Here is a 56,157-nt window from a genome sequence, read left to right on the forward strand (position 1 = left end):
ATCCTGTTACAGGCCGCGCCCCGCCAGATTGGCGTACAGCGCGCGCACCCCGAAGGTCCACGGCGCGATCCCGGTGCTCAGCTGCACCTCGTTGACCAGCGCGCCGATGCGCTCGGACGCGATCACCACGCGGTCGCCCAGCTTGTGCGTGAAGCCCGTGCCCGGCCCCTTGCGGTCCTGGCTGGGCGAGAACATCGTGCCCAGGAACAGCATGAAGCCGTCGGGATACTGGTGATGCGCGCCACAGGCCTGGCGCACCAGGTCCAGCGGATCGCGGCTGATTTCCCGCATATGGCTCACGCCGCTCAGCGCGAAGCCGTCCTCGCCGTCGATGCGCAGCGACACGTCGGCCTGGCGGACGCTGTCCATATCGAAATCGCCGTCGAACAGGCGGATGAAGGGGCCGATGGCGCATGACCCGTTGTTGTCCTTGGCCTTGGTCAGCAGCAAGGCACTGCGGCCTTCGATGTCGCGCAGGTTGACGTCGTTGCCCAAGGTGGCGCCCACGACCTCGCCCCGACTGTCCACCGCCAGCACGATTTCGGGTTCCGGGTTGTTCCATTCGGATTCGGGCAGCACGCCGATCTGCGCGCCGAAACCCACCGACGCCATCGCCGGGGCCTTCGAGAAAATCTCGGCATCGGGGCCGATACCCACCTCCAGGTACTGCGACCACTGGCCGCGTTCGACCAGCCCAGCCTTCAGGCTTGCCGCCTGGGCGGAGCCCGGACGCAGGCGCGACAGGTCCGAGCCGATCAGCGCCTGCATCCGCACGCGGATCTCGTCGGCGCGGCGGGCGTCGCCACCCGCCTCTTCTTCGATCATGCGCTCCAGCAGGCTGATGGCGAAGGTGACGCCGGCCGCCTTGACGGGTTGCAGATCGCAGGGCGCCAATAAGCGCGGCCCGTCCCCGCCTTGCAGCGTGGCGGCCATCAGCGGCCGCACGTCGCCCAGCGATTCCCCGCGGGCATTGCGCGCGACCTCCACACGGTCGGCACGGTCCAGGAGGTCGGCCACGGTGGGCGCGACGGCGGTGATGTCGAAAACTTCGCCGTCGCGCACCACCACGACGCTGGGGCCGTTCACGGGTGCCGGACGCCAAACCCGGCCCACCAGCAGCGCCTGCGGCAGATCGGACGGCAACGTGTCTTGCTGGTTCATGGTGTCTCCTCGCGTTGTGCGTGCCGTCGCCGTGCGTTGCCAATGATTGGCCTGCGATCCGGCATGGCATTGATGGAGCACGAGTCTAGGGGAATGGCCTTATCATGTCCAACATCCTGAATTTCGTTCCAATATGTTGGAAAACAAACCGCCCATGGCCACTGATTACGACGTTCCCGCCATTCGGCGCACGCACGACATCCTGCGGGTGCTTGCCGGGCGCCGCACGCCCGCCAAGGCGGCGGAACTGGCCCAGGCCTGCCAATTGGCCAAAAGCACGCTCTACCTGTTGCTGGATTGCCTGGAGCAGCGCCGGTGGATCGAACGCAAGGATGGCGGCTACGTCATCGGCATCGAATTGATGGCGTTGGGCGCCGCCTATCTGCGCCACGACGGCCTGGCGGCAGCCTTCCACGCGGCCGCCGGCGATTTCGTCGCCCGCTGCAACGAAGTCGTGCAGTTGGCGGTGCTGGATGGCTTCGACGTGGTCTACCTTGCCCGCGAGGACGCCCGCCGCCCCGTGCGGCTGGTGTCGGACCTGGGCTTGCGGCTGCCCGCGCACGCCTGCGCGCTGGGCAAGGCGCTGCTGGCCAACCTGCCCCCGGACGAACTGGCCGCCCGTGTGCCGGCGGAACTGCCGCGCGTCACCGACCGCACGCTGGCCACGCCGGACGCGCTCTACCGCGAACTGGACCAGGTGCGCCAGACCGGGCTGGGCCAGGACCACGAGGAAATGGCGACGGGCCTCGTCTGCTACGCCGCCTATGTGGGCGTGACCCCGCTGGGCAAGCGGGCGGCGGTCAGCACGTCCATCCCCACCGACCGGCTGGACGACGCCCACCGGCGCGCCGTGACGGACGGCATCCGCGAAGTGGCGCGCCGCATCGCGCAGCAGGTGATTCCTGCGATTTGAAGCCTGGGCGCCACACCTAAGCCCTTAGCCTGCAACGGCTTTTTGACTTTTGAAAAGTCCCGGGCTAATATCGCAGATTCGGTCAGCAATGCCCGAATTACGTCGGTTGTCCGCGTAAACCCTCTGGATACTTCCAAGCACTACGCTTGAAAGCACATGGGCGCTTTCCTTCTTGCCAGGTTCTGGCACCAAGACATGGAAGCGGCCAGTCCAGGACGGCAATCCCACCCAGCAGGGCGGGCCCGCGCGGATAGACCCATTTACCTATTTAAGGAACACCCCATGTACGCGGTCGTAAAAACCGGTGGCAAGCAGTATCGCGTTGCCGCTGGCGAAAAACTCAAGATAGAACAGATACCGGCAGACATTGGGCAAGAAATCACCCTGGACCAAGTGCTGTCCGTGGGCGAAGGCGACCAACTGAAAGTTGGCACGCCCCTCGTCCCCGGCGCTGTGGTCAAGGCAACGGTTCTTGCGCAAGGCCGCCACGACAAGGTCAAGATCTTCAAGATGCGCCGTCGCAAGCACTATCAGAAGCGTCAGGGCCACCGTCAGAACTACACCGAAATCCGCATCGAAGCCATCACGGCTTAAGAAGCGACTCGGTACCACTTAGCAGGAGCTAAACATGGCACAGAAAAAGGGCGGCGGCTCTACGCGAAACGGACGCGACTCAGAATCAAAGCGTCTGGGCGTCAAGACTTTCGGCGGTGAATTGATTCCCGCTGGTTCGATCATCGTGCGTCAGCGCGGTACGCGCTTCCACGCTGGCGTGAACGTCGGCATGGGCAAGGACCACACCCTGTTCGCGCTGATCGACGGCAAGGTTCAATTCGGCTTCAAGGGCGCATTGAACAAGCAGACCGTTTCGATCATCGCTGCCGAGTAATCGGACAAGCACGGTCAGGGCACGCGGCTCAACGCGTGCCCGAACGGCAAAAGCCCTGTCGCATGCGGCAGGGCTTTTTTGTCGCCGGGCCGCCCCAAGACAAAAAGCGCCCCCTTGGGGGGTAGCAAGCACACGAAGTGTGTGCAGCGCGGGGGGCTCGTTTAGTTTTAAGGCAAAGGACGAGTAAGCTCTTCTTTGCCCCCTGGCAGCGCCCCACGACGGGCGGCTGCCCTATTACCCACTACACGCGCAGACACCATGAAATTCGTAGACGAAGCCACCATTGAAGTGGTCGCCGGCAAAGGCGGCAATGGCGTGGCGAGCTTTCGCCGCGAAAAGTTCATCCCCAAAGGCGGCCCGGACGGCGGCGACGGCGGACGCGGCGGCACCATCTATGCGGTGGCCGACCGCAACATCAATACGCTGATCGATTTCCGCTATGCGCGCCTGCACCGCGCGAAGGGCGGCGAGAACGGCCGCGGCTCGGACCAGTACGGCGCGGCCGCCCCGGACATCACCCTGCGCGTGCCCGTGGGCACGGTCATCCATGACGCCGAAACCGGCGAAGTCCTGTTCGACCTGGACACGCACGAGCAGAAAGTCGTGCTGGCCGCCGGCGGCCAGGGCGGCATGGGCAACATCCATTTCAAGTCCAGCCTGAACCGCGCACCGCGTCAATGGACGCCGGGCAAGGAAGGCGAACACCGCTACCTGCGCATGGAACTGAAGGTGCTGGCCGACGTGGGCCTGCTGGGCCTGCCGAACGCCGGCAAGTCCACGCTGATCACCCGCATCTCGAATGCGAAGCCGAAGATCGCGGACTACCCGTTCACCACGCTGCATCCCAACCTGGGCGTCGTGCGCACGTCGCCGTCGCGCAGCTTCGTCGTGGCCGACATTCCCGGCCTGATCGAAGGCGCCTCCGAAGGCGCGGGCCTGGGCCACTTGTTCCTGCGCCACCTGGCGCGCACCCGCGTGCTGCTGCACCTGGTGGACGTGTCCACGCCGGACCCGGACGCCGACCCCGTCGAGCAAGCCGTGGTCGACGCGCGCGCCATTGTCGAAGAACTGCGCCGCTACGATCCGGAGCTGGCCCAGAAGCCGCGCTGGCTGGTCCTGAACAAGCTGGACATGGTGCCGGACCCCGAAGACACCAAGCGCCGCTTCCTGGAACTCTACGACTGGAAGGGCCCGGTGTTCGCCATCTCCGGCTTGACCGGCGAAGGCACGCAAGACCTGCTCTACGCGCTGCAAGACTACCTGGACGCCGAGCGCGAAAAGGAATACGTGTCGCGCGACCAGGCAGACGGCACCTATGTGGCGCCGGACCCCCGCTTCGACGACACCCGCACGGATGCCGACAAGCCCGCCGCGCCGCGCGCCGGCGACGAATAAGCCATAATCGCAGTCCTTACGATTACGTCTTTTCTCGCCGCAGCCGGCGCCCATCATGTCTGCTGAAACACCTGCCGTTTCCGTCGTCACCCACGCCCAGCGCCTTGTCGCCAAAGTCGGCTCGTCGCTGGTCACCAACGAAGGCCGAGGCCTGGACCGCGCCGCCGTAGCGCACTGGGCTGCACAGATCGCTGCCCTGCACAAGCAGGGCAAGCAGATCGTGCTGGTCTCCAGCGGCGCCATCGCCGAAGGCATGGCCCGCCTGGGCTGGCGCAAGCGCCCGTCCGTCATGCACGAACTGCAGGCGGCGGCGGCCGTGGGCCAGATGGGCCTGTGCCAGGCCTATGAAGCGGCATTCGCCGAATACGGCCTGCGCACCGCGCAGATCCTGCTGACGCACGAAGACCTGGCCGACCGCCACCGTTACCTGAATGCCCGCAGCACGCTGTTCGCGCTGCTGCGCCTGGGCGTGGTGCCGATCGTGAACGAAAACGACACGGTCGTCACCGATGAAATCCGGCTGGGCGACAACGACACGCTGGGCGCGCTGGTCACCAACCTGATCGAAGCCGACACGCTGATCATCCTGACCGATCAGCGCGGCCTGTACGATTCCGACCCTCGCAAGAATCCCGACGCCACGTTCATGTCGCACGCGCAAGCCGGCGACCCGGCGCTGGAAGCCATGGCCGGCGGCGCCGGCAGCGGCATCGGCACGGGCGGCATGCTGACCAAGGTGCTGGCGGCCAAGCGCGCGGCGCACAGCGGGGCGCACACCGTCATCGCCTCGGGCCACGAACGCAATGTCTTGACCCGGCTGGCCCAGGGCGAATGCATCGGCAGCGAATTGCGCGCCGTGCTGCCCGTGTGGTCCGCCCGCAAGCAATGGCTGGCCGACCACCTGCGGCTGCGCGGACGCGTCGTGCTGGATGACGGCGCGGTGCAAGCACTGCTGCGCGAAGGCAAGAGCCTGCTGCCCATTGGCGTGACGGAAGTGGAAGGCGAATTCGGCCGCGGCGACGTCGTGGCCTGCGTGGACAGCCAGGGCCGCGAATGCGCCCGTGGCCTGATCAACTATTCATCGGTGGACACGCGGCGCATCCTGCGCCAGCCGTCGTCCCAGATCGCCCGAATCCTGGGCAGCATGACCGACCCCGAGCTCATGCACCGGGACAATCTGGTCGTGCTCTAGGGCCCTTCCTTCCGGATTTAACCTTGCTGTTCCGTGACCGGGTAGTGCTGCAGAAGAATGTAGCCCCACCCGCGCACGGCCAGCACGGGTAGATCGATATCAAAGCGGCGCGCCTTGCTGCGCAACCGCGACACCAGCACATCCACGCTGCGCGCACCCTCTTGCGGATCGCTGGGGAAGAACCGTTCGCGGCGTAGGCATTGGCCGGGCGCGTTCAACAGCCGAAGCAGGAATGCCCGTTCCGTCACGGTCAGGGGCAGCCGTTCGCCGCCGGGGCCCGACAGCACCCGCTCGCCGCCATGCACCCGCCACGCCGGCCCGTCGGTCGCGGGGGGCAGTAGCCGCCTGCGCGCGTTGCGCAACAACGCATCCCATTCCCGCGCATCCATGCGCACCGAGCTGTAGGCATCCACGCCGGCCTCCAGCGCTTCGACGCGTTCTCGTGCCGAGGCCGCAGGCGCCTGCCACACCACCACCGCATCCGGGGCCGCGCGCCGCAAGGCGGCGATCAACTGCGGCACCTGCTTGCCCTGGCCGCGCAGCACCATCGCATCGACATCCTGCGTGCGCAGGCGGTCCAGGAGTTCGGTCGGCGACTCGCACGCGCTGACTTGCCAGTGAAATTCACGCAAGGCAGCGACAAAATTATTGCTCGTCATTTCATCAAGTTGCACGACGAACACATTGCCCCGTTCCCGCATGCGTTCGCACCTCCGAAATTATCACTTAAGTAATGCTTATAGCCACCAAAGTAAACCATGAGCAAGCTTCAATCGACGCGTGAAGACATTTTCAGACCGATTGAAGCAAACCCGTCTTCTGCGTGGTCACACGCAGAAGACGCTCGCGCGTCTGGCGCGGATTTCGCAAAGTGCAATCGCCAGTTACGAAAGCGGGCTGCGCCACTCCAGCCGGTCCGTGCGCAAGCTTGCTCAGATTCTGAAGATCGAACCGGAATGGCTGGAAACCGGCAAGGGCCCCATGGAACTGCCCATGGACGGCTACGACCTGTCCGACACGCTACCGCCCGCCGGCGTCGCCGAAACGATGCCGCGCCTGCCCAAGCGGCGCCGGCCTCAGGCACCCTGGCCCTTTCCGAATATCGCGCCCGCGCAGTTCGACGGACTGACGCCCGAAGACCGCGTGATGCTCGAAGCGCTGACGCTGACCTTCATCGAAACCGCGCAAGCCCGCCGCACCGTCAAGCCGCGCGGGCGCAAGATGGGCTGATCCCGGCCTGACCGGAACGCCCTCCCCCTGATTTCACGCGCCCGTCGCGGACAAAAAAAAACCGCATCGATCGATGCGGTTTTTTGTCGTCTGCCAGAAGCTGGCAGGCGCGGAGGAGCGGGTGGCAGGCCCGCCTGAATCAGGGCTTGGGAGCCGGTGCGGGTGCCGCACCGCCTGCGGCCGGAGCCTGCCCGGCATCGCCACGGATCTTGGCGGCGATTTCAGAGGCGGCTTGGGCCGAGGCCACGCCAAACGCCAGCACGCCGCGGTTCAGCGGTTCGGCGATGCTGGGAGCTGCGACCAGTTCCTGATCGATCACCAGCGCCAGGCGGTTGCCGACGTTCTTCGTGCTCACGTCCGTCAATTTACGCGCGCCGGCTTCCGAGAAGCGCAAGCCCACGAAGTTCTGGCCTTGGCGATCCACCAGGGCCGCGGCGTCGGTCAGGTCGGCGCGCGTCAACACGGGCGTCGACTGCATGTAGAGCTTGCCGTCAGGCAGCGAGATTTCGCGCAGGCCCGGCGCGGGCTGCTGCTGTGCCAGATAGAAGTCGACCGACGAGGCGGTGGCCGGCTGCGTGGCCTGCTGGCCGGCTTCGGGCGTGGCCGCGGCACCGGACGACTTTGTCGGGGCGGTCTTGCAACCTGCCAGCGCCAATGTCACTACAACCAGGGCGGGCGCCAATTTGCGTAGGGTCAGTTGCATGCTCGATTCCTTCTTAAGTGGGCTGGTCCCGGCGAGACGACTGCCCGCCGGGCGTTTCATTGAAAAAGTGTACCGAACCTGAATGACACTGTCGCCCCAGACTGAATCCAAATGTAAAGCAGTAATACCAGCCCTGCTCGCGGTTGGCTCTATACTTCGCTTTCGCGCAGGGGTACTCGTCCCGCCTTTCCGGCAGGACGTGTTGAGAGAGTCCCTTCGTACCAGTACGGATAATGCCGATGCTGGGAGCCGTATTTCCGCCACGCGTCCCCGCACGCCTGGCGGAAGTCCATTCCCGATCGGCTCCAACAACTCTGCTTGGAGCTTTCCATGAACGTCAATCCCAAATTCCTGGCCGCTACCGCCGAAGTCGACGCGGCGGCCGTCGCACCGCTGCCCAAATCGCGCCGCGTGTATGAAACGGGCTCGCGCCCCGACATCCGCGTCCCGTTTCGCGAGATCGAGCAGGACGACACGCCGACGATGTTCGGCGGGGAAAAGAACCCGCCGCTGACCGTCTACGATTGCAGCGGCCCCTACACCGATCCCGACGCCAAGATCGACATCCGCCGCGGCCTGCCAGAACTGCGCCGTGGCTGGATCGAAGAGCGCGGCGACACGGAAGTGCTGTCGGGCCCCACCAGCGACTACGGCCGCGAACGCCTGACCGACCCCAAGCTGACGGCCATGCGCTTCGATCTCCAGCGGCCGCCCCGCCGTGCGAAGGCCGGCGCCAACGTGTCGCAGATGCATTACGCGCGCCGCGGCATCGTCACGCCCGAAATGGAATACGTGGCGATCCGCGAAAGCCTGCGCCGCGAACACTATCTGCAAACGCTGCGCGACAGCGGCCCCGACGGCGAAAAGATGGTCAAGCGCTTGCTGCGCCAGCACCCGGGCCAATCGTTCGGCGCGTCCATCCCCGCCGCGATCACGCCGGAGTTCGTGCGCGACGAGATCGCGCGCGGCCGCGCCATCATCCCCGCCAACATCAACCACCCCGAAGTCGAGCCGATGGCCATCGGCCGCAACTTCCTGGTGAAGATCAACGCCAACATCGGCAACTCGGCCGTCAGCTCCGGCATCGGCGAGGAAGTGGAGAAGATGACCTGGGCGATCCGCTGGGGTGGCGACACGGTCATGGACTTGTCCACGGGCAAGCACATCCACGAAACCCGCGAATGGATCATCCGCAATTCGCCGGTGCCGATCGGCACTGTGCCGATCTACCAAGCACTGGAAAAGGTCGACGGCAAGGCCGAGGACCTGACCTGGGAGATCTTCCGCGACACGCTGGTCGAGCAAGCCGAACAAGGCGTGGACTACTTCACGATCCACGCCGGCGTGCGCCTGCCGTTCATTCCGATGACGGCCGACCGCATGACCGGCATCGTTTCGCGCGGCGGTTCGATCATGGCCAAGTGGTGCCTGGCGCACCATAAGGAAAGCTTCCTGTACGAGCGCTTCGAAGAGATCTGCGAGATCATGAAGGCCTACGACGTCAGCTTCTCGCTGGGCGACGGCTTGCGCCCCGGCTCGGGCTACGACGCCAACGACGAGGCCCAATTCGCCGAACTGAAGACGCTGGGCGAGCTGACGCAAGTCGCCTGGAAGCACGATGTGCAGGTGATGATCGAAGGCCCAGGCCACGTGCCGATGCAGATGATCAAAGAGAACATGGAGCTACAGCTGGAACACTGCCACGAGGCGCCCTTCTACACGCTGGGGCCCCTGACCACCGACATCGCCCCGGGTTACGACCACATCACTTCCGGCATCGGCGCCGCGCTGATCGGCTGGTATGGCACGGCGATGCTCTGTTATGTGACGCCGAAAGAGCACTTGGGCCTGCCGAACAAGAAGGACGTGAAGGACGGCATCATCACGTACAAGATCGCCGCGCACGCCGCGGACCTGGCCAAGGGCCACCCGGGCGCCGCGATCCGCGACAACGCGCTGTCAAAGGCGCGCTTCGAGTTCCGCTGGGACGACCAGTTCAACCTGGGCCTGGACCCGGACACCGCAAAGGAATTCCACGACGAGACGCTGCCGAAGGATTCCATGAAAGTGGCGCACTTCTGCTCGATGTGCGGTCCGCATTTCTGCAGCATGAAGATCACACAAGACGTCCGGGAATATGCGGCGGCGCAAGGGATCAGCGAGAAGGATGCGTTGCAAAAAGGGATGCAGGAGAAGTCAGTGGAGTTCGTTAAGAAGGGGGCTGAGGTTTATCATCGGCAGTGATTTTTTTGTTGATGGCGGGCGTTTGAGTTCTTAAGACGCCCGTCACGTCGGTGGCCTGGGGCAGGCGGCTTTCTTAGGGTTCTGCTCCACAGTGGGGAGTGGTGGAGGGTCTTGCGGGGCCCGCTCCCGGCCGGCCGCGCGGGCGGCCTTGGGGAGCTTACGCATCGTCTTGCGTCGTTGCGGGGTTCGCTTCGCGTGTAGGTGGGTTGCGTCGTGATAATGCTGGCCGGGCTCCGTAGATTCTATGGTTTGGCGCAAGCCTGGTTGGCGATAAAGCGATTGACGTCGAAGGGTTTGCGCGATTTCCATACGCCGAAGGCGATGCGTAGGAGTTTTCTGGCGATGATGTTTAGGGCCTGTCTTGAGGCCCAGCCCTTGGCTCGTAACGCTGCATAGAGGGGTTTGAAGGCAGCCGTTCGGCTGGCTGAAGTTGCCGCGTTATAGGCAAGGCTTCTCAGGGCCGCATCGCCCTGCTTGCTGAGTTTGCGCAGGCCTTTGTAGGCTCCAGATTCTTTGGGCCTGGGGTCTAGCCCCGCGCAGGCCACCACTGCGTCCGAAGAGGCGAACGGGATGCGGGTTACGGCCGTCACCAGAACGGCCCCATCAAGCGCATCTGCCAACTGCGACAAGGCATCCAACGCGTGCTGGACCTGAACTTGCGATCCCACGTGCTTATGCCGATCGCTGGACAGGCGCCAGCCTCGTCTTGCGATCAATCGGCGGTCACGGCCGCTAGAGTCTTAATCGACGTATTTGGGCGGGGTGGGATATCTACCAACGTCAGTCCGCTAGTGACGGCTGATGAATGGGTGCGCCCCGGTCCCCAGCACCTCCGACGTGAGATCGGCAAGTGCTATAAAAACATACAAGGATGGGTGGAGTGTGTTCACGATCAATCCATCAGAGGAACGTCATCGCCGCCCCCCATCACCGGCCTCCCTTTTAGACGGGTGGCGCGCGTACAGACTCGAAAAAGCAAGCAGCTATCTAGCGCGCGCCACCCGTCGCTCCACCTCCCCCACCTGACTGCGGGAACCACTAGCAAACCACTCATCACCAGCGCGCAAGCGACTACCGCCCCGACGCATCAACAACGCGTATGCCGAATGCGGCCGCCCGCGCGGATGCATGAGGCGGGCCCCGAAAATCTCGTGAGTAAACAGCGCTCTAGCAGCGCACAAACCAAGACGGCGCAGCTCGTCGCCGGGGTCGGGTGGGTGGCGCGCAACCTTGATGCGCCCGAGGGAATCTGAAGGCAGCGGCCACAGGCCGCAACGAAGATGACGAGAGGGCAGTCCGGAGCGAAGGCTCCGGACCGCAATCGTGGGCGCGCGCCACCCACCCGACCCCGGCGACGAGCGACCTACGAAGCTCCCCATCCGCGCCTACAAAACAAAACCCGACAAAGCTCCGCCGCGAGCAACCAACAGAGCACTACCCCGCCGACTCGAAGATCGCCCCAAAAATCTCCCTACAGCAACTTCCCCGGATTCATGATCCCACCCGGATCCATCACCCGCTTGATCTCCCGCATCAACCTCAACTCCACGGCATCTTTGCTATGCAGGAAATGCTCCCGCTTCAACTGCCCGATCCCGTGTTCCGCTGAAATGCTCCCGCCATAGCGGTTCACTTCGTCCAGCACCGCATCCGTGATCGCCGCACCGTTTATTGCCACCCAATCCCGGTCAGCGCCTGCCGGGCGCGACAGGTTGTAGTGCAGATTGCCGTCGCCGAAGTGGCCGAAGATGAAGGGGCGGATATCGGGGTACAGCGCGCGCACGCGCGCCTCTGCCGACACCATGAAGTCTGGAATGCGTTCGATCGGCAACGACACGTCGTGCTTCAGGTGCGGGCCGTCCGCGCGTTGCGCTTCCGAGATTTCCTCGCGCAGCTTCCATAGCGTCTGCAGCTGCGACAGCGATGCCGACACCGCCGCGTCCAGGCACAGGCCGCGTTCCAACGCCGTGCCGATCACGCTTTCCAGCAGCGTCGTCAGGCCTGCCTCGTCCGCCGTGTCCGCCAACTCCACCAGCACATACGCCGGGTAGCGCTGATCGAACGGTTCCTGCACACCTTCGGCGTGCGTCAGCACCAGATCCAGGCAATCGCCCGAGAAGTACTCGAACGCCTGCAGGCGCGCGCCGCACTGCTCGAACAGGATCTCGAACAACTGCAGCGCCTGCGCCGGCGACTCGACGGCGGTCAGCACCACCGAACGCACATCCGTGCGCGGGAACAGGCGCAGCGCCACTGCCGTGATCACGCCCAGCGTGCCTTCGGAGCCGATCAGCAACTGCTTCAGGTCGTAGCCCGTGTTGTCTTTGCGCAGCGTGCGCAAGCCGTTGAAGATTTCCCCGGTGGGCAGCACCGCTTCCAGGCCCAGCACCAGTTCGCGCGCCATGCCATAGCGCACCACATTCACGCCACCGGCATTGGTGGCGACGTTGCCGCCGATCTGGCTGGAGTCTTCCGCCGCCAGGCTCAACGGCAGCAGGCGTCCCGCGTCCTGCGCCGCGCGGCGCAGGTTGCCCAGAATGGCGCCGGCTTCGGCCACCATCGTGTTCGCGACGGTATCGATGGAACGCACGGCGTTCATGCGGTCCAGGCTAAGCACCACGTTCTTCGGGCTGCCGTCCGGCGTGGCGCCGCCGCACAGGCCGGTGTTGCCGCCGCGCGGCACCACCGGCACGCCTTCCTGCTGGCACAAGGCCAGGCAGGCAGCAACGTCGGCCGTATTGCGCGGGCGAACCACGGCCTGGGCATGGCCGTTGTACAGGCCGCGCCAGTCGGACAGCCAGGGCGCGATGTCCGCGTCGGCGGTGTAGACGGTATCGGGGCCCAGGGCCTGGGTAAGGCGTTGCGTGAAGTCGGAGGCGCTCATGGTGTCTGCGTTGCCGCGGAAAAGAGGGGATCGAGTTGCAGGCGGCGCGCCGCCTGCTGCAAATGGAAGACCGCCGCTTGGCGGGCCTGTTCGGGATTGCCCGCGCGGATGGCCTCGAACACGGCGACGTGTTCCTGGTGCACCGCCGCGGTCAACCCGTCCTGCAAACGGCTGTTGGACCGCGCGGTGCGGACCGCCAACCGCAATTGCAGATTCAGGTACTGCAACAGGTCTTGATAGGTGCTGTTGTGGGTAGCCGCGGCAATCGCGACGTGGAACGCCACGTCGTGTTCGACGCCTTCGTCGGGATGTTCAAGATGGGCTTCCAGGTCGGCCAACGCCTGGACCATGGCGGTCAGGTCGGCGGCGTTGCGGCGCACGGCCGCCAACGCCGCCGCGCCCCCTTCCAGGTCCATCCGCAATTCATAGACGCCGGCCAGTTGCACGCGGTCCACGCCGATGCCGCTGGACACCTGGAAGCCCTGGGTCCCGGTGCGCGACACCACGGTGCTGCCGGAGCCCTGGCGGCTTTGGATCATGCCCTGGGCGCGCAGGCGTTCCGTCGCCTCACGGATCACGGCAGCGCTGACCCCGTACTGCTCGGCCAGGATGCGGCCGGGCGGCAGCTTGGCGCCGACGGGGTGCACGCCATCGGCGATGTCCGTGGCGATCTGGCGGGCGACCTGTTCGGTCAGGGTCAGGGTCTTGGTCAGCATGGGCGGATTATAAGCTTATTTTTCAGGTTATCTGATAACTCTTGACCGAGTTCCGCCTCCAACTATCAGCCCCTGCCCGTGTTCAGGCCGTGGCGGGTTCCCCGTTGGCGCCGGCCAGCGCGGCATCTTCGACGTCGTCGTCCCCCACGATCTCGCAGCAGCGGCCGCCGCGCGCCTTGGCGCGGTACAGCGCGGCGTCCGCCGAATCCAGCGCGGCCTGCGGGCTGCGATTGGCGCCCGAAATGATCGAAATGCCGATCGAAAGCCCTACGCTGACTCGCGTGCCGTCCGCCAGCGAGATAGGCTGGGAGGCGTCGCGCAGCAGGTGTTCGCCCAGCCGCAACGCCGCCGTGGCGTCGATGCCTGTCACCAGCACAATGAACTCGTCGCCCCCGATCCGGGCGGCCACGTCGTCCACCCGCAGCATCCCGCGCATGCGCTGGGCGACGGTGGTCAGCACCTGGTCGCCGGCGGCATGGCCGTAGGTGTCGTTGATCCGCTTGAAATCGTCCATGTCCATGTACAGCAGCGCGGCGTGACTGTCATGCCCGCGCGCGCTGGCGCAGACGCGCTCAAGCGCCACCTGCAGCCCGGCACGGTTGGCCAGCCCCGTCAGCGCGTCTTCGCTGGCGCGGCGTTCGCTGTCGCGCTCGGCCAGCATGGTCGACACCAGGATGCGGTTCAGCCGGTGCGACGCGATGCTCATGCTGACGAGATAGAACGGGATCTGGATGAAGACGATGGCCGTGACGTATTCGCCGGTGAACAACGCGCCCAGGCACATGGGCCCCAGGCTCAGGAAGATCATCGCGCCGACCAGCCGGGGCGCGCCGTAGTTGCGAAAGCAGATGCCGCCCGCCATCGCGCCGCAAGACACGCCCGCCAGGGTAGCGGCCAGCCAGTCCCCGTTCAGGAAGGTGATGAACACGCCGTAGCCCACGCTGAAGGCCCACAGCAGCGCCAGCAGAATGTAGACGTCGGTATGGGTGTTGCCGCCCTTGGGCGCCGCGCGCAAGGCGGCGCGCAGGATCGAGACCCGGACGACGGCCAGCACCAGCTCCAGCACCAGCCAGGAGATGTACAGGGGCTCGGGGCGGCGCCAGGTGACGACGCCGGAAATCATCAGGGTATTGATGACGCCGCCGGCGAAGATGGGCAGCGTACCGAACAGGCTGGCGATCAGCGCCGCGCGGATATCCGCGGGCGTGTCTTGGCCGGCGTGCGTCAACCAGCGCGTCAGGCGCCACTTGGGCAAGCTGAACTTCAGTCCTGTATCCACACCGTCACGTCCATCGCCGTTACCTGAATTGTGTAGGCTGGCTGGCGTTATAGCAGGTATTTCAAGCCTTTAATATTGTCCCGAAGGGCAATAAGGCCATGGTGTGAGACGAAATCCGCCGCTTGGGACCCGGGGCCCGCTTCAGTGTCCGCGATGGCCGCAAACCGCGCATTCGGGGTCGCGCTGGACGTTGACGCTGCGCCATTGCATGGTGCGCACGTCCAGCCACAACAAGCGGCCGGACAGGCTTTCGCCCACGCCGGACAGCAGCTTCAGCGCTTCGGCTGCCTGCATGCTGCCGATGATGCCGACCACTGGGGCGAACACGCCCATCGTGGCGCAGTTGGCTTCCTCGACGTCGTCCGCTTCCGGAAACAGGCAGTGGTAACAGGGCGCGTTGTCGTCGCGCAGGTCGTACACGCTGACCTGCCCGTCGAAGCGGATCGCCGCGCCGGACACCAGCGGCTTGCGGTGCTGCACGCAGGCGCGGTTGATGGCGTGGCGGGTGGTGAAATTATCGGTGCAGTCCAGCACCAGATCGGCAGCGGCAACGGCGTCGGACAACGACTGGTCTTTCAGGCGTTCGACGCGCGCATGAACGTGCGCCTGGGGATTGAACGCCGCCAGCATGTCGCGCCCGGATTCGGCCTTGGGGCGGCCGACGCTGGCGGTGGTGTGGAGGATCTGGCGTTGCAGGTTGCTGAGCTCGACCACATCGTCGTCAGCTAGCGTGATGTCGCCCACGCCGGCGGTGGCCAGGTAGAGCGCGGCGGGTGAACCCAGTCCACCCGCCCCAACGATGAGCACACGCGCCGCCAGAAGTTTTTCCTGCCCTTCGATGCCTAGCTCGTCGAGCAGGATGTGGCGGGCGTAGCGCAGCAATTGCTCGTCGTTCATTTGTCCTTGCTGGGCTCGACTCCGGTCGGCGTGATCTTCATGCGCGTGGGCGTGCCGCCGCCGGCCTTGGCGTCCGCCTTGGCTTGCGCGCGAGCCGAGCCCTTCTGCACCGGCTTGCCGGCCAGCACGTTCAGCGCTTGCTGCAGCTGGAAGTCGTCCTTGCCGCCGAATTCGAACACCTTGGTCGGCACGTCGACGTTGTCCTGATCCGAATTGGACTTCACTTCGTTGGCCGTACCCGGGTTGGACAGGTGGCGTTGCAGGTCGGCTTCGCGCGGCAGGCGGAACAGGTCGCCGTCGGCCGTGTCGGCAACGACGTAATCCGGTTCGATGCCCGTGGCCTGGATCGAACGGCCGTTCGGCGTGAAGTAGCGCGACGTGGTCAGCTTGACCGCGGTGGTTTCGGACAGCGGCAGGATGACCTGCACCGAGCCCTTGCCGAAGGTGCGGTTGCCCAGCACCTTGGCGCGCTTGTGGTCTTGCAGCGCGCCGGCCACGATCTCGGAAGCCGAGGCCGAACCCACGTTCACCAGCACCACCATCGGCACGGTCTTGGTCCAGGCCGGCAGGCCGGCCAGGTAGTTGCTTTCACCGCGGGCGTATTCCGACGGCGTGGCCAGGTACTTGTGGCGGGCGTCGGGCGTGCGGCCATCGGTGGACACCACCAGGGCGTCGGTCGGCAGGAAGGCGCCGGACACGCCGATGGCGCTGGTCAGCAAGCCGCCCGGATCGTTGCGCAGGTCCAGGACCAGGCCCTTGAGCGGTTCTTTGGCGCCCAGCTCCTTCAGTTCCTTGGCAAGGTCCGAACCGGTCTTTTCCTGGAACTGCGCGACGCGGATGTAGCCCACGCCGTTGTCCAGCATCTTGCTGCGCACGCTGCGCACCTTGATGATGTCGCGGACGATCTTCAGCACGATGGGCTGGGGACGGTCGGCGCGCATGATGGTCAGCGTGATCGGCGACTTGGGTGCGCCGCGCATGAGCTTGACCGCATCGTTCAGGGTCATGCCCTTGGTGGGTGTGTCGTCGATCTTGATGATCAGGTCGCCGGCCATGACGCCTGCGCGCGCGGCGGGCGTGCCTTCGATCGGCGAGATCACCTTCACGAAGCCGTCTTCCGCGCCGACCTCGATGCCCAGACCGCCGAATTCGCCTTGCGTGGCCGTCTGCATTTCGCGGAAGGCGTCGGCATCCAGATAGGCGGAATGCGGATCCAGGTTGGAGACCATGCCGGAGATGGCATTGTCGATCAGGGTCTTGTCGTCGACCGCTTCGACATAGTTGTTCTTGATGGCGGCGAAAACGCTGGTCAGTTGCCTGAGTTCGTCCAGGGGCAATGGACTGCCGCGCTGGGCGACGGCTGTCACTCCAACACTAAGCAATACGCCAGCCACCGCACCGATGGCTATCAGACCGAAACCGCGAAACTTGCGAGTGCCCATGCACACTTCCCGAATTTTGTTTTCGCCGATGGGGTTTGGTAATTCACCAACGGTTATTTACCAACGACAATTTTGCCAATGCCCCTACTGGGCCAGCCACTGGGCCGGATCCACAGGAGCGCCACGATGGCGAATTTCAAAGTATAGGCCGGATTCCACTTGGCCGCCGGTTGCCCCTACCGTAGCAATAGTATCGCCACCTGTCACCGAATCTCCCACCCGTTTGAGCAGACTTTGGTTGTAAGCATAGACCGTCAGGTACTGCTGGCCATGATCCACAATGATGAGGTTGCCAAAACCGCGCAGCCATTCGGCGTAGACGACGGTACCGGGAGCCACTACTTTGACGGGGGTGCCTTCCGGCGCGCGCAGCACCACGCCACGCCAGACGCCGCCGTCCGGGCGGTCGACCCCGAAACGGCCCTGCACCTGCCCGCGCACCGGCATGGCCAGGCCATGCTTCAAACCGCTGCCGCCGCCAAGCGGCACGGCACGGGCGGCCTGCTGGGCCGATGCACTACGGGTTGGAGTGGTTTCGGCCTCGACGGGTTCCGCCTTTTTGGGGGGCTCCGCCGGTTTTTCCGCCGCGGGCGGCGGCGTGCCTGCCGGATCCGTCAGGCGGGTGTGCCGCTGTTCAGCCGGACGTAATCCGGCGGCGTCCGGGTCGGCCACGGCGACCGGGCCGCGGTTCTGGCGCGACGCCGCTTCCACTTGTTCGCGGGCCTGGGCCGCATCGCGGGCATCGCGGCTGTCGCGGTCGCGCCGGGCGGCGTCATCGGCCGCTAGCTTGCGGTCCGCCTCGGCCTTCTTGCGGGCGTCGTCCGCGCGGCGCTGCGCTTCGGCACGCTTTTTGGCGTCTTCGGCCGCGCGGCGGGCTTCTTCTACCCGGCGGGCCTCTTCGGCCTTCCTGCGCGCCTCTTCGGCCTTGCGGGCCTCTTCGATCTGCTTGGTGATCGCCGCGTCCAGGTCGGTGATCAGGCGGGACAGGCGCTGGTCGTCGCGGCCCAGCTTGTTGGCTTCGGCACGCTGGGCGGCGATCTGCCCTTCCAGCTGCGCCAGCAGCGTGGCGCGCTCTTTCTGCTGGCCAACCAGGGCAGTCTTCTGCTCGGAGGTTTCGGCCACCACTTTTTCAATTTCGCCGCGGCGCGCGTCGGCGCGCGTCTGCAAGGCGGCCAGGCGTTCGATATCGGCCCGCAGCGCCTGCACGGCGTTGGCGCGGGCCTGGGACACGTAGTCCAGATAGCCCAGATTGCGGCCCAGCACCTGGGGATCGTCGCCGGACAGCAGGGCCGTCCAGGGCGACACGCCGCTGGTGTATTGGGTGCGCAACTGCTCGGCGAGCTCGGTGCGGCGCTTGGCCAGCACGGCTTCTTGGGCGCCGATCTGCTTTTCCAGGCCGGTCAGGTCGGCCTGCGCCTGGCGGTTGGCGTCGGCCAGCTCCCGCAAGCGCAGGTTGATCTTGGAAATCGAGGATTCCGACTGTTTGAGCGCGTCGGCCGCTTCCTTGCGGGCGGCCTCGCGGCCGTCGATGTCCTTTTGCAAGTTCTCGATGCGGTCGCGCAAGGCGGCCTGCTGGCGTTCGGCGTCGGACTGGCGTCCGGCAAGGTCGTTGGGCGCCGCCTGAGCCGACAGCCCCCCACCGGCCAACATGACCGCCAACAACCACCCTGCCGTGCGACGCATAGAAGGACCTGCTCTCACCGGAGGGAGCCTCGCACAGGCTGGAAATCGGGTGCCAGGCTAGGCGTGGCCGACGCCGCGTGGCCTGCACCACGCAAGGTGGTCACAACGACGCTTGGCGCCCGAGTTCCAGCCTGCCCGAAGGGTGATTGCGCAATCATGCGAGGTTCCATCTGGTGTGAACAGGTCCTTTTAGTCCTTCTTAGCCTTGCCTTGGGCTGCGACGGCAGCCATGGCCGCCTCGATCTCGGCGGCATCGCCCAGATAATAGTGGCGGATGGGGCGCAGGTCATCATCCAATTCGTAGACCAGCGGCTGGCCGGTCGGAATATTCACGTTGACGATGTCGTCGTCCGACACATTGTCCAGGTGCTTGATCAGCGCGCGCAAGCTGTTGCCGTGGGCGGCGACCAGCACCTTGCGGCCGGCGAGGATGGCCGGGGCGATGGATTCGTTCCAGAACGGCAGCACCCGGGCCACGGTGTCTTTCAGACACTCGGTGGCCGGCAGCTGGTCGGCCGGGATCTTGGCGTAGCGGCTGTCGAAACGCGGATGGCGCTCGTCGTCCAGCGACAGCGGTTCCGGGGCGATGGCGTAGGCACGGCGCCAGACCAGGACCTGCTCGTCGCCGTACTTGGCGGCGGTTTCGGCTTTGTTCAAGCCCTGCAGCGCACCGTAGTGGCGTTCGTTCAGGCGCCAGTTCACGCCCACCGGGGTGTACATGGCGTCCATGGCGTCCAGCGCGATCCACAGGGTGCGGATGGCACGCTTGAGCAGCGACGAATAGGCCAGATCGAAGGTGTAACCCTCTTTCTTCAGCAATTCTCCGGCCTTGCGGGCCTGTTCACGGCCGGTTTCGGTCAGGTCGACGTCAGTCCAGCCGGTGAAGCGGTTTTCCAGATTCCACTGGCTTTCGCCGTGGCGCATCAGAACAAGTTTATGCATGGTTTGGCACGCTTTCCGCGCGGGTTAAAGTTAGGGGATGGTTAAAGAATGCGCTCATTTTATAATTGAGTGATTTTGCCCTTGATTTTGCCCCGGCGCACCCGTCCATTTCCATGGCGCGGCGCCTGAGGCGACGCCAAGGGTTCGCCCCTACCTGGCTTGTCGCCGTACTTCAGGATGCCCCGTGGATCTTCTGCAATTCTTGCTCGATAAAAACAACGTCTTCATCGTCGCCGTCGCCGTCATCGCCGGCGTGATGCTAGCCATTCCCGCGCTCCGCAAGGGGCGCAGCGGCTCGGCCGTCAGCACCGGCGAGGCCATCCAGATGGTCAACCAGCGCAACGCCGTCTGGGTCGACGTGCGTACCGCCGAGCAGTTCCAGGCCGGCCACATCGCCCAGGCCCGCAACGTGCCGGCCGCCGACATCGAACAAAAGGCCGCGTCGCTGCCCAAGAACAAGCCTTTGGTCGTGGTTTGCGACAATGGCCGTGACTCCGCCCGCGCCGCCACCAAGCTGCGCGCGCAGGGTTTCACCGACGTGGTGCCGCTGGATGGCGGCATGCGCGCCTGGTCGGCCGCCAGCCTGCCGGTGACCCAGAAGGGTTGAGCCGGGGCGCCCGTCCCCTTCTTTCAACTCCGAATCGCAGGAGCGCCTATGAATAAAGTTGTCATGTACAGCAAGGACTATTGTCCTTATTGCGCCCGCGCCAAGGCGCTGCTCGAGCAGCGCGGCGTGGCCGACCTGGAGATCATCCAGATCGACCGGGACCCGTCCCAGCGCGATGTCATGATCGAACGCACCGGCCGGCGCACCGTGCCGCAGATCTTCATCGGCGATACCCATGTCGGCGGTTGCGACGACTTGATGGCCCTGGACCGCTCGGGTGGCCTTGCCCCCTTGCTGAACGGCTAATCGCCCTTACCTTTGCCCCTCCCACCAACGGAAACACTCATGGCTGATCAAGACCAAAACACCCAGCAAGAAGGCGGCAACGACGCGCCCTCGTTCAATCTGCAACGCGTCTACCTGAAAGACCTTTCGCTGGAAATGCCGAATGCGCCCCACGTCTTCCTGGAGCAAGAAGCGCCCCAGGTTGAAGTGAGCATCACCGTGGGCGGCCAGCGTCTGGCCGAAACCGTGTTCGAGACCACGGTCACCGTCACCGTCACCACCCGCATCAGCGACAAGGTCGTGTACCTGGTCGAAGGCACGCAAGCCGGCATCTTCGAAGCCGCCAACATCCCGGAAGAGCAGCTGGATCCGCTGCTGGGCATCGTCTGCCCGACGATGCTGTACCCGTACCTGCGCGCCAACATCGCCGACGCGATCACCCGCACGTCGATGCCGCCGCTGCACCTGACGGAAGTCAACTTCCAGGCCCTGTACGAGCAACGTCTGGCCGAACTGCAACAGCAGCAAGGCGGCGCCGCCAACGGCAACGGCAATGGCAGCGACTCGGGCATCATCCTGCCCCCCAGCGCCACGCGCCAGTAAGCACACCCTGCCCCGATGAACCATCCCACAGAGCCGCGCTTGCGCGTCGCCGTCCTGGGTGCGGGAAGTTGGGGCACCGCGCTGGCGGCGGCCTCCAGCCGCCGCCACGCCACCCTGCTTTGGGCGCGCGACGCCGCGCAGGCCGCCAGCATGGCCGCCACGCATGAGAACGCGCGCTACCTGCCTGGCATCTCCCTGCCCCAGGCCCTGAATGTCTCCTCCGATCTCGACGCCACGCTGCGCAGCCTGCAAGACGAGGGCGCGCGCCGCCTGATCGTGCTGGGCGTGCCCGTGTCCGGGCTGACCGCCATTTGCGGCGAATTGTCGCGCCGGCTGCCCGCCTTGGGATTGCAGGACACCCCCATCGTCTGGACGTGCAAGGGCTTTGAAGCCGACACGGCCAGGCTGCCTCACGAAATCATGCGCCAGGCGTTGCCTGACGCAGTCGGCGGAGCACTGTCCGGCCCCTCTTTTGCGCGCGAAGTCGCCCAGGGCCTGCCCGTGGCGCTGACGGTCGCCAGCACCAGCGCGGCCTTGCGCGACGCCACCACCGCCGCCTTCCATGGCGCCGCGCTGCGCGTCTACGCCAGTACGGACCTGGTGGGCGTGGAAGTGGGCGGCGCGTTGAAGAACGTGATCGCCGTCGCCTGCGGCATCGGCGACGGGCTGGCGCTGGGCACCAATGCCCGCGCCGCGCTGATCACCCGCGGCCTGGCCGAAATGACGCGCTTCGGCGTGGCGCTGGGCGCCCGCGCCGAGACCTTCGCAGGGCTGACCGGCCTGGGTGACCTGGTGCTGACCGCCACCGGAGAACTGTCGCGCAACCGCCGCGTCGGCCTGGAGATCGGCGCCGGCCGCAAGCTGGCCGACATCCTGGCCAGCGGCATCACGGCCGAAGGCGTGCGCTGCGCGCGCGCCGCGCTGAACCGCGCCCGCGCCATCAACGTCGAATTGCCCATCACTGAAGCCGTCTGCGCCGTGCTGTTCGACGGCGTGGCGCCCATGACCGCCGTGTCCGCCCTGCTCGCGCGTGACGCGCGCGACGAAAGCGCCGATGCGGGCGGCCCGCTGGACCCGTCGCTGGGCGGCCATCTCTGACCCCTCCCTAACAACAAGACACCGCACCGATTCCGAGGAGACATCCTTCATGACGCAAACCCGAAAACTCCGGGTCGGCCCGCTTCTGCGCGGCCTGTGCCTCAGCCTGGCCGCCGTGCTGCCGGCCGCCGCCCACGCCGACTGGCCCGACCACCCCATCCACATGGTCGTGCCCTTCCCGCCCGGATCGTCGCCCGACATCCTGGCGCGCACGATCTCGGAGCCGCTGTCACAGGCGCTGGGCCAGCCCATCGTCATCGACAACAAGCCGGGCGCGGGCGGCAACATCGGCACGCGCGTCGTGTCGCAGGCCAAGCCCGACGGCTACACGCTGCTCTATACGATCAACGGGCCGCTGGTCACGGCGCCCACGCTGTACAAGAAGACGCTGGGCTACGACCCGCTGACCGACCTGGCCCCCATCACGCTGGTGGGCACCAGCCCCAACGTGCTGGTCGTGCCGGGCAGCTTGAAGGTCGACAACGTCCAGGACTTCGTCAAACTGGTCAAAGGCCGCGGCAATTCGCTGAACTATGGTTCCGTGGGCCCGGGCAGCTCGGCCCACCTGGCGATGGAGATGTTCAAGGAAAGCGCCGGCGTGGACCTGGCGCATATCCCGTATTCGGGATTTCCGCAGGTCATCACCGCCATCATCGGCGGCGACGTGCAAGCCGGCTTCATGGTGCCGGCCATCGCCGTGCCGCAGGCCCGCGACGGCAAGGTCAAGCTGCTGGCGGTGACCAGCCTGCAACCCAGCGAGGCGCTGCCGGGCATCCCGACGATGGCTTCGCAGGGCTACCCCGACTTCGAAGCCATTTCGTGGAACGCCGTGCTGGCCCCCGCCGGCACGCCGACGCCGATCATCGAACGGCTGAACAGCGAACTGGCCCGCATCATCGACAGCGAGGCCGTGCGCAAGCAGCTGGCCCTGCAGTACTTCACCCCCGCGGCGTCCACGCCGGAAGCCCTGACCGCCCGCATCAAGAGCGAAAAGGCGCGCTGGGACCAGGTGATCGAAAAGCTGAAGCTGTCGCTGGACTAAGCGGCCGGGAATAAGCCCCCTGGAAAACGCCGCCTGGGCCAGGCGGCCTACACGCCGCCTTCGAAGCCTTGCTGGCGCCAGGCTTCGAACACCGTCACCGCAACCGCGTTCGACAGGTTCAGGCTGCGCTGGCCCGCGCGCATCGGCAGCCGCAAGCGCTGCTGAGGCGCGAACATCGCCTGATGCTCCGGCGACAGCCCCGCCGTTTCTCGGCCGAATACGAACACGTCGCCCGGTTTGAAACCGATATCCGCCACGCTGCGCTGCGCCTGCGTGGTCAGCGCGTAGATGCTCGACGCATCGGCGCCGGTGTCGTCCAGCGCCTCTTGCAGCGTGTCGTGCACCCGCACGGGCTGCCACTCGTGATAGTCCAGGCCGGCGCGGCGCATGCGCGCGTCATCCAGTTCAAAACCCAAAGGGCGCACCAGATGCAATTGGGCCCCGGTATTGGCGCACAGCCGGATGGCGTTGCCGGTATTGGGGGGGATCTCGGGGCAGACGAGGATGACGTGGAACATGGCGGATAAGGAACTAGGACGGCTTGCGGCGCCAGATTGGCCGCGCAGGCGGATTGTCGCCGATTTGCCGCCGGGACGCGCTGCCGCTCGCCTTCAAGGCGTACGCGCCGCCACCACGATGGTCACGCTGGCGGCACCTGCCGCCAGCAAGGCGCTTGCGGCCGCCTGCACCGTGCTGCCTGTCGTCATGACGTCGTCGACCACCGCCACGTGGCGCCCGCGCACCCGGGAAGACGCGGCGAACAAACCCGTTGCGCCCGTCTGGCGGGCGCGCCGTCCAAGCGATGTCTGGCGGGGCGTTTCCCGGCGCCGCCGCAGCGCGCCGCGCGCCAAGGGCAACGCCAGTTCGGCCGCCAGGCTGCGGGCGATTTCACCCGCCGGGTTCATGCCGCGCAGGCGCAGCGACGCGCGGCTGGCGGGCACCGGCACCAGCAGGCAGCCCTCGGGCAACCCGCCACCACGCCGGATCTCCGCGGCCAGCAGCCGGGCCAGCACTGGCGCCATGCTCAGGCGCAGCCGGGTCTTGAGCATCTGGATCAGGGCATCGGCAGGCGGGGTGTAGTCGAACGCGGCGAAGGTCCGCCCGTAGGCCCATGACCCACCCAGGCACGCCGGGCAAGCAGGCGCCAGGGCGGGCAACCGCAGCGCGCACCGGGGGCACCGGGACCGGCCGCCCGGCAAGGCGGTGATGTCGGTTTCGCAGCCACTGCACAGCCGCGCGCCCGCCACCCGCGCGCCGCATAGCGGGCAATCGCAGCCGATCCGCGACCACACCCGCCGCCCCATGCCTTGTAGGGAGAATCGGGCCCGGCCGCCGGGATGCGCAATAATGTGTGCCATCCCTCATGAAATCATGTTCCGCCCCGCGGCGAAGACGCGGGCGCGACCGAAATGTCCCTGCCAGAATCCGCACCGCTCCCCTCCCTTCCCCTCGTCAGCGCCGACGTGCCCCGCCAGTTCGCCCGCCGTGGCGACTTGTCCGACGCCCAGTTCCTCTATGGGGAAGTGGCCCGGCGCATGCTCGGCCGCCTGCAATACATCCGCGTGCAGCCCCAGGCGATGCTGGACGCGGGCTGTGGCGCGGGCGACAACCTGCCGCTGCTGCGCGAGCGCTATCCGGACGCCGGCTATACCGGGCTGGACAACTGCGAGCCGTTGCTGGAACGGGCCCGCAAGCGCCATGCGCCTGCCGGCCTGGGCGCCTGGATCGGCAAGCTGGCCCGCCGCGGTCCGACGGCCCCGGCCTTCCTCAATGCCGATCTGGCGGATACCGGCCTGGCCCCCGAATCGCTGGAACTCGTATGGTCCAACCTGGCCATGCACTGGCACCGCGCCCCGCACGCGGTGCTGGCGGAATGGCGCCGCATCCTGAAAGTGGGCGGGCTGGCGATGTTCTCGTGTCTGGGGCCAGCCACCCTGCGCGAACTGCGCCAGGCCCTGACCGATGCCGGCCTCGCGACCGCCACGCCGTCCTTCGTGGACATGCATGACTTCGGCGACCTGCTGGTGGAAAACGGCTTTGCCGATCCGGTCATGGACCAGGAACTGCTGACCCTGACCTACCGCAGCCCCGAAAAACTGCTGCAAGATGTGCGCGCGCTGGGTGGGAATCCTGCCGAGGGCCGCCGCGGCGGCCTGGTCGGCCGGGACTGGCGCGACCGCCTGTACGCCGCGCTGGAAGCGCAACGCCGGCCAGATGGCCTGATTGCCTTGAGTATCGAAGTAGCGTACGGCCACGCCTGGCGCGCCGCCGCGCACCGCACGGTGGCTGGAGAGACCCGGTTGTCCGTCAGCGCGATCGGCGGGCGGCACCGCGGAAATCCTTGAAGCGCGGCCCCATCCGGGGCCGCTTCGTGCTTGGTGCCTGGTTGCTTCGTGCTTACTTAGTGCAAGCGTTCCGGCAGCGGCACGCTGACGCCGGGTTCAGAGGCCGACAACGGCTGCATCGGCTCTGAATTGGCGCGGATGCGCCGGCGCAGGACCGCGGTGGGTTCGGCCGGGGCAGCCCCGGCCGGCTCGCCACGCCAGGTGTGCGTCATCGCGTCCACCACCAGCGGCAGATCACGCAGGCGATGGAATTGGCTGCGCAGCCACCGCGCATCGTTGCCGCTACGCATGGCTTCGTCGCGCAAGGCAGCGATCATGTCGCCCGTCCCCAGTTCTTCCGCCACCGGCATCAGCCGCTGAAACAACGCCCGCAGATGGTCCATCAGGCGCAAGCGCTGGCCTTCCGGCGTGACGTAGCTGCCCTGCAGGCCGAAACGGCAGGCCTGGAAGTGGTTGCTGCGGTAAGACAGCCACGCACTGTCGCTGGGATCGTCCTCGCGCATCAGCAAGACCGCCAGCGCCTGGGCGAAGGCCGCGATCTGGCACGCGCGTTCAACCGTCAACGGCGTATCGCACACGCGGATCTCCACCGTGCCGAACTCCGGCTTCGGGCGGATATCCCAGTACAGGTCCTTGATGCTCTCGGCCAGGCCGTAGGCGCGCAGTTGCGACAGGTGGGCCTCGAACTGGTACCAGTCCTTGACGTCGGGCGGCATGTGGCCAGCCAGCGGGAAGCTGTTGACCGCGTTCAGGCGCGAGCACGAAAACAGCGTATCGACGCCCTCGCAATACGGGGACGAGGCCGACAGCGCGATGAAATGCGGCACATACGGCGACAGGCGGCGCAACAGTTTGATAGAGTCGTCGCCGCTCTTCACACCCAGGTGGATGTGCTGGCCGAAGACCGTAAATTGACGCGCCAGGTAACCGTACATTTCGGCCAGGTACTGGAAGCGCGGGGTATCCGAGATGGAGCGCTCTTGCCAGCGCATGAAGGGATGGGCGCCGCCGCCGGCGACCGCGACGCCGACCGCGTCGGCCGCTTCGACCAAGGCGTCGCGCATCTCGCGCATTTCGGCCAAGAGGCCCATGGGGTGCTCATGCACCGAGGAATTCAATTCGATCATGGACCGCGTGATTTCCGGTTTAACGCGGTCGGCAATGGGATGGTTGGCCATTTGGGCCAGCAGCTCGTCAGAGGCTGCGGTCAGATCAAAACTACGGGGGTCGATCAGTTGCAGCTCGAGTTCGATGCCCAGGGTGTTGGGGGCCGACGAAATGAACGGGATCTGTTCCATCTCGGACTCCTTTGAATGTTTGATGAGGGACGCGCCGTTCGACCTTGAAGCCCGGCAGCTTCCCGGGGGGCACTAGACGGCGACTTGTGAACGCATGATAGCCGCAGGTTTGTGGCAAAACGATTGAAAATCGTGACATTTGTGTGCAACATCGCGAAGCATTCGGTTTTGCCCTCTGAGGGGCAGTGAGCAAGCGCTCACAACATAGAAATGGCGCGGCTCGCGGGCCGATGGCGGCCGGAATGGCAGTCGGGAAGCGGTTTCCGAGACCGGGCGGGATAACCCTGATTCGGGTTTTCCCTTATAAAATTTCGGGCCCGGTGGCCCTTATTTGCGCCAGAAAATCGGCGTGAACAGCACCAGGACGGTCAGCAGTTCCAAGCGGCCGATCAGCATGGCGAAGGTGCAGACCCAGATCTGGAAATCGGACAGCACCGCGAAGTTGCCCATGGGGCCAACGGGGCCCAGGCCCGGCCCGGTGTTGTTGACGCTGGCGAAAACGGCCGAGAACGCCGTGATCGGGTCCAGGCCCGACAGCAGCAGCAGGCTCGTGAATACCGCGATGGAAAGCCCATAGAACAGCATGAAGGCCAGCACGGACGACATGGTCCGGCTGTCCACCGCCCGGCCATTGATCCGCACGGGACTGATCGCATGCGGATGCAACATTGTTACCAGTTCATTGCGTGCCTGCTTGACCAGCAGGATCGCTCGGATCATCTTGATCCCGCCCCCGGTGGACCCCGCCGACGTGGCAAAACCCGACAGCAGCAGCATCGTCAGCGGCGCGAACAGGGGCCACTGCGCGAAGTCGGTGTTGGCGTAGCCCGTGGTGGTGGCCATCGAAATGGTGTTGAACATGCCATAGCGCAGCGCCTCCAGCGGCGAGCCATAGACGCCCTTCACGTACAGGAAGATGGAAATGACCAGGCCCGCCCCCAGCACGAGGACCAGGTAGGGCACGGCTTCCGGGCATCGCCAATAGGCGCGCGCGCTGCGCTGGCGGAACGCGTTGAAGTGGGTGGCGAAGTTGATGCCGGCGATCAGCATGAACACCATGGCCACCATTTCCACGGCGACCGAGTCGAAATGGGCGAAACCGTCGTCCCAGGTCGAAAACCCGCCCAGCCCCATCGTCGTGGCCATGTGGCACCAGGCCTCGAACCACGACAGCCCCACGGCGCGGTAGGCCAGGAAGCACAGGATCGAGAACACGAAATACACCGCGTACAGGGCCTTGGCCGTGCTGGCGATGCGCGGCGTCAGGCGCTCGTCTTTCATGGGACCCGGTGTTTCGGCCCGCACCACCTGGTGGCCGCCGACCCCCAGCAGGGGCAGAATCGCCACCGCCAGCACCAGGATGCCCATGCCGCCGATCCAGATCAGCGTGGCGCGCCATAGGTTGATCGACGCGGGCAACGCATCCAGGTTGGTCAGCACCGTGGCGCCCGTGGTCGTCAGCCCGGACATGGCTTCGAAGTAGGCGCCGGTGAACGACAGCGGCAGCCCGGCCCCGTGGAAGTAGAGCATCAGCGGAATGGCCGCCAGCAGCGGCAGTCCGGCCCACACGGCCGACACCAGCACGAAGCCGTCGCGGGCGCGCAGTTCGCAGCGGCTGCGTCGCGTCAAGGCGGCCAGCCCGCCCCCGATGCCCACCGAAATCAGGAAGCCGTTCAGGAAGGCTTCGCGCGCCGCATCGCCGCCCACATAGGCGACAAGCAGCGGGATGAGCATGGTGAGGGCGAACATCACCATGGTCAGGCCCAGGATATAGAGGGTGCCCAGGACGCGCTTCATGGGAGCCTATCCGGTGGCGCGCGGCCCGTGGCGGAGCATGGGGCGGATCCGCATCAGAAGAACGACGCCGACACTTGGAACAGCTTTTCCACGCGCGGCATCTGCCGCCGCGAGGGCACGAAGACGATCACGTGGTCGTCCGTTTCAATCACGGTGTCGGCATCCGGCAGGATGATTTCGTCGCCACGGACCAGCGCGCCGATGCTGGCGCCCTTGGGCAGGCTGATCTGGCCCACCGGCCGGCCCACCACCTTGGAGGTCGAGCGGTCGCCGTGGGCGATGGCTTCCAGCGCTTCGGCCACGCCCTGGCGCAAGCGGTGCACGGCGGCCACGTCGCCGCGGCGCACGTGGCGCAGCAGCTCGCTCATCGTCGCCTGCGACGGCGACACGGCGATATCGATATGGCTGCCCTGCATCAATTCGCCATACGCCTGGCGGTTGATCAGCGCGATCACCTTGCGGGCGCCCAGGCGCTTGGCCAGCAGCGACGACATGATGTTGTCTTCGTCGTCGCTGGTCAGCGCCAGCCACGTGTCCATGTCTTCGATGTTCTCGCGTTCCAGCAAGGCTTCGTCGGTGCCGCTGCCATGCAGGACCAGCACGCTGTCGGGCAGTTGGGTCGCCAGGTATTCGCAGCGCTTCAGGTCGCGCTCGATGATGCGGACGCTGTATTTCTCTTCGGCCAGCTGGCGCGCCAGGCGCAGGCCGATGTTGCCCCCGCCCGCGATCATCACGCGGCGCACGGCCCGTTCGGCCTCGCGCAACTGGCGCACGGCGCGGCGCGCGTCGCGCGAATCCACCACCAGCACGACCTCGTCGCCCGGCGCGATGACCGTGCCGCTGCCCGCCCGCAACGGGCGCCCGCCGCGCAGCACGTCGATCACGCGCGCCTTCACGTCGGGCCACACGTCGCGCAGCTTGTCGACGGAAGAATGCGCCATCGGGCTGCCATGCCCCACCCGCACGGTCACGACGCACACGCGGCCTTCGGCGAATTCCACGACCTGCAAGGCCTCGGGAAATTCGATCAGGCTGTGCAGGTAGGTGGTGACGCTGCGTTCGGGGCTGATCAGGGCGTCGATGCAAAAGCCCTCTTCGCTCATCAGTTCCGGGTGTTCCGGGAACTCCGCGGAGCGGATGCGGGCGATGCGGCGGGGGATATTGAACAGCTGGCGGGCGATCTTGCAGGCCACCATGTTGGCGGTGTCGGACGCCGCACAGGCGATCAGCAGGTCGGTATCGGCGGCGCCGGCGGCTTCCAGCACCGACACCTGCGAGCCGTCGCCATGGACGACGCGCAGGTCGAAGTGTTCTTGCAGGTATTGAAGCTGCGTGGGATCGGAATCCACCACGGTGATGTCGTTTTCTTCGGACACCAGGTTTTCGGCCACGCTGGTGCCTACGCGACCAGCGCCCATGATCAGGATCTTCATGTGCTGCGCTTGCGCGCCGACTCAATGCCCAATTGCTTGAGCTTGCGGTAGAGGTGGGTACGTTCCAGCCCGGTGCGTTCGGACACGCGCGTCATGCTGTGACTTTCGCGGACCAGGTGGTATTCGAAATAGATGCGCTCGAATTCGTCGCGCGCTTCACGCAGCGGCTGGTCCAGCGAAATACTGCCCAGTTGGCCGTTGGACGTGACCGGCACTTCGTTGGCGGGCGCCGTCGCCAGGACCGGGGGATCCAGCTCGTCTTCCAGCGCCACGGCGGCGTTGGCGGCAGCCGGATTCGCGGCGGCAGGCGCCGGATGCGGGGCGCGCCCGCGCGCCAGCCCAGCCGCGACGGTCTTCAGCAGACGTTGCAGCGTGATGGGCTTTTCCAGGAAATCCATGGCGCCGATGCGCGTGGCCTCGACCGCCGTGTCGATGGTGGCATGGCCGCTCATCATGATCACGGGCATGTCGAGCAGGCCTTGCGAGCCCCACTCTTTCAGCAAGCTCACGCCATCGGTGTCGGGCATCCAGATGTCCAGCAACACCAGATCAGGACGCATGCGAAGGCGCGCGGCACGCGCTTGCGCCGCATTTTCGGCCAGCTCGACCGTGTGTCCTTCGTCGTAAAGGATCTCCGACAAAAGCTCACGTATACCGACTTCGTCGTCAACCACCAGAATTCTGGCCATAAAGCATCCACCTATTGCGTAGCCGCATTATCCTTTTCTTGCGCGGTCGCGTCCATAGTATCTGCCCCGGGAGCCAACCGGGTCAACAAGATGGAAATCCGCGCGCCTCCTTCCTTGCGGTTGGCAAGGTCGATACGTCCGCCATGCTCTTCCACAATCTTGCGTACGATTGCCAATCCTAACCCAGTCCCGTGGGACTTGGTGGTTACGTAGGGCTCGAACGCGCGCTGCATCACCTGCGGCGGGAAGCCCGGCCCGGTGTCGGCAACGGTAAATCTCAGCGCCTGCTGATCAGCCCGGTCGGGCTGTTCGCTGCGCATCAGCTGGGTCGTCACGCTGACCCGGCCCTCGCCGCCCAGCTCGGCGATCGCGTCGCGGGCATTGGACATCAGGTTGTGGATCACCTGGCGCAACTGCGTGGGATCGCCTTCGATCGGCGGCAGGTCCGCCCCCAGGTTCACGTCCAGGTTCAGGGCCTTGCCGGTCAGGCGGGACGAACCGCCGTCCGGCTCCCAGCCGTACAGCGACAGCACGTCGGCCACCAGCGCGTTGAAATCGATGCGCTGCATGACGGCCGGCGGCGTGCGGGCGTACTCGCGGAAATCGTCCACCATCTGCTTGAGCGACGCCACCTGGTTGACGATGGTGTTGGTGGAACGCTCGACGATCTGCGCCTCGGCCGGCTGCAGCTTGCCTTCCAGCTTCATGGCCAGGCGCTCCGCCGACAGCTGGATGGGGGTCAGCGGGTTCTTGATCTCGTGCGCCAGGCGGCGGGCCACTTCGCCCCAGGCCACGGTCCGGTTGGCCGAAATCACTTCGGTAATATCGTCAAACACCACCAGATACCCGTTGCCGCGCCCGTCCACCCGCAGGTGGGTACCGCGCGCCAGCAGGGTCAGCGGCTGCGGCGGGGCGGGCGCGTCGCCCTGGGCCGGACTGATTTCGAACTGCTGCTGCCAGTGCTGGCGCTCCGAGCCCACGGCCGCGTGGGTCGAAAACGCCTGGCGCACGATATTGGCGAACTCCAGCATGCCGTCCACGGTTTCCAGCGGACGGCCGATCACCGAGCGCAGGTCCGCCCCCAGGATGGTCTGGGCGCCCTGGTTGACGGTAGTGACGCGGAACGACTCGTCGAACACCAGCACGCCGGACGACAGGTTGGACAACACGCTTTCCAGATAGACGTTGGACCGCTCCAGCTGCTGCCGGTTGCTTTCGACCATGCGCCGGGCTTCGTCCAGCTGCCGCGTCATGGCGTTGAACGAGCGTGTCAGCTGGCCGACTTCGTCGCGTTCGGGCGGCTCGGGCAGCGGGCGGTAGTCGCCCACGCCCACGGCCTGCGTGCCGCCGGCCAGGCTCAGCAGCGGCCGGACCAGGCGCTTGGACAGGGACAGCGCCACCGCGATCGCGCCGAACGCGGCCAGCAGCAGCGCCAGCGTCAGCGTAATGCCATAAAGCTTGCGCAGCCCCAGGCGGGACAGCGCCAGCTCTTGATAGTCGCGAAAGCCTTGCTGCACCAGGTTGGCGTTGTGCGCGATTTGGTCGGGCACCGGTTGCAGCAATTGCAGCCAGCGCGGCTCGGACGCCGCGCCCAGCAGGTTGTCGTAGCGGTCAGGCCCCGTCAGCGGAATCACCACGCGCAGGTGCAAGCCGCCTTCGGCGCCCGCCGTGACCGGGTCGTCGGCTTCGGCCGCGGAATAGCCGCGCGCCAGCCGCAGCTGGTTCATGACCGTCGACGGCGGCATCGCGGGCAGCAACTGACCATATTGGCTGGTGGAAAACGCCACCATGCGCCCGCTGCCCGTGAATACCATGGCCTCTTGCACCCCATTGGCTTCGCGCAGCCGGGTCAAGGCCAGCATCACGCCGCTGTCCGTGCTGCGGTTCAACTCCATGGCCATGGAGCGCGCACGCGCATCCAGGTCGGCCAGCAGCGAATCCAGCGCGGCGCGGCCCAGGTTCAGGCCCGCCTCCAGCGCCGTATCCACCCGCACGTTGAACCAGGATTCGATGGAGCGCGACATGAACTGCACCGACACGGTGTAGATCAGGGCTCCGGGCACCACGCCGATCAGCGCGAACGCCAGCGAAAAGCGCGCCGTCAGGCGCGCGCCGAACTGCCGGCGCCGGATCTGGCGGGCCAGCCGCACCGTCAGCGCCACCACCCAGATGAACAGCGCCAGCGCGAAAATGCCGTTCAGCACCAGCAGCGTGTCGTAATAGCGCGCAAAGCGCGAAGCATTGCCCGTGGACCATGCCAGCAAACCCAGCAACGCCAGGCCGCTTACGGCACCCACCATCAGGGCCAGCCGGAGCAACAGCCTCATGAGGGATCTTTCTCCTTGCCGCTCAGCGTGAACGAGAAGTCCATCCAGGGAGTCCCCTGCGCCCACGAGCTGCTGTTCAAGGCGTTCACCTGGAACGGCCGGGGCAAAAGCGAGGTGTCCAGGCGCAGCCGGAGCTGGCCGGCGTACAACACCCCTTCGTCGAAGTCGCCGGCATCCGCCACCGACCAACTCCGGATGTGGCGGATGACGCTCATGGCGTCGTCCAGCGACGCCACCGGGAAGGACAGCTCGCCCACCCCCGCGCGCCATTGCCGGGTCAACGCGTTATAGACGACGCGCCACGTGCGGGAGGTGTCGACCAGCGCCTTGTCGAACCACCACCAGCGCTCCTGCGTCATGGTGAGATCGGCCGTGAAATACAGGGGGACGCCGCGCTGGGCGGCGTCCCGCAACTGCTGGTTCAGTTCGAATTCGATGTCCGCGTCGATCTCCAGGCGGCCGTCGCGCACGACCGGTTCGACCCGCACGACCTTCGGCTCGGCGCCATATACCTCGCCGCCCGGCACCAGTGAAAGCAAGGCGGATACGAGCAACAACCCAAGAAATAAACGCGAAATAATGGACATACGACACCGAAACACCGTCATGCCCCTATTCTTGGGGATTCAGGACTGCTTGGCAAACAAGGCGTAGAAAAACCCGTCATGTTGGGCCGCCGGTGTTGCATCGACCGCAACTGGCAGCAATTGGCCCGGCGCGTCCAGGCGTTGGGCCTCCGGGTGGCGCTGCAGGAATTCCAGGGCCTGGCGCGCGCCTTCGATCGGGAAGACCGAGCACGTCACATAGAGCAGGCGGCCGCCGGGCGCGACGGTCTGCCACAGCGAATCCAGGATCTTGGCCTGCAGCGTGGCCGTGCGGCGAACGTCGTTTTCGCGGCGCAGCCAGCGGATGTCGGGGTGGCGGCGCACGATGCCCGACGCCGTGCAGGGCACATCCGCCAGCACCGCGTCGAACGGCTTGCCGTCCCACCAGGCGTCCAGGTCCGACGCGTCGGCCGCTTCCAGCTGGACGCGGCTGCTGGCCAGACCCAGGCGGTCCAGATTCTGCTCCACGCGTTCCAGCCGTTCGCCGTCGGCGTCCAGCGCCACCAGGTCGATATCGGCCAGCTCCAGCAGGTGGGCGGTCTTGCCGCCGGGCGCCGCGCAGGCGTCCAGCACGCGCATGCCGTCGGCCGGCGCCAGCAGTTCGGCCGCCAACTGCGCCCCGGCGTCCTGCACCGACCACCAGCCTTCGGCGAAGCCGGGCAACTGGGTCACGGGCTTGGGGCTGCTCATCACCAGGCCGGACTGGCCCACGGGCTCCGCCGACAGGCCGGCGTCCTGGAAGGCCGCCAGCACCTGCTCGCGGCTGGCACGGCGGCGGTTCACGCGCAACGTCAGCGGGGCGGGCACGTTGGCCGAGGCCAGGATCTCGCGCCATTGCTGCGGATAGGCCACGCCCAGCTGCTTGACCCACCAGCCGGGGTGGTTCCACTGGGCCTCGGGGCTATCCGCCACTGCGGCTTCCAGCGCCGCGCGCTCGCGCAGGAAACGGCGCAGGCAGGCGTTGAGCATGCCCTTGAAGGACGCCAGGGCGCGGGTATTGGAGGCGGCCGTCACGGCCTGGTCCACGACCGTATGCGGCGCGTACACCGGCATGCCGGGCAGCGCGGAGGCGGCTTCGCCCTCTTCTTTCAGCAAGGTCAGCGACACGAGCAGCAGCGATTCGAACAGCACGCTGGGATAGCGCTGGACCAGTTCGCGGCCCACGGCGTCGGCCCAGCCCAGGTAGCGCATCGCATGGAACGACACGGCCTGGGTGGCCGGGCGCAGGGCGGAACTCACGTCCGTCAGCGCGTCCGTCAGGGAACGGCCGTCCAGCACGCCCTCGACCACCCCCGCGCTGGAAAGAAGAACGGAGGAAAGCGGGGGGGCCAGATGGGGGGAGTCGGAACGCGTGGACATGGTGGGAATTCAGAAGATAAGACCGATATGGTAGCCGCACCTGGACGAATGGCGGCCCGCGCGTCAAACTGGCCCCTACCCGGGAGCGCTTTCGTCATGACCACCGCCACGCTGCTGCTGTTCATCCTGGCCTCGGCCGTCGCCATCGTGACGCCCGGCCCCACGACCCTGCTGGCCCTGAGCAACGGCTCGCGCCATGGCGTGCGCGCCGCGGGCTGGGGGATGGCCGGGGCGGTGCTGGCGGACCTGATCCTGGTCGGCGCGGTGGCCTCCGGCCTGGGCGTGGTGCTGGCGGCGTCCGAAGTCGCCTTCCTGCTCATCAAATGGGTGGGCGCGGCCTATCTGGCCTATCTGGGCTGGAAGATGCTGCGCTCGGACGCGGCGCTCGTCCTGCCGTCGGCCACGGCTGGCGCGGACCGGCCCGTGGGCCTGGCGCTGGGGATGCGCAGCTTCATGGTGGCGCTGACCAATCCGAAGGCGCTGCTGTTCATGTCGGCCTTCCTGCCCCAGTTCATCGACCCGCAAGCGCCGCTGGCGACCCAATACGCCATCGTGGCCTGCGTCCTGGCCACCATCAATATATTGACCATGCTGGTCTACGCCACGCTGGGCGCCCAACTGGTGCGCGCCTTCCAGGGGTCGGGCCTGCGCTGGCTGAACCGCGTTTGCGGCAGCCTGATGATCGGCCTGGCGGGAACGCTGGCGCTGTACCGGCGCGGAGCGCCGTAAAGGGCAAAAGGGATTAGGGCGCCCTGGAGGCGCGGCCAACAATCAGGGACGCACCATTGCTAATCGTTTCCACTATCCGCGGCACCGGCGTTGCGAAGACATATCGTGTACCGCGCCCACCTACGCCACACCGCGGAACCCTTTCGCTATCGCCCCCTACGGCATTGCCGTATAATTCCCCGCTTCCCCGCAGTTGCTGCTCCCGGCGCATCGCATGAACCCAGGCGATGGCGAGAGGCGGCGCTGCCCGTAAATTGAACGAGTCATGAAGAAAGTAGCTCCGCCGGCGCTTCCCGCCCGGTGGCAGGCGTCGCATATCAGCGAAGCGCGCAGCCGCGTCGGTTTGCCGCAAGCGGATTTCGCGCAATTGCTGGGCGTCAGCGTGCGCACCTTGCAGGATTGGGAACAGGGCCGCCGCCATCCGTCGGGAGCGGCCCAGACCCTGCTGCAAGTGGCCATCCTCCACCCGGAAACGCTGCGCGACCTGCCGCCCCGCCACCCAGGCGAATCCGCCTGAACCCGAACACTTGACGAATACCCCGCCGCACCGCAAGAGCCGGTGCGCGAACCTACGGTGAACTAGATTGGAAATCCTTGAACAATCCCGGCCCGGCAAAGGCGCCGGCACTTCCGCCAGCGATGGCAGCAACTCGACGCTGAACGCCATCACGGCCGCCGCGCAGGGCGCGGATCCGGGTCGCGCGCCGCGCGTGGGGTTCGTGTCGCTGGGCTGCCCCAACGATATGGAAACTAAACTAAGCCCCACTTGATAAAGACAGGCGGCCGCCCGTCGCTGGAAGCCCATCGCAGGCGGCGCATCCGATTTGGTCGCGAGCGGCTCTTGGCGCTCAACCAATTCAAAGGTCGTCGACTAAATGAGTGGCGACCGCCGACCCATGTCGCTCGGTCGTTCGATCTCCATAATCGCTTCAATAAAATCGACTCGAGCGGCGCTCCACGCGCCCGATTTTGTAATAAAATATATCTTATTATTTCTTGCGATCTGAAAGCTATGCGGACTCGGCGACCCGGATGCTAGGCTTCTGCATTCCTATTACCAGCAGTTCTTCGGCGTTGATCTAAAGGGAGACGCCTTCCTAGTAACTATGCGAGAGGCCAGGTGTGTCCGACGAGGTTTTGAAGCAGTTCGGTGACGCTATCACGAGCAGTCGACCCGTTGTCCTATTCTTGGGGCAGAAATATTCCAGCCCGTGCGCCGGTCCGGACCCCCTCGTGGCCAAGATTGAAGAACATCTCGGCACGCCCAGTCCTCATCCAACGTGGACCTCCGTATTGCAGCAGCCATTGAATGATGAAATCTATGGCTGGATCGTTGAGCGTTTTGAGCGCCAAGTGCTATCCGAGACGCTTGAGCAGATATTTCAGGTCGCATGGAGTGCGGTTTTTACGTCAGCCGTAGATCCTCGAATCGTAATGCGGCTCGAGACGCGGGGGCGAATCCCAGAGTCTGTTCTTTCCAAGGATCATTTCCCGCGAGTGCCCCGGAGCCGCGCCCGCCCAGGAGTCCACTATCTTTTCGGTCGGGCTGATGAGACATCACCGGAAACTCGCGCACCACGATCACGAAAGGACTTACAAACACGGCGCCTGGTTCACGCCAATGCCCTGATCAATCGAATTCCCGAGACCGCCACATCGCTAGGCCTTCTAGTAGTCGCAGGCCTTGACGCTGGTGATTGGCTTGCAGTCGATGAACTGCTCGCGCCGTTGTCCTCCGAGCCTGGTCTACGCATTATTTGGTTCCTCGCGCACCAAACACCGCCACCGTCTGAGTTTTTTGCCGACCTCGTCGCCAGCGGCAATCTGCACTTTGACGAGCGAAGCCTTGAAGAGGCTGTACTGGCAATTGAAATTGCGCAAGACTCGTCTCCCAGCGCGCCGACAATTTTTCAGTCCGACTCCGGCACCATCATGTTGGGCGGCGACAGATTTTTACGCCTGCCAGCGGGCACGCGACTCCGCGTTGAGGCCGCAGCAGCTGTCGTAGACGACACGTGGACTGATCCACCCGAGCCACTCGACAACTTCCAATTGACCGAAGCCTTTCGTAGGTTCCATGGCGACTTGGCCGGTGCCCGCGGATTAGTTGAGGGCACAGCTAGAGAATTTTCGATCACTCGAGACTTCGAGGCGAAGCTCTGGGGTTATTTGGAGCAAATTGTGCAGCGGCCCGGGCAAGGAGAAAGCTTGCTCATCGTTCATGGCCAGTCGGGCATGGGGAAAAGCCTCGCGATCGCACGCGCCGCGCTGCGGTTGCGGAACGAGTTCAACCTACCAGTGCTGTATTCGTGGGCCCGCGTGCCGGTGCCGACGGAATTAGACGCGTTTTGCGAGATAGCAGAACGCAGCGGCGCTGAATGCACGGCGATTTTGTGTGATTGCAATTCCGATATCCGCCGCTACAGGGAACTGATAGATGGTCTGAAGAGTCGGGGTCGTCGAGTCATCCTCATCGGCACTTGCTATCGACTCGAAGAAAAGGCACGCGCTCCGGACGCGAAATATGCGGAAGCCTTACCGACCTTAAGCCCTGGCGAGTCCATGCGACTCAAAACACTAATTGCGCGGTTCGGGCAAAGCGTGGGAATCGACTACCATCGCGCCGGCGACCAAGTGCTTCCTATGTTGTATCGACATCTGTCGGTCAGCCGAGCGCGCCTCGTCGGGGGTGTCAACGACGAGGCACGTGCTACGGAGGAATTGATCCGTCTTAGAGCGCGGAATGTCCCGAGGCCGCAACGTATCCAGTCGCAGCTTGCGCAAAAGCTGATTGACGCTGGTTTAGTCGAAGGCAACATGGACATTTTCGACGAAGGTGCCGCAGTAGCCGACGGCGAGGATGCTGCGGGGCGTTTCGTTGATTACGTAATGATCGCCGGACGGCTTGACTGCGCTGTTCCTGTCAACTTGTTGCTTCGTGCAATACGCAACGTCAATAACAACTTAGACTACGCGCAAATCCTCTACATGTTCGACCAGCTGGACCTTTTCCGGTGGAAGATGGCCGACACTGAGGGCAACGATCTGTTAGTGTTCCCTCGATTGCAGCTGGAGGCCGAGCTGATTTGCGCTAGACGCTTGACCAATACATCGCGTGAGGTCAGCTACATTGTGGAGCTAATCCGCGCAGCACGGCTTTCTAGCGTAGACGCCACGGCCGAGCGCGACTTCCTGCTCGACCTTTTGCACAAGATGCGCCGTGACGGACCGAGGCTAAAGAATTACCAGAAAGGATATTTGGATTTCGCTCGTGCCCTGACGGAATTGCGCACGCGGTACAACGTGCATGATGCAAGCCTGATGCTCCAGGAGTCGGCGTTCCGCCGCGACACGGTCTACATTTCGGATCAGACGGCTGATGAGAACGACCGGCTGTCCGACGAGCAGCGCGACCAAATTCTTGAAGAGGCGCGAGAAGTAATCGAAATTGCACTAAGAGAGACAGCGGCTGGAAAGCTGTCCGCAGGCAAGAGAACACGGCAAAGCTTATACGTTGAACGCGCAACGATATATTGCTATCAGGCATGTGGGCTGGCCAGCCGAAACGCCAGTGCCGAACAGGTAATGATCGCCTACGGCGCTGCGCGAGTAGCGATAACTACCGCATCCACAGCGAACTCATTCCATCCGTTCGACGTTGCGATGTGGGCACCCGCGCTTATCGTGCGAGAGAATGTTCTCTCAGACGAAGGAAAGCTGGAATTGGTCGCCGATATCTATTCCACGATTGACAGTTTTAATGCGGACAACAGTCTGCAACGCTATCGGCCGGAGTTCGAGGAGCGGCGTCTGAAGGTTGCACTAGTACTTCGAGACAACAAACTCGAGGAAACCTCATTTAATAAACTTGAGTTACTCAAGCCCGCTACGGCCTATTATTTGCGCGCGCGTTCGTTTTGCCCAGACGTACTCGACGGAGCAGCCCCTGTTGACGCGGCAATGCTAAGAGACGCTGACAGCGGCGCCACTTATCTTGAAGATCGATACGAGAGAATTGTCCACGACGCTCGCGCCCTGCAGCTATTGATCCAGCTGCGATGGCTAGCCGTAGCGGGCGATCGACTACTGCGACGTGATAGATGCGTCATTCCGCAAGACCCTACCTTCCAGAATACGATTCTGAAATATGTGCGCTCCTTGAATGAATTGTCCGGGACCGGCGCATCCAATGTTTATCGCCTCCTCGAGGCGGCACTGCACTGGATCGTCGGCAATCCCACGCTGGCACGTGAGCAATTCAACCAATTGTCGCGTGACTCGGACTTTGAGGATGGCTCTCGCGTCGTACGTCGGCTACTCCTGGTTAGCAAGGACCCGGAAGGATATCGTGGCACGGTGGAACGCCTCCGCAAGGAGGGCAATTGGTCAATTTCAGTAAAGAGTTTTTCCGGGACGATCGATCTTGAGGCCAGGCAGTTCCCAGAACAGGACCTCCGAAACGGACGAGAAATCCGGGAATTCAACATCGCATTCAATTTCCTCGGGCCGATCGCCGATCCGATCCGTATCGGAGGAAAGCCATGACATTCGTAATGCTGCATTCTTCGTTGACCAATCTGCGGCGACGCCTCGCGGTGCACGTATCTCCGCCGCTGGCCGAGATCACGCTCGAGCCGCCGCAAGGCGATTCCGACGAGCTTTCTTTCTATCGTTTGGTGGCGTGGGGTTACGTCATGCTCAACGAAACGGCAAAGGTCCCGTTAGGCTTCCTGAAGTCACTTCCCCCCTGGAGCGTGGCAAGCGCCCTGCTCCCCCACGTTGGCGCGTTACGTACTGCGACGAGCCACAACCTTGCGTTGGATAGCACGCGCGACATCAAGACTCTGCGCAGTGCCGCGGACTGGTTTGCAAAAACATGTGGCGCCGGCACTCCCGTAAGCCCAAGCCAGTGGAAGGCCTGTTTTGACGCGCTCCTCATCGAGCTGTCGGAACTTCTGACGCTCGCAATTAGGACCTGTGATCAACTGAGCGATCCCATTGACGGTGAACAGCTTGTCGCACAACTTCAATTTCGGCTGGACCGCGAATGGCCTGCGTATAAGTTCGACCCCTACGTAGAGCGAGCAGTTGAGAAATTCGGTTACGGTCTGGACCCCGTCGCTTTGCGGAGTACCAGGTTGACTCAGTGGAGAAAAGTCGTAGCCGCAGCGCAACAAGACGAAATAGAGCGGGTGTTAACCCAACGGATCGAGGCTGACGTCCTTGAATACATGTGTAATGCGTTGCCTGCGCCTACCGAGGAAATTGCGGAGCTATTGCAGTACACCGATAAGGCAGCACTTGCCGCAGCATTGCTTACCTTACGCGCGGCACGTCCTGATGAGGCGAAAGACGTTCTAGCGCGACTGAGGCAGTTGTCGGGGGCTATCGGACATGCAAATATTCCTTCAGCCGCCGCTTGCAACGGCAGTTAAGTTGCTCGGTACCTTCTGGCTGAAGCACTGGCAGTGGATCACCGGCAATGCCTTGGCTGTGATCGGCATCGTTGTGTCGCTGAAGTGATGCGGACAAATCCAGCGCCCACAGGCATGCACCTACGGACAATCGATCATAAGTTTGGGGCTTGAGCCTCGCGATGATCTTCGAGCCTAATATTTCAAATATTGACCAGACCGCTGGTTCGACCGCAACTATCAAATCTTGGAATGCCATGGACGAAGAGCAGAAGGAATTCCAGGCCGTGCTGCTGCGATCAGTCGAGGACATGAAGGCCGGGAGGTTTGCGAGCAAGGCGGTGATCGGAGAACTTCGAAAGCCGTTCTCTGAGACCCATCCGCACCTGAACGGTTTCATGGATTTCCTGGCCGAGTTCAACAAAGAGACTGAGCGCGGAACGGCTCTTGCGGCTGCAGCGATGCTCGATGAGTTGCTGGGGCGGATCATCGAATCGTTCCTGATTCCGAACAAAGGGAGCAAGGCTTTGCTCGACGGCTTCAATGCTCCGCTTGGTACCTTCTCTGCGCGCATCGCGTCGGCGTTCGCCCTGGGCCTCTTGTCGGAGGTTGAGTATCGAGAGTGCGAGCTGATTCGAAAGGTGCGTAACGAGTTCGCACATCAAATCAAGGTGTCATTCAAGACAGAACGGATCGTGAGCCTGTGCGCACAACTCCAGCTTTCAGCAAAAAGCTATGGCGACGTTCACGTTGATACCCGAGGTCAGTTCACGACGGCGGCGGTCGGGCTTATTCTGAATCTGACGAATCGGCCTCATTATGTTGGGCAAAAGCGGTTGCAGTCGGTGAGTTGGAAAACGTAGGCCCTGCCTAGATCTCAGAAGCATCCATTCGCTCACTCACGCGCGAATGCGCTGGCGCAGCGCGCTTTGGTTTCGCGCATGACTCTTGGCGTACCAGGTCGACCGTTGCAGCAGCGCCAGTGCGCAAGCGCGCTGCACGCTGCTCCTCAAGCTGCTTGAGCTTACGCAGCTCACTCACCCCGAAATCGGCGTATTTCTTCTTCCACGTGTAGAAAGACGCCTCCGACACGCCAGCTGCCGACATAGGTCGACCAACGGCGTACCACTATCGGCCAATCGCAGCGCAAAGGTGATCTGCTCTTCGATAAATCTCGACCGTTTCATGGCTTCTCCTCGCCCCGTTTGGGGCGCTGAGAAGCAACCTTAACTCTAGTTTTGACCTGTACGAATATTCCGGCTCCCGCGATTCGATTGCTCTGCAATGTCCCTCACGCACACTCACGACGACCTCAGGTATAGTAAGGCGTTGTAACAGCCCACCACTATTGAACTGCGAAGCATAGGAAATGCCTATAGCCAGCTGGCTAGCGAGCCCATAGAGGTGGAAAAATGGGGGTGAAATGACTGCATCGGTAGCGCGCCTCGTAGGTACCGACTGGGAAGAATGGGCGAATCGTCTGTTATCACACCACTACGGGCCGACGGAATATCAAAGAGTCCCATCTAAAGATCGCGGAGATGCAGGCATCGAGGGCTTCTGCATTGCCAACAGCCTAGCCTTTCAGTGCTACGGGTGCGACGAGCCAATTAGCGTACAGGAGCGCTACGACAAGCAGCGCGACAAGATGACCGAGGATTTGACGAAGTTCATCCAGAACAAAAACGTACTCCAACGTCTATTTCGGCCTTCACTGAAAATCAAACGCTGGATCCTGTTCGTCCCATTATTTGACAGCAAGGAAATCGTTGCACACGCCGCCAAGAAGACAAAAGAGATTCTTAGTGCTGCTTTGCCCTATGTCGACACGACTTTTCGTGTAATGGTGGTACAGGAGTCAAGTTATTCCGTGGCGCGCGAACAGTTACTGAGCACGGCACCACAGGGCTTGAGGTTCAATCAATCGCCAATCACAGAAGAGGAAGTCGATGCCTGGAGCACTTCCAACGACAAGTTGGTCGACGTCCTCAAGACAAAGCTCGCACGGCTACCCATGATCAAGAATGAAGCACAACTCGATGCATTCGTCGGCCGCATTCTGAAATGGTATTTGATGGGACAAGAGCTACTGGAGCAACTGAGAAAATATCCTGATGTGTACGAGAAGGTTATTGCAACCAAATCCCATCGCGAAGAGTTTCTCGCATTGAGTTGTCTCGATGGAATCGCCGCAAATGCACGCTTAAATGAGGTGGTCGCGGACTTCAAAAATGACCTCCAAGCAGAAGCAGGCGAACTCCATACTTTCAGCGCTCAACATCTTGCTACTGAAGCGGTGGCTGATTGGTTGATGCGTTGCCCGCTCGACTTCCCGAGTCCGGCCCATGACTGAACATGACATCGAGAATGTCTTCGACATCTCCGAGCTAAATGTCGAGTTCGTTTTCGGCCGACGTCCTATTGCACTTCCCGGCGACTTACGGCCCACGTGGCGCATTGGGCTGCTAATGCTGTTGCTCGCACAGTGTTGTCGGCAGCAACGCTCCAGCCTCACTAGGCTGCATGTATTGAACTGGGCGATGCGCTCCGAAGAAAACCACGAGAACCTTATGGCGCTGATATCACAGCAGCTCCGCCCTGACGCGCTGGTCGTTCGTTTTGACCCCGCATTCAACCGTGCGATCGACTTTGCCCTCGGCGAGAATCTCGTCCAGCGTGTAGACGGCTCGCGAATTGAACTTACTCAACAGGGGAGAGCGTTCGCGGCAGACGTCTTAAACACGCCCGACGTCTATATAAATGAAAAACGGTTGATCGGCGCCATAAAGCAGAAAGCGTCGGAGACGCTGGTGGAAAACATCTTCGGAATCAGGAAATAGAGGCATGCGCCTTCGACAGCTAAAGATCAACATTAGTACCACGGACGGCCCATACGGGACGACATTGAATTTTTCCGACGGCCTAGTTGTTGTCTGGGCAGACAATTCAATGGGAAAGTCTACGTGCGCACGCGCCATATTGGTCGTGCTTGGCATGGAGGCAATGCTCACCACCTCGCAGCAAGAGCTCCCGTTGACACCGGCTATGACGACAAAGCTCGATGGAGGTCGACATTCGCATGCGGTGCTTGAGTCCGAGATATGGCTCGAAATTGAGAATGACTCAGGCAAGCGCATTACCGTTCAACGCACGGTAAAAGGAACGCGGGATAAAAATCTCATTACCGTGCACGAAGGTCCTGCGTTAACCCAACCAGCCGACTATAACTCCCGCGACTATTTCGTGAACCGTTCGGGAGGGGCTGTGCGCACCGTCGGATTTCATTGGTATCTCGCCCAGTTCCTTGGTTGGGAATTGCCTATAGTCCAGAACTATGAAGGAAATGAAGTCCCACTGTACCTTCAGTGCATACTCCCATTTGTGATGACCGAGCAGACTCGAGGCTGGTCGAGCATTCAGCCGCCGGTCCCTAGCCAATTCCGCATCCGCGATGTTCACAAGCGAGCAGTCGAATTTCTAATGGGTCTGGATGCCCACAAGATTGCGCTAGACCGGCAGATTCTGCAAATGCGTAGAGCTCAACTCGAGGCACGATGGTCGGCTCAGGTTCGGCAGCTTAAAGAACTTGCCTCGGCCGCTGGTGGGATCGTCAACGCCCTCCCGGCCGAACCGTTGACCCAGTGGCCGCCGACGGTCCCTCCGACGATCAATGTGCCCCAGTCAAAGCACTGGATCAGCCTTTCGGAACGTATAAGACAACGCACCGAGAAGAAGGCCGTCTTGGAAGCACAGAGTATTCCAGAATCATCGTCCGACTCGGAGACTGTGCGGCAGGAGCTCGCAGAGCTCGAAACGTTCGTGGCGAATCAGCAAGCCGTCCTGTCTAGGCTGATCGATGCGTTAGCCGCTGAAGAACAAGAAGTTGCCCGCGTTCAACAGCGTCTCACCGCGATCAAAGAGGACATCCAGCAAAACAAGGATTCCCGGACGCTCAGACAACTGGGTTCCCGTCAGGGATCCGAGCTCGACCAGGGCTCATGCCCGGTGTGTCATCAATCCGTGCTCGACGCGCTGGTGCCGCTTGCACCGCACCAGATAGTGATGTCCCTAGATGAGAATATTGAGTTTTTGCAAGAACAAAATCGCACGTTCACGGGCGTGCTAGAGCAAAGCAAACGTGTCGTCGCAGCGCGTCAGCAGCAAGTGCACGCGGCACGTGCAGATATAGCAAACGCGCGCGAGCGCATTCAGTACCTTCGGCGGACACTCACATCCAGTGGCAACAGCCCTTCCATTGCGGCAGTCTATGAACGTGTCGAGCTCGAACGCGACCTGAAACAAGATGCTCACTTCTACAGCGCTTTTCTACGCGCCTCGGCGACGTTTGCATCGTTGTCTGAGGAGTGGCAGACCGTACAAACAGAAATTGGGAATCTCCCAAAAGACGACCTCTCTCCGACTGACCATCGCAAGTTGGAAAGTTGGGGAGTCTCGATTCAGAAACAGTTGCAGGACTACGATTTCAGGAGCTTTCCGATCACAGAAGTCACTCTCTCCCCCTTAACCTATCGCCCTGAAATTGAGGGCTTCGAGATGCAAACGACGATCTCTGCGAGCGATCTCATCCGCACCATCTGGGCCTACCAGTACGGCATGTTGGAAGTGGCCCGCACTGCGTCCACGCATCACCCCGGCTTGCTTGTCTTCGACGAGCCAAGGCAGCAGTCCACGCACGATGTCAGCTTCCTTGAGTTGCTGAAGCGCGTCGCTCAATCGGCCAAGTTTGGCCAACAGGTGATCCTTTTCACAAGCGAAGATAAAACGCGCTTAAAAAGTCATCTACAAAGCCTCGACCATCAGCTTGCAGAAATTGACGGCCGGGTCATTCAGAAACTCCAGGTCAGCGATTAGCGCCATACATCTGTCTCGTATGTTGCGGCCCCTTGATCGGCGCCGGCTCGAAGCGGTAATTTAAAATAGTACCAGGCTTAAACTAGGAAGCCCCCTCCTGCGCGGACTTAACACAGGATCATGTGAAATGGCTATGCCAGCATTGGACGCTGAAAAGTTGAAGGAAAACGCGCTGACGTCAATTCGCCTTGGAATTGAGGACTTCCAGCGAGGCCGCCTTTCGCCTGAACAAAATGGCGATCCTGCTCGTGCCCTATCAGCCATACGCAATTTGTTTGCGGGAGTTCTACTTCTATTTAAATACAAGATTGCGACATCAGTCGATGATCCAGAGGATGCTGCAACCCTCATTTTTAACCCACCTGAGGTCTTACCCCAGGCCGATGGCAATGGCGGCGTTGAATGGCAGCCCGTTGGGAAGTTCAAACGTACGACTATTGACGTGGCCACGATAAAAAAGCGATTCGAAGGTTTCGACATCGAAATGGATTGGACCACGATAGAAAAGCTGCAGGAATGCCGCAATCACCTCGAACATTTGCACCCAGCAAATACGCTTGGCGAGGTTGCAGATTTCGTTGCCGAGCTTTTTCCGATATTGCGTGATTTTGTTCAGACGCAGATGAATGAGCAGCCTGCAGAGCTCTTGGGCGCGGCATGGCCGATCATGCTTGAGCATCATAAATTCTTCATGGATACCAGAGCGGAGTGCGTTGATGCCTGGAATCAGGCCGGCGTGCCAGATCTGATGCAGCCCTGGCTTGAGAAATGCCAATGTGAGGCTTGTAGCTCGTCATTGCTACGTCCTCATGCAGAAGATATCGAAGAAGGTATAAGTGTTGAAAGCTACGATGAAACGTTCAGGTATGTCTGCGTCGCCTGCGGCCAATCCGATCTGATCGGGCCGTTGATGATAAAGAACCTCGAGGACGCGCATGACTATGATCCTCGCGACGGTGGGGAACCTGGTGTCGAGACCTGCAATGAATGCCAGCGCGACACTTTCGTTATTGGCGAGCAACAATGCTTATGGTGTCGAGCAGAGCTCGATTATGCGGAATGCGACGTTTGCGGAGAGGCACTGCGACAGGAAGACCAGTTTAATGGCGGACTTTGTGGATATCACAATTACGTGCACGAAAAGATGATGCGCGATGATTAGCCGTCACCTTAAAGTGAACCGCCCCGCTTTCTCTGAAACTGGCGAGCCTCACAGTGCTGATCTCATGAAAATTCGTGGATGGCATAGAACTGCGACACTAATCCTCAAAATGTTTCAAACGGGAGATGGTAGCGCCAGTATCCCCCAGGAACCAATATGATGCACAACCCGCCGCATCCGGGCGAAATCCTTCGAGAAGACGTTTTTGCACACCTAGGGTTGTCGGTGACTGAAGCAGCTAATCGATTAGCTTTGCCGCTGACTATATTGTCCCGAGTGCTCAATGGCAAAGCCAATATCAGCCCAGATCTCGCGGTTCGACTGGAGCAGGTCGGAGCAGGCACCGCCGAGGCATGGGCCGCCATGCAGGCCAACTATGATTTGTGGCAAGCCCAGCAGCGTGCGTAGCCGCCCGTGAGGCCGTTTACCTCCGCGTAGCGAGTTTGGATTAGGACACGCCTCTAACCCTGAAATGGCGCGCACCCTTGCGGAGATCCTCTATGCCCAATACATTTGGCCGGAACGAGCGCCTGCGCACGATCAATAACGTCATTGCTAACCAACGACTGGCCGGCTTGGAACCCAATACTAGGACGGTGGAATTACTCTATCGAGTCGCCGCCGGAGAACTCCAAATTGACCGCGTGATCCAAGATGCGCGCCAGCGCACAGCATTCGACGAATTTTGCTCCAAATCTGCAACGTAAGCATTTGGCAATGCAGCCAACTGACCGGTACTGGACCAAGCACCTAGTGATTCTGGGCAATTGCCGACCTTTATTGCATGACAAAGGTCCTTGAGAAAGCTGCTGTACCAGCAGTTCAGCTATCGCGTTCTCGCGCACCTCGAAAGTCACCGCAGTCTCTTCGTCATAGGCATTGCGCCCCTTAGATGCCTGCATACGGGCACCAACCTGACGTCCGAATTCCACGACACGCTAAAATCAACGCCGGCTTTGTCTCCTTGGGCACTTTCCTCGCCCCACCAAGGCCACGTCCGGAACCATCATGAAAAGCTCTTCTAAATCAACAGACTCTAAAGACCATACTCCGCGCGTGGGATTCGTTAGCCTTGGATGTCCCAAAGCCCTGGTCGACTCCGAACGCATCCTGACGCAACTGCGCACCGAAGGGTACGAAGTCACGCCCGAATACAACGACGCGGACGTCGTCGTCGTCAACACCTGTGGCTTCATCGACAGCGCCAAGGCGGAATCGCTGGAAGCCATTGGCGAAGCGCTGGCCGAGAACGGCAAAGTCATCGTCACGGGCTGCATGGGCGTCGAGGAATCGGTGATCCGCCAAGTGCACCCCAGCGTGCTGTCGGTGACCGGCCCCCAGCAATATGAAGAGGTGGTGCGCGCCGTGCATGACGCCGCCCCGCCCAAGAAGGACCACAACCCCTATCTGGACCTGGTGCCCCCGCAGGGCGTCAAGCTCACGCCGCGCCACTACGCTTACCTGAAGATCTCGGAAGGCTGCAATCACCGCTGCAGCTTCTGCATCATCCCGTCGATGCGCGGCGACCTGGTCAGCCGCCCGGTGGGCGACGTGCTGAGCGAAGCCGAGCGCCTGGTCAAGGCCGGCGTGAAGGAAATGCTGGTGATCTCGCAAGACACCAGCGCCTACGGCGTGGACGTGAAATACCGCAGCGGCTTCTGGAACGGCCGGCCCGTCAAGACCCGCATGACCGAGCTCTGCGTGGCCTTGTCCGAAATGGGCGTCTGGACGCGCCTGCACTACGTGTACCCGTACCCGCATGTGGACGAAGTGATCCCGCTGATGGCGGAAGGCAAGATCCTGCCGTACCTGGACATCCCGTTCCAGCACGCCAGCCCGCGCATCCTGAAGGCCATGAAGCGCCCGGCGTTCGAAGACAAGACCCTGGCGCGCATCAAGCGCTGGCGCGAGATCTGCCCCGACCTGACCATCCGTTCGACGTTCATCGTCGGCTTCCCCGGCGAAACCGAAGAAGACTTCCAGTACTTGCTGGACTGGATGCAGGAAGCGCAGCTGGACCGCGTGGGCTGTTTCCAGTATTCGCCGGTGGAAGGCGCGCCCGCGAACCTGCTGGACAATCCCGTGCCCGACGACGTGAAGCAAGACCGTTGGGAACGTTTCATGGAATTGCAGCAGGGCATCTCGACCGCGCGCCTGGCCCGCAAGGTCGGCCGCGAAATCGACGTGCTGATCGACGAAGTGGACGAAGACGGCGCCGTGGGCCGCAGCAGCGCCGACGCGCCCGAGATCGACGGCTGTGTCTACGTCAGTTCGGACAAGCCGCTGAAGGCGGGCGATATCGTGCGCGTGCGCGTCACCGATTCGGACGAGTACGACCTGTGGGGCGACGCCCTCTGATCGACGCGGGCGGCGCGTTGACCGCCGCCGCGACGAAAAAGCCCGGCCTTGCGAGGCCGGGCTTTTTTATGCCGTCTTGCTTACGGCTTGACCAGAAGGTCCGACATGTCGTCGGCGTGCTCCTCTTCCACCGCCAGGATCTCTTCCAGCATGCGACGCGTGGTGGAGTCCTGTTCGCCAAGGTAGTCGATCATCTGCCGGTAGCTGTCGATGGCGATGCGCTCGGCGATCAGGTTTTCCTTGATCATCTCTTCCAGCGTGGCGCCTTCGACGTATTCCGAATGACTGCGCTCCAGCAGGCCCTTGGGCGACAAGTTCGGTTCGCCCCCCAATTGCACGATGCGTTCGGCCAGGCGGTCCGCGTGCTCTTGCTCTTGCATGGCGTGTTCGGCGAACTCCGCCGCCACCGGTTCGGCATTCAGGCCGCGGGCCATGAAGAAGTGGCGCTTATAGCGCAGCACACAGACGATCTCGGTGGCCAACGCTTCATTCAGCAGCTTCAACACCGTCTGCCGGTCCGCGCGGTAGCTGTCCGTGACCGCCCCCGATTCAATGTCCTGGCGCGCCTTGGCACGGATGGCCTTCACGTCCATGTCGAAAGGACGGTTTGCCTTCTGGGCGTTTTGGGTTGCGTGTTCCATATCGTTAGCTCCTCGGGTTAGTGAAAGCACGACGACGCTGGATTTCCAGTCGTACCGAACAACCCAGTCTACCGATCATGCGCGATCTTGCTGTGTCCAAACATTGCTCCTGCCCCCGATTAGCCATGCGGCCCGGGCTGCGGGAACCCCTCGCCAAACCTTGCGTAAACTATCGGCTTCCCGAAAAGCCCGTGACGCAATCTGTAACGGGACAGGCAATCTCCGACTTTCTATGACTCTGAAGAACATTTGCGTGTATTGCGGCTCGAATCCGGGCTCGCGTCCGGACTACATCGAGCAGGCCCGCGTGCTGGCGCGCGAACTGGTCAAGCGGGACCTGGGCCTGGTGTATGGCGGATCGGTGGTCGGCATCATGGGTGTCATTGCCAATGAAGTGCTGGCCGGCGGCGGCCGTGTGATCGGCGTGATTCCCGAACTGCTGCAAAAGAAGGAACAGGCGCACCGCGGCCTGACCGAACTGCATCTGGTGCAGAATATGCACGAGCGCAAGGCCATGATGATCGAGAAGGCCGACGGATTCATCGCGTTGCCCGGCGGCGCCGGCACGCTGGAGGAGTTCTTCGAAGTCTGGACCTGGGCGCAGTTGAACATGCACCAGAAGCCCTGCGGCCTGCTGAACATCGCGGGATACTACGACGCGCTAGTGCAGTTCGTGGACCATGCCGTCGACGAATCGTTCATCCGCCCCCAGCACCGCGACATGCTGGTGGTGGAAGAAGACCCCGCCGTGCTGCTGGACCGCTACGCCATTTACGAGGCGCCCAACGTCTCGAAGTGGTTCGAACCCATCAAGGCCTGAAGCCGCCCTTTCATGACGACACGGAAGCTTACGCAATGATCCTCGATTCGTTGTCCCCTTCCTGCACCGAGTCCGTACTGCGCGACTATTTCCACGCCAAGGACGAGAATCGCCCGCACTACATGGCGCGCGCCTTCGCGGACGACGCCGTGCTGAAAATGGCGCTGCGCACGCAGGCCATCGCCTTCCCGCCCGAATCGCATGGCCTGGCGGCGATCGCCGACACGCTGGTGCGCAAGTTCGGCCAGACCTACGACAACGTCTACACGTTCTACCTGTCGCGGCCGGCGGCGGGCGCCTGTCTGCCCGACTACCAATGCGACTGGATCGTGGCCATGACCGAGAAGGCCACCGGCAACGTGCGCGTGGGCTGCGGCCGCTACGACTGGAAGTTCCAGGCCGACCCCTACCGCGCCACGGACCTGACCATCACGATCGAAACCATGGTGACGCTGCCCCCGGGCGACATGGCCGCCGTCTTCGGCTGGCTGCTGGCGCTGGACTATCCCTGGACGAACGCCGCCCGCGTGGTGGCCAGCGCGCCGCCGCTTGAAGCCCTGGCGCCCGTCGTCCACTACCTGCTTCACCCCAACGGCCTGTAGCCCTCTCTTGGCCGTCTACTGGATCCCTACTTGAAATACGACATCGCAGCTTTTGATTTTGACGGAACCCTGGCGGACACCATGCCCTGGTTCAACTCCATCCTGAACACCGTGGCCGACAAGTACGGCTTCCGCAAGATCGACTTGTCGGAACGCGAAAACCTGCGCCACCGCGAAGCCTCGGACATCCTGAAGTACCTGGGGATCCCGCTGTGGAAGCTGCCGGCGATCATGTCGCACGTGCGCACCTTGATGCAGGACATCGATCCCAGCGTGCATCTGTTCGACGGCATCCCCGAGGTGCTCGCGCGCTTGAAGGCGGGCGGGCTGCGGCTGGCCGTGATCAGCTCGAACTCCATCGAAAACGTGCAGCGCGTGCTGGGCCCGGACGCCGCCGCGCTGTTCGACGACTACGAATGCGGCACCGACCTGTTCGGCAAGGCCGCCAAGATCGACCGCCTGATGCGCCGGCACGAGGTCGCCCCCGAGCGTTTCCTGCTGGTGGGCGATGAAATGCGCGACATCGACGCCGCCCGCAAGGCAGGCGTGCATGTGGCTTCCGTCGCCTGGGGTTATAACCATGTAGACGCCCTGCGCGAACGCGGCCCCAACGAGATTTTCCTCTCCGTCGCCGATTTGCCCGCCATCCTGGACTGAACCCGGACTCCGCCATGCACACCGATCCCGCCCATCTCATCACCGACGCCGCCGCCTTGCAGGCGCTGTATGGCTCGCCCGGAGAAGCTTCGCTGAAGAAGGAAGTGGATCACGTGCATCCGCACTATCGCGCGTTCATCGAAGCCGCGCCGTTCGCGGTGCTGGCCACCTCGGGCCCGGGCCGGCTGGACGCCTCGCCACGCGGCGACCCCGCCGGCTTCGTCGTGGTCGAAGATGAAAAGACGCTGCTGCTGCCCGACCGCCGCGGCAACAACCGCATCGACAGCCTGCTGAACATCCTGGACGATCCCCGCGTGGCGCTGCTGTTCCTGGTGCCGGGCGTGGGCGAGACCCTGCGCGTGAACGGCACGGCGCGCATCAGCGTGGAACCCGCGCTGCTGGCGCGCTTCGAAATGGACGGCAAGCTGCCGCGCTCCGTGCTGATCGTGGACGTGCTGACGGTGTACTTCCAGTGCTCGCGCGCGCTCTTGCGCTCGCGCCTGTGGGACCCGGCGACGCAGGTGGAACGCAGCACGCTGCCCAGCGTCGGCCGCATCCTGTCTGACCTGACCGCCGGCACGTTCGACGGCGCCACCTACGACCGCGACCTGCCCGCACGCGTGGCCGGCACCCTGTACTGATCCCGACCGAAGGACGCCCCGCATGGCCCGCAACGTGGAAATCAAGGCGCAGGTCGACAGCCTGGCCGCCATCGAACCCCTGGCCGCCGCACTATCCGGGCAGGAGCCCGAGTCCTTCTCGCAGGACGATACCTTCTTCACCTGCACCCACGGCCGGCTGAAACTGCGTGTGTTCGCCGACGGCAAGGGTGAACTGATCTTCTATCAGCGCGCCGACGATACGGGGCCGAAGGAAAGCTTCTACGTCATCTCGCCGACTGATTCGCCCGGCACCCTGCGCGACGCGCTCACGCACGCCTACGGCGCGATCGGCCGCGTGAAAAAGCAACGCACGGTGTTCATGGCCGGACGCACCCGCATCCATCTGGACCGGGTCGAAGGGCTGGGGGAATTCCTGGAGCTGGAAGTGGTACTGCGCGACGGCGAAAGCGCCGAAGCCGGCATGGAGGAAGCCCGCACCTTGATGCAGGGCCTGGGCGTGGCGCCCACGCAGCTGCTGCGCGGCGCCTACCTGGACTTGCTGGCCGGCCGTCAGCCGTAAGGGCTCAAGCCGGCTGCCAGCCGCGCACGAACACATCCACCGGCTGGCGCTTGCCGCCGGCTTTCTGCAATTCAAGCAGGCGCAGCACGCCGTGGCCCGTGGCGATATCGATTCCCGACGCGTCGGCGCGCAGCACGCTGCCGGGTTCGGCCGGCGTCGACGACGCCAGCGCCTGCGCGCGCCAGACCTTCACCGGGTCGGGCAAGCCGGGCAGGCGGATGCTGGCGCCGGGCACGGGATTGAAGGCGCGCACGCGGCGCTCCAGCAGTTCAGCCGCCCGGGTGCAGTCCAACGCCGCTTCGGCCTTGTCCAGCTTGGCCGCGTAGGTCACACCGGCTTCCGGCTGCTTCACGGGCGTCAGGCCGCCTTGGGCCAACGCCGCCAGGGCTTCGACAATGGCCTCGCCGCCCGCCAGCGCCAACGCGTCGTGCAATTGCGCCGCGTTGGTCTCACCCGTGATCGGCACCACGCGTTCCAACAGCATGTCCCCGGTATCCAGGCCCTGATCCATCTGCATGATCGTCACGCCCGTCTGCGAATCGCCGGCTTCGATGGCGCGCTGGATGGGCGCCGCGCCACGCCAGCGCGGCAGCAGGCTGGCGTGGATGTTCAGGCAACCCAGGCGCGGCAAGTCCAGCACCCATTGCGGCAGGATCAGGCCGTAGGCCGCCACCACCATGACGTCGGGCGCCACCCGTTCAAGCAGCGCGCGGGCCTCGGCGGCTTCGTCGGGATAGCGGCCGTCCAGGCGCAGGCTGCGCGGCTGGGCGACCGGGATGCCCGCATCCAGCGCGGCCTGCTTGACCGGGCTGGGCGAGAGCTTCAGCCCCCGCCCGGCGGGGCGGTCGGGCTGCGTCATGACGAGGGCGATGTCGTGGCCCGCGGCCCGCAAGGCGTCGAAGGCGATACGGGCGAACTCCGGCGTGCCGGCAAAGACTAGGCGCATGGGGGAAAGACCAGAAAGGGGAAATCGGGAATTAGTCGCGCAGCGCTTCGCGCTCGGCCTTCTTCAGCTTGGTCTTGATGCGGTTCTGCTTCAGGTTGGACAGGTATTCGACGAAGACCTTGCCTTCCAGGTGGTCAAGCTCGTGCTGCACGCACACGGCCAGCAGGCCGTCGGCTTCGAATTCGAACGGCTTGCCGTCGATGTCCAGCGCCTTGCAGCGGATGCGCGAGGCGCGTTCGACCTCGTCGTAGACGCCGGGCACGGACAGACAGCCTTCTTCGTAGATCTTGTGGTCGTCGCTGCGCCAGGTGATCTCGGGATTGATCAGGGTCAGCAGTTCATTGCTGTCCTCGGACACGTCGATCACGACGACGCGCTCGTGCACGTCGACCTGGGTCGCGGCCAAGCCGACACCCGGCGCGTCATACATGGTCTCGGCCATGTCGCGCACCAGTTGACGGATGCGGTCGTCGACTTCGGCTACCGGCTTGGCCTTTTTGTGCAAGCGCGGGTCCGGATAGCGAAGGATAGGAAGTAAAGCCATTGAAGGGGTATCGCCAGTGATTGATGCTTAGCTAAGAGTTTAATTCATTAGAGTCTTGATTTCTAATAGTTTTCAGCTAAGTCGAGCATTGCGGGCATTGCTGCGTCCCCATTTATTTGAGCTGGCTCCGCACACCCGGCGTGGCAGTTCTGTCCCGCTTGGGCGGACGGCCCGGCCCCGCATGCGACACTCATGCACCTCTTGACGCCTTACGCGCCTGCTCCATGCCGCTTACGCATTCTTCCGACGAACTGGCCGCCTGGCTGCGGCTGTCCCTGGAACCCAATATCGGTTCCGCCACCGCCTGCATGCTGCTGGGCGCGCTCGGCCTGCCCGAGCAGATCTACGCGCAGCGGGCCACGGCGCTGATCCGCCATGTTCCCGAGGGGCTGGCGCGGCAACTGGCCGCGCCCATGCCTGAAGACATGGCGGCCCAGGTGGAGAGCGCGCTGGAATGGGTCAGCGCCCCCGGCCGGCACATCCTGACGCTGGCCGACCCCACCTATCCGCAAAGCCTGCTGACCATCGCCGATCCGCCCATCCTGCTGTATGTGGCCGGCGACCCGGCGTATCTGCAGGGACCGTCGCTGGCCGTCGTGGGCGCGCGCAACGCCACGCCCGGCGGCCAGGAAAACGCCCGCGCCTTCGCCCGTCATCTGGCCGCGCACGGCTGGCGCGTCGTCAGTGGCCTGGCGCTGGGCATCGACGCGGCGGCGCATGAAGGCGCGCTGGACGCCGGCCCGGACGGCGCGGGCACGGTCGCCGTCATGGGCACCGGCATCGACCGCATCTACCCCGCCCGCCACCGCGATCTGGCGCACCGCATCGCCGCGCAGGGCGCGCTGGTCTCCGAGTTTCCGCTGGGCACGGGCGCCCTGCCCCCGCACTTCCCCAAACGCAACCGCATCGTGGCCGGCCTGGCGCGCGGCGTGCTGGTGGTCGAAGCGGCCAGGCAAAGCGGCTCGCTCATTACGGCGCGGCTGGCCGGCGAAAGCGGACGCGAGGTCTTCGCCATCCCCGGTTCCATCCATTCGCCGTTGTCGCGCGGTTGCCATGCGCTGATCCGCCAGGGCGCGAAATTGGTGGAAACCGCGGCCGACATCACGGACGAACTGGGCGCCGGCCCGATCCCTGCCGCACGCGGCACGCCCCGACCCGAAGCTCCGTTGCCC

The 56,157-nt window shown here is 63.8% G+C and carries 56 protein-coding genes (1 of these 56 only partly in view); 32 read left to right on the top strand and 24 right to left on the bottom strand.

Annotation, left to right across the window (positions count from 1 at the left end; all coding sequences use genetic code 11):
- Positions 1–6: 6 nt before the first annotated feature.
- The gene (locus A9973_RS00420; RefSeq protein WP_183011819.1) at positions 7–1,161 is read right to left on the bottom strand and encodes a fumarylacetoacetate hydrolase family protein; all 1,155 of its coding nucleotides are present in this window, start codon (positions 1,159–1,161) and stop codon (positions 7–9) included.
- Positions 1,162–1,315: 154 nt separating this feature from the next.
- On the opposite strand from A9973_RS00420, the gene A9973_RS00425 reads away from it, so the two are divergent.
- The 5 genes from A9973_RS00425 to proB all read left to right on the top strand — a co-directional run bounded on the left by A9973_RS00425 (position 1,316) and on the right by proB (position 5,550).
- Positions 1,316–2,074 carry an IclR family transcriptional regulator gene (locus A9973_RS00425; RefSeq protein ID WP_183011820.1) on the top strand — a complete coding sequence of 253 codons (759 nt, stop codon included), beginning with the start codon at positions 1,316–1,318 and terminating at the stop codon, positions 2,072–2,074.
- A 282-nt stretch (positions 2,075–2,356) separates the two neighbouring features.
- Positions 2,357–2,668, top strand: coding sequence for a 50S ribosomal protein L21 (gene rplU / locus A9973_RS00430; protein ID WP_183011821.1), 312 nt, complete (start codon positions 2,357–2,359; stop codon positions 2,666–2,668).
- A 34-nt stretch (positions 2,669–2,702) separates the two neighbouring features.
- A complete protein-coding gene (gene rpmA, locus A9973_RS00435; protein WP_105558808.1) occupies positions 2,703–2,963 on the top strand; it encodes a 50S ribosomal protein L27 in 261 nt (86 codons plus the stop codon).
- A gap of 258 nt (positions 2,964–3,221) precedes the next feature.
- A complete protein-coding gene (gene obgE / locus A9973_RS00440; protein WP_183011822.1) occupies positions 3,222–4,358 on the top strand; it encodes a GTPase ObgE in 1,137 nt (378 codons plus the stop codon).
- Between the two features lie 55 nt (positions 4,359–4,413).
- Entirely contained in the window at positions 4,414–5,550 is a 1,137-nt protein-coding gene (gene proB / locus A9973_RS00445) for a glutamate 5-kinase (RefSeq protein ID WP_183011823.1), read from the top strand.
- Positions 5,551–5,567: 17 nt separating this feature from the next.
- Here the strand turns inward: proB and A9973_RS00450 are convergent, their stop codons facing one another.
- Positions 5,568–6,209, bottom strand: coding sequence for a winged helix-turn-helix domain-containing protein (locus A9973_RS00450; RefSeq protein ID WP_255468970.1), 642 nt, complete (start codon positions 6,207–6,209; stop codon positions 5,568–5,570).
- A 142-nt stretch (positions 6,210–6,351) separates the two neighbouring features.
- Between A9973_RS00450 and A9973_RS00455 the strand changes: the two genes are divergently transcribed.
- Complete coding sequence (locus A9973_RS00455; RefSeq protein WP_220805319.1) at positions 6,352–6,780, top strand: helix-turn-helix transcriptional regulator; 429 nt, start codon at positions 6,352–6,354, stop codon at positions 6,778–6,780.
- A gap of 139 nt (positions 6,781–6,919) precedes the next feature.
- On the opposite strand, the gene A9973_RS00460 is transcribed toward A9973_RS00455, so the two are convergent.
- Positions 6,920–7,483: a preprotein translocase subunit SecD gene (locus A9973_RS00460; RefSeq protein WP_183011826.1), complete on the bottom strand. Its 564-nt coding sequence runs from the start codon at positions 7,481–7,483 to the stop codon at positions 6,920–6,922.
- A gap of 330 nt (positions 7,484–7,813) precedes the next feature.
- On the opposite strand from A9973_RS00460, the gene thiC reads away from it, so the two are divergent.
- On the top strand, positions 7,814–9,727 hold the full coding sequence (gene thiC / locus A9973_RS00465; RefSeq protein ID WP_183011827.1) for a phosphomethylpyrimidine synthase ThiC: 1,914 nt from the start codon (positions 7,814–7,816) through the stop codon (positions 9,725–9,727).
- Between the two features lie 242 nt (positions 9,728–9,969).
- On the opposite strand, the gene A9973_RS00470 is transcribed toward thiC, so the two are convergent.
- The 8 genes from A9973_RS00470 to gpmA all read right to left on the bottom strand — a co-directional run bounded on the left by A9973_RS00470 (position 9,970) and on the right by gpmA (position 19,570).
- Positions 9,970–10,395 (bottom strand): transposase, encoded by a 426-nt coding sequence (locus A9973_RS00470; protein WP_183011828.1) that lies wholly within the window; start codon positions 10,393–10,395, stop codon positions 9,970–9,972.
- Between the two features lie 803 nt (positions 10,396–11,198).
- Positions 11,199–12,611 (bottom strand): FAD-binding oxidoreductase, encoded by a 1,413-nt coding sequence (locus A9973_RS00475; RefSeq protein ID WP_183011829.1) that lies wholly within the window; start codon positions 12,609–12,611, stop codon positions 11,199–11,201.
- Positions 12,608–13,327, bottom strand: coding sequence for a FadR/GntR family transcriptional regulator (locus A9973_RS00480; protein WP_183011830.1), 720 nt, complete (start codon positions 13,325–13,327; stop codon positions 12,608–12,610). The genes A9973_RS00475 and A9973_RS00480 overlap by 4 nt, the downstream gene beginning before the upstream one ends.
- An 82-nt stretch (positions 13,328–13,409) precedes the next feature.
- Positions 13,410–14,606: a GGDEF domain-containing protein gene (locus A9973_RS00485; protein WP_183011831.1), complete on the bottom strand. Its 1,197-nt coding sequence runs from the start codon at positions 14,604–14,606 to the stop codon at positions 13,410–13,412.
- Between the two features lie 141 nt (positions 14,607–14,747).
- Positions 14,748–15,503, bottom strand: coding sequence for a molybdopterin-synthase adenylyltransferase MoeB (locus A9973_RS00490; protein WP_183011832.1), 756 nt, complete (start codon positions 15,501–15,503; stop codon positions 14,748–14,750).
- Entirely contained in the window at positions 15,500–16,945 is a 1,446-nt protein-coding gene (locus A9973_RS00495) for a S41 family peptidase (protein WP_183011833.1), read from the bottom strand. Before A9973_RS00495 ends, A9973_RS00490 begins: the two co-directional genes overlap by 4 nt.
- An 84-nt stretch (positions 16,946–17,029) precedes the next feature.
- A complete protein-coding gene (locus A9973_RS00500; RefSeq protein ID WP_183011834.1) occupies positions 17,030–18,628 on the bottom strand; it encodes a murein hydrolase activator EnvC in 1,599 nt (532 codons plus the stop codon).
- A 189-nt stretch (positions 18,629–18,817) separates the two neighbouring features.
- Complete coding sequence (gene gpmA, locus A9973_RS00505) at positions 18,818–19,570, bottom strand: 2,3-diphosphoglycerate-dependent phosphoglycerate mutase (protein WP_183011835.1); 753 nt, start codon at positions 19,568–19,570, stop codon at positions 18,818–18,820.
- Between the two features lie 184 nt (positions 19,571–19,754).
- Here gpmA and A9973_RS00510 point away from each other — a divergent pair, with 184 nt between their 5' ends.
- Genes A9973_RS00510 through A9973_RS00530 form a run of 5 tightly spaced genes read left to right on the top strand, consistent with a single transcriptional unit; the run spans position 19,755 to position 23,205 of the window.
- Positions 19,755–20,177 carry a rhodanese-like domain-containing protein gene (locus A9973_RS00510; RefSeq protein WP_183011836.1) on the top strand — a complete coding sequence of 141 codons (423 nt, stop codon included), beginning with the start codon at positions 19,755–19,757 and terminating at the stop codon, positions 20,175–20,177.
- Positions 20,178–20,225: 48 nt separating this feature from the next.
- A complete protein-coding gene (gene grxC / locus A9973_RS00515; protein ID WP_006224674.1) occupies positions 20,226–20,483 on the top strand; it encodes a glutaredoxin 3 in 258 nt (85 codons plus the stop codon).
- Between the two features lie 39 nt (positions 20,484–20,522).
- Positions 20,523–21,065 (top strand): protein-export chaperone SecB, encoded by a 543-nt coding sequence (gene secB, locus A9973_RS00520; RefSeq protein WP_183011837.1) that lies wholly within the window; start codon positions 20,523–20,525, stop codon positions 21,063–21,065.
- 15 nt (positions 21,066–21,080) lie between these two features.
- Positions 21,081–22,163, top strand: a complete 1,083-nt coding sequence (locus tag A9973_RS00525; protein ID WP_183011838.1) for an NAD(P)H-dependent glycerol-3-phosphate dehydrogenase — start codon at positions 21,081–21,083, stop codon at positions 22,161–22,163.
- Between the two features lie 49 nt (positions 22,164–22,212).
- A complete protein-coding gene (locus A9973_RS00530) occupies positions 22,213–23,205 on the top strand; it encodes a tripartite tricarboxylate transporter substrate binding protein (RefSeq protein ID WP_183011839.1) in 993 nt (330 codons plus the stop codon).
- 47 nt (positions 23,206–23,252) lie between these two features.
- Here A9973_RS00530 and A9973_RS00535 read toward each other — a convergent pair whose 3' ends face one another.
- Positions 23,253–23,723, bottom strand: coding sequence for a tRNA (cytidine(34)-2'-O)-methyltransferase (locus tag A9973_RS00535; RefSeq protein WP_183011840.1), 471 nt, complete (start codon positions 23,721–23,723; stop codon positions 23,253–23,255).
- 93 nt (positions 23,724–23,816) lie between these two features.
- Positions 23,817–24,563 carry a ComF family protein gene (locus tag A9973_RS00540; protein WP_370539418.1) on the bottom strand — a complete coding sequence of 249 codons (747 nt, stop codon included), beginning with the start codon at positions 24,561–24,563 and terminating at the stop codon, positions 23,817–23,819.
- A gap of 51 nt (positions 24,564–24,614) precedes the next feature.
- On the opposite strand from A9973_RS00540, the gene A9973_RS00545 reads away from it, so the two are divergent.
- The gene (locus A9973_RS00545) at positions 24,615–25,550 is read left to right on the top strand and encodes a methyltransferase domain-containing protein (RefSeq protein ID WP_183011841.1); all 936 of its coding nucleotides are present in this window, start codon (positions 24,615–24,617) and stop codon (positions 25,548–25,550) included.
- 56 nt (positions 25,551–25,606) lie between these two features.
- Here the strand turns inward: A9973_RS00545 and A9973_RS00550 are convergent, their stop codons facing one another.
- From A9973_RS00550 to rsmB, 7 genes are all read right to left on the bottom strand, one after another.
- Entirely contained in the window at positions 25,607–26,848 is a 1,242-nt protein-coding gene (locus A9973_RS00550; protein ID WP_183011842.1) for a YbdK family carboxylate-amine ligase, read from the bottom strand.
- 327 nt (positions 26,849–27,175) lie between these two features.
- On the bottom strand, positions 27,176–28,645 hold the full coding sequence (locus A9973_RS00555; protein WP_183011843.1) for a TrkH family potassium uptake protein: 1,470 nt from the start codon (positions 28,643–28,645) through the stop codon (positions 27,176–27,178).
- Positions 28,646–28,698: 53 nt separating this feature from the next.
- Positions 28,699–30,078: a Trk system potassium transporter TrkA gene (trkA, locus tag A9973_RS00560; RefSeq protein ID WP_183011844.1), complete on the bottom strand. Its 1,380-nt coding sequence runs from the start codon at positions 30,076–30,078 to the stop codon at positions 28,699–28,701.
- Positions 30,075–30,767: a response regulator gene (locus A9973_RS00565; protein ID WP_183011845.1), complete on the bottom strand. Its 693-nt coding sequence runs from the start codon at positions 30,765–30,767 to the stop codon at positions 30,075–30,077. The genes trkA and A9973_RS00565 overlap by 4 nt, the downstream gene beginning before the upstream one ends.
- A gap of 11 nt (positions 30,768–30,778) precedes the next feature.
- Positions 30,779–33,094 carry an ATP-binding protein gene (locus tag A9973_RS00570; protein WP_183011846.1) on the bottom strand — a complete coding sequence of 772 codons (2,316 nt, stop codon included), beginning with the start codon at positions 33,092–33,094 and terminating at the stop codon, positions 30,779–30,781.
- Entirely contained in the window at positions 33,091–33,681 is a 591-nt protein-coding gene (locus tag A9973_RS00575) for a DUF4390 domain-containing protein (RefSeq protein WP_370539419.1), read from the bottom strand. Before A9973_RS00575 ends, A9973_RS00570 begins: the two co-directional genes overlap by 4 nt.
- 39 nt (positions 33,682–33,720) lie before the next feature.
- Entirely contained in the window at positions 33,721–35,058 is a 1,338-nt protein-coding gene (gene rsmB, locus A9973_RS00580; RefSeq protein ID WP_183011848.1) for a 16S rRNA (cytosine(967)-C(5))-methyltransferase RsmB, read from the bottom strand.
- 96 nt (positions 35,059–35,154) lie between these two features.
- On the opposite strand from rsmB, the gene A9973_RS00585 reads away from it, so the two are divergent.
- The 6 genes from A9973_RS00585 to A9973_RS00610 all read left to right on the top strand — a co-directional run bounded on the left by A9973_RS00585 (position 35,155) and on the right by A9973_RS00610 (position 42,064).
- Positions 35,155–35,787, top strand: coding sequence for a LysE family translocator (locus tag A9973_RS00585; RefSeq protein ID WP_183011849.1), 633 nt, complete (start codon positions 35,155–35,157; stop codon positions 35,785–35,787).
- Between the two features lie 265 nt (positions 35,788–36,052).
- Positions 36,053–36,304: a DNA-binding transcriptional regulator gene (locus tag A9973_RS00590; protein ID WP_183011850.1), complete on the top strand. Its 252-nt coding sequence runs from the start codon at positions 36,053–36,055 to the stop codon at positions 36,302–36,304.
- 67 nt (positions 36,305–36,371) lie between these two features.
- Positions 36,372–36,557: a hypothetical protein gene (locus tag A9973_RS00595; RefSeq protein WP_255468971.1), complete on the top strand. Its 186-nt coding sequence runs from the start codon at positions 36,372–36,374 to the stop codon at positions 36,555–36,557.
- A 463-nt stretch (positions 36,558–37,020) separates the two neighbouring features.
- On the top strand, positions 37,021–40,332 hold the full coding sequence (locus A9973_RS00600; protein WP_183011851.1) for an ATP-binding protein: 3,312 nt from the start codon (positions 37,021–37,023) through the stop codon (positions 40,330–40,332).
- On the top strand, positions 40,329–41,222 hold the full coding sequence (locus tag A9973_RS00605; RefSeq protein WP_183011852.1) for a hypothetical protein: 894 nt from the start codon (positions 40,329–40,331) through the stop codon (positions 41,220–41,222). Before A9973_RS00600 ends, A9973_RS00605 begins: the two co-directional genes overlap by 4 nt.
- Before the next feature lie 149 nt (positions 41,223–41,371).
- A complete protein-coding gene (locus tag A9973_RS00610; protein WP_255468972.1) occupies positions 41,372–42,064 on the top strand; it encodes a transcriptional regulator in 693 nt (230 codons plus the stop codon).
- 7 nt (positions 42,065–42,071) lie between these two features.
- Here the strand turns inward: A9973_RS00610 and A9973_RS31325 are convergent, their stop codons facing one another.
- Positions 42,072–42,308: a transposase gene (locus tag A9973_RS31325; RefSeq protein WP_370539420.1), complete on the bottom strand. Its 237-nt coding sequence runs from the start codon at positions 42,306–42,308 to the stop codon at positions 42,072–42,074.
- 316 nt (positions 42,309–42,624) lie between these two features.
- Between A9973_RS31325 and A9973_RS00615 the strand changes: the two genes are divergently transcribed.
- The 7 genes from A9973_RS00615 to rimO all read left to right on the top strand — a co-directional run bounded on the left by A9973_RS00615 (position 42,625) and on the right by rimO (position 49,593).
- A complete protein-coding gene (locus A9973_RS00615; protein WP_183011853.1) occupies positions 42,625–43,554 on the top strand; it encodes a hypothetical protein in 930 nt (309 codons plus the stop codon).
- Complete coding sequence (locus A9973_RS00620; RefSeq protein WP_183011854.1) at positions 43,547–44,041, top strand: hypothetical protein; 495 nt, start codon at positions 43,547–43,549, stop codon at positions 44,039–44,041. The genes A9973_RS00615 and A9973_RS00620 overlap by 8 nt, the downstream gene beginning before the upstream one ends.
- A 163-nt stretch (positions 44,042–44,204) precedes the next feature.
- A complete protein-coding gene (locus A9973_RS00625; protein WP_183011855.1) occupies positions 44,205–46,073 on the top strand; it encodes a hypothetical protein in 1,869 nt (622 codons plus the stop codon).
- A 127-nt stretch (positions 46,074–46,200) separates the two neighbouring features.
- On the top strand, positions 46,201–47,235 hold the full coding sequence (locus A9973_RS00630; RefSeq protein WP_183011856.1) for a hypothetical protein: 1,035 nt from the start codon (positions 46,201–46,203) through the stop codon (positions 47,233–47,235).
- A gap of 156 nt (positions 47,236–47,391) precedes the next feature.
- Positions 47,392–47,643: a HigA family addiction module antitoxin gene (locus tag A9973_RS00635; protein WP_183011857.1), complete on the top strand. Its 252-nt coding sequence runs from the start codon at positions 47,392–47,394 to the stop codon at positions 47,641–47,643.
- Positions 47,644–47,735: 92 nt separating this feature from the next.
- A complete protein-coding gene (locus A9973_RS00640; protein WP_183011858.1) occupies positions 47,736–47,942 on the top strand; it encodes an antitoxin VbhA family protein in 207 nt (68 codons plus the stop codon).
- Between the two features lie 301 nt (positions 47,943–48,243).
- Positions 48,244–49,593, top strand: coding sequence for a 30S ribosomal protein S12 methylthiotransferase RimO (gene rimO, locus A9973_RS00645; protein WP_183011859.1), 1,350 nt, complete (start codon positions 48,244–48,246; stop codon positions 49,591–49,593).
- 80 nt (positions 49,594–49,673) lie between these two features.
- Here the strand turns inward: rimO and A9973_RS00650 are convergent, their stop codons facing one another.
- A complete protein-coding gene (locus tag A9973_RS00650; protein WP_183011860.1) occupies positions 49,674–50,234 on the bottom strand; it encodes a bacterioferritin in 561 nt (186 codons plus the stop codon).
- A 232-nt stretch (positions 50,235–50,466) separates the two neighbouring features.
- Here A9973_RS00650 and A9973_RS00655 point away from each other — a divergent pair, with 232 nt between their 5' ends.
- The 5 genes from A9973_RS00655 to A9973_RS00675 are packed head-to-tail and all read left to right on the top strand — an operon-like array spanning position 50,467 to position 53,495.
- On the top strand, positions 50,467–51,054 hold the full coding sequence (locus tag A9973_RS00655; RefSeq protein WP_183011861.1) for a TIGR00730 family Rossman fold protein: 588 nt from the start codon (positions 50,467–50,469) through the stop codon (positions 51,052–51,054).
- A gap of 35 nt (positions 51,055–51,089) precedes the next feature.
- Positions 51,090–51,656, top strand: coding sequence for a hypothetical protein (locus tag A9973_RS00660; RefSeq protein WP_183011862.1), 567 nt, complete (start codon positions 51,090–51,092; stop codon positions 51,654–51,656).
- A 30-nt stretch (positions 51,657–51,686) separates the two neighbouring features.
- Positions 51,687–52,313, top strand: coding sequence for an HAD hydrolase-like protein (locus tag A9973_RS00665; RefSeq protein ID WP_183011863.1), 627 nt, complete (start codon positions 51,687–51,689; stop codon positions 52,311–52,313).
- Positions 52,314–52,327: 14 nt separating this feature from the next.
- Positions 52,328–52,954 (top strand): pyridoxamine 5'-phosphate oxidase family protein, encoded by a 627-nt coding sequence (locus A9973_RS00670; RefSeq protein WP_183011864.1) that lies wholly within the window; start codon positions 52,328–52,330, stop codon positions 52,952–52,954.
- A 22-nt stretch (positions 52,955–52,976) separates the two neighbouring features.
- Positions 52,977–53,495 carry a class IV adenylate cyclase gene (locus A9973_RS00675; protein ID WP_183011865.1) on the top strand — a complete coding sequence of 173 codons (519 nt, stop codon included), beginning with the start codon at positions 52,977–52,979 and terminating at the stop codon, positions 53,493–53,495.
- A gap of 4 nt (positions 53,496–53,499) precedes the next feature.
- Here A9973_RS00675 and fmt read toward each other — a convergent pair whose 3' ends face one another.
- Together fmt and def are read right to left on the bottom strand one after the other, a co-directional pair.
- Entirely contained in the window at positions 53,500–54,441 is a 942-nt protein-coding gene (fmt, locus tag A9973_RS00680; RefSeq protein ID WP_183011866.1) for a methionyl-tRNA formyltransferase, read from the bottom strand.
- A gap of 31 nt (positions 54,442–54,472) precedes the next feature.
- Positions 54,473–54,985, bottom strand: coding sequence for a peptide deformylase (gene def, locus A9973_RS00685; RefSeq protein ID WP_183011867.1), 513 nt, complete (start codon positions 54,983–54,985; stop codon positions 54,473–54,475).
- A 224-nt stretch (positions 54,986–55,209) separates the two neighbouring features.
- Between def and dprA the strand changes: the two genes are divergently transcribed.
- Positions 55,210–56,157: the 5' portion of a DNA-processing protein DprA gene (gene dprA, locus A9973_RS00690; RefSeq protein ID WP_183011868.1), read on the top strand. The gene runs 165 nt beyond the window's last position; 948 of the gene's 1,113 nt are visible here — the first part of the coding sequence; its start codon is at positions 55,210–55,212; its stop codon lies beyond the right edge, outside the window.

The organism is Achromobacter sp. UMC46, assembly GCF_014170335.1.
Lineage (GTDB): Bacteria > Pseudomonadota > Gammaproteobacteria > Burkholderiales > Burkholderiaceae_B > Achromobacter.

Bases quoted from the DNA above. Each gene is read 5' to 3' on its own strand.
- A9973_RS00420 (WP_183011819.1), bottom strand. From the start codon at position 1,161: ATGAACCAGCAAGACACGTTGCCGTCCGATCTGCCGCAGGCGCTGCTG.
- A9973_RS00425 (WP_183011820.1), top strand. From the start codon at position 1,316: ATGGCCACTGATTACGACGTTCCCGCCATTCGGCGCACGCACGACATC.
- rplU (WP_183011821.1), top strand. From the start codon at position 2,357: ATGTACGCGGTCGTAAAAACCGGTGGCAAGCAGTATCGCGTTGCCGCT.
- rpmA (WP_105558808.1), top strand. From the start codon at position 2,703: ATGGCACAGAAAAAGGGCGGCGGCTCTACGCGAAACGGACGCGACTCA.
- obgE (WP_183011822.1), top strand. From the start codon at position 3,222: ATGAAATTCGTAGACGAAGCCACCATTGAAGTGGTCGCCGGCAAAGGC.
- proB (WP_183011823.1), top strand. From the start codon at position 4,414: ATGTCTGCTGAAACACCTGCCGTTTCCGTCGTCACCCACGCCCAGCGC.
- A9973_RS00450 (WP_255468970.1), bottom strand. From the start codon at position 6,209: ATGACGAGCAATAATTTTGTCGCTGCCTTGCGTGAATTTCACTGGCAA.
- A9973_RS00460 (WP_183011826.1), bottom strand. From the start codon at position 7,483: ATGCAACTGACCCTACGCAAATTGGCGCCCGCCCTGGTTGTAGTGACA.
- thiC (WP_183011827.1), top strand. From the start codon at position 7,814: ATGAACGTCAATCCCAAATTCCTGGCCGCTACCGCCGAAGTCGACGCG.
- A9973_RS00475 (WP_183011829.1), bottom strand. From the start codon at position 12,611: ATGAGCGCCTCCGACTTCACGCAACGCCTTACCCAGGCCCTGGGCCCC.
- A9973_RS00480 (WP_183011830.1), bottom strand. From the start codon at position 13,327: ATGCTGACCAAGACCCTGACCCTGACCGAACAGGTCGCCCGCCAGATC.
- A9973_RS00490 (WP_183011832.1), bottom strand. From the start codon at position 15,503: ATGAACGACGAGCAATTGCTGCGCTACGCCCGCCACATCCTGCTCGAC.
- A9973_RS00495 (WP_183011833.1), bottom strand. From the start codon at position 16,945: ATGGGCACTCGCAAGTTTCGCGGTTTCGGTCTGATAGCCATCGGTGCG.
- A9973_RS00500 (WP_183011834.1), bottom strand. From the start codon at position 18,628: ATGCGTCGCACGGCAGGGTGGTTGTTGGCGGTCATGTTGGCCGGTGGG.
- gpmA (WP_183011835.1), bottom strand. From the start codon at position 19,570: ATGCATAAACTTGTTCTGATGCGCCACGGCGAAAGCCAGTGGAATCTG.
- grxC (WP_006224674.1), top strand. From the start codon at position 20,226: ATGAATAAAGTTGTCATGTACAGCAAGGACTATTGTCCTTATTGCGCC.
- secB (WP_183011837.1), top strand. From the start codon at position 20,523: ATGGCTGATCAAGACCAAAACACCCAGCAAGAAGGCGGCAACGACGCG.
- A9973_RS00525 (WP_183011838.1), top strand. From the start codon at position 21,081: ATGAACCATCCCACAGAGCCGCGCTTGCGCGTCGCCGTCCTGGGTGCG.
- A9973_RS00530 (WP_183011839.1), top strand. From the start codon at position 22,213: ATGACGCAAACCCGAAAACTCCGGGTCGGCCCGCTTCTGCGCGGCCTG.
- A9973_RS00535 (WP_183011840.1), bottom strand. From the start codon at position 23,723: ATGTTCCACGTCATCCTCGTCTGCCCCGAGATCCCCCCCAATACCGGC.
- A9973_RS00540 (WP_370539418.1), bottom strand. From the start codon at position 24,563: ATGGCACACATTATTGCGCATCCCGGCGGCCGGGCCCGATTCTCCCTA.
- A9973_RS00545 (WP_183011841.1), top strand. From the start codon at position 24,615: ATGTCCCTGCCAGAATCCGCACCGCTCCCCTCCCTTCCCCTCGTCAGC.
- A9973_RS00550 (WP_183011842.1), bottom strand. From the start codon at position 26,848: ATGGAACAGATCCCGTTCATTTCGTCGGCCCCCAACACCCTGGGCATC.
- A9973_RS00555 (WP_183011843.1), bottom strand. From the start codon at position 28,645: ATGAAGCGCGTCCTGGGCACCCTCTATATCCTGGGCCTGACCATGGTG.
- trkA (WP_183011844.1), bottom strand. From the start codon at position 30,078: ATGAAGATCCTGATCATGGGCGCTGGTCGCGTAGGCACCAGCGTGGCC.
- A9973_RS00565 (WP_183011845.1), bottom strand. From the start codon at position 30,767: ATGGCCAGAATTCTGGTGGTTGACGACGAAGTCGGTATACGTGAGCTT.
- A9973_RS00570 (WP_183011846.1), bottom strand. From the start codon at position 33,094: ATGAGGCTGTTGCTCCGGCTGGCCCTGATGGTGGGTGCCGTAAGCGGC.
- A9973_RS00575 (WP_370539419.1), bottom strand. From the start codon at position 33,681: ATGTCCATTATTTCGCGTTTATTTCTTGGGTTGTTGCTCGTATCCGCC.
- rsmB (WP_183011848.1), bottom strand. From the start codon at position 35,058: ATGTCCACGCGTTCCGACTCCCCCCATCTGGCCCCCCCGCTTTCCTCC.
- A9973_RS00585 (WP_183011849.1), top strand. From the start codon at position 35,155: ATGACCACCGCCACGCTGCTGCTGTTCATCCTGGCCTCGGCCGTCGCC.
- A9973_RS00590 (WP_183011850.1), top strand. From the start codon at position 36,053: ATGAAGAAAGTAGCTCCGCCGGCGCTTCCCGCCCGGTGGCAGGCGTCG.
- A9973_RS00605 (WP_183011852.1), top strand. From the start codon at position 40,329: ATGACATTCGTAATGCTGCATTCTTCGTTGACCAATCTGCGGCGACGC.
- A9973_RS31325 (WP_370539420.1), bottom strand. From the start codon at position 42,308: ATGTCGGCAGCTGGCGTGTCGGAGGCGTCTTTCTACACGTGGAAGAAG.
- A9973_RS00615 (WP_183011853.1), top strand. From the start codon at position 42,625: ATGACTGCATCGGTAGCGCGCCTCGTAGGTACCGACTGGGAAGAATGG.
- A9973_RS00620 (WP_183011854.1), top strand. From the start codon at position 43,547: ATGACTGAACATGACATCGAGAATGTCTTCGACATCTCCGAGCTAAAT.
- A9973_RS00625 (WP_183011855.1), top strand. From the start codon at position 44,205: ATGCTCACCACCTCGCAGCAAGAGCTCCCGTTGACACCGGCTATGACG.
- A9973_RS00630 (WP_183011856.1), top strand. From the start codon at position 46,201: ATGGCTATGCCAGCATTGGACGCTGAAAAGTTGAAGGAAAACGCGCTG.
- A9973_RS00635 (WP_183011857.1), top strand. From the start codon at position 47,392: ATGATGCACAACCCGCCGCATCCGGGCGAAATCCTTCGAGAAGACGTT.
- A9973_RS00640 (WP_183011858.1), top strand. From the start codon at position 47,736: ATGCCCAATACATTTGGCCGGAACGAGCGCCTGCGCACGATCAATAAC.
- rimO (WP_183011859.1), top strand. From the start codon at position 48,244: ATGAAAAGCTCTTCTAAATCAACAGACTCTAAAGACCATACTCCGCGC.
- A9973_RS00650 (WP_183011860.1), bottom strand. From the start codon at position 50,234: ATGGAACACGCAACCCAAAACGCCCAGAAGGCAAACCGTCCTTTCGAC.
- A9973_RS00655 (WP_183011861.1), top strand. From the start codon at position 50,467: ATGACTCTGAAGAACATTTGCGTGTATTGCGGCTCGAATCCGGGCTCG.
- A9973_RS00660 (WP_183011862.1), top strand. From the start codon at position 51,090: ATGATCCTCGATTCGTTGTCCCCTTCCTGCACCGAGTCCGTACTGCGC.
- A9973_RS00670 (WP_183011864.1), top strand. From the start codon at position 52,328: ATGCACACCGATCCCGCCCATCTCATCACCGACGCCGCCGCCTTGCAG.
- A9973_RS00675 (WP_183011865.1), top strand. From the start codon at position 52,977: ATGGCCCGCAACGTGGAAATCAAGGCGCAGGTCGACAGCCTGGCCGCC.
- fmt (WP_183011866.1), bottom strand. From the start codon at position 54,441: ATGCGCCTAGTCTTTGCCGGCACGCCGGAGTTCGCCCGTATCGCCTTC.
- def (WP_183011867.1), bottom strand. From the start codon at position 54,985: ATGGCTTTACTTCCTATCCTTCGCTATCCGGACCCGCGCTTGCACAAA.